At 71.0% G+C, this 56065-nt stretch carries 53 protein-coding genes and 2 riboswitches (2 of these 55 only partly in view); of the genes, 23 read left to right on the top strand and 30 right to left on the bottom strand.

Translation table 11 applies throughout. The annotated features are described in order from the left end of the window. Window positions 1-18, bottom strand: a riboswitch (SAM riboswitch); it reaches 93 nt to the left of the window's first position. 88 nt (window positions 19-106) lie between these two features. The 3 genes from ASG91_RS00475 to ASG91_RS00465 form a co-directional block, all read right to left on the bottom strand. Next, window positions 107-1294, bottom strand: coding sequence for a DUF4192 domain-containing protein (locus tag ASG91_RS00475; protein ID WP_056920665.1), 1188 nt, complete (start codon window positions 1292-1294; stop codon window positions 107-109). A 166-nt stretch (window positions 1295-1460) separates the two neighbouring features. Further along, a complete protein-coding gene (locus ASG91_RS00470) occupies window positions 1461-1844 on the bottom strand; it encodes a YkvA family protein (RefSeq protein ID WP_056920664.1) in 384 nt (127 codons plus the stop codon). Window positions 1845-1938: 94 nt separating this feature from the next. After that, the gene (locus ASG91_RS00465) at window positions 1939-2655 is read right to left on the bottom strand and encodes an EcsC family protein (protein WP_056920663.1); all 717 of its coding nucleotides are present in this window, start codon (window positions 2653-2655) and stop codon (window positions 1939-1941) included. A 123-nt stretch (window positions 2656-2778) separates the two neighbouring features. Here ASG91_RS00465 and ASG91_RS00460 point away from each other — a divergent pair, with 123 nt between their 5' ends. Continuing rightward, a complete protein-coding gene (locus tag ASG91_RS00460; RefSeq protein WP_056920662.1) occupies window positions 2779-3684 on the top strand; it encodes a sulfurtransferase in 906 nt (301 codons plus the stop codon). A gap of 46 nt (window positions 3685-3730) precedes the next feature. After that, window positions 3731-4165, top strand: coding sequence for a SufE family protein (locus tag ASG91_RS00455; protein WP_056921185.1), 435 nt, complete (start codon window positions 3731-3733; stop codon window positions 4163-4165). 135 nt (window positions 4166-4300) lie between these two features. Here ASG91_RS00455 and ASG91_RS00450 read toward each other — a convergent pair whose 3' ends face one another. Beyond that, window positions 4301-5872 (bottom strand): S8 family serine peptidase, encoded by a 1572-nt coding sequence (locus ASG91_RS00450; RefSeq protein WP_082593800.1) that lies wholly within the window; start codon window positions 5870-5872, stop codon window positions 4301-4303. A 159-nt stretch (window positions 5873-6031) separates the two neighbouring features. Here ASG91_RS00450 and ASG91_RS00445 point away from each other — a divergent pair, with 159 nt between their 5' ends. Further along, on the top strand, window positions 6032-7750 hold the full coding sequence (locus tag ASG91_RS00445; RefSeq protein ID WP_056921183.1) for a DNA polymerase: 1719 nt from the start codon (window positions 6032-6034) through the stop codon (window positions 7748-7750). Window positions 7751-7819: 69 nt separating this feature from the next. After that, window positions 7820-8620 (top strand): DUF1206 domain-containing protein, encoded by an 801-nt coding sequence (locus tag ASG91_RS00440; protein WP_056920661.1) that lies wholly within the window; start codon window positions 7820-7822, stop codon window positions 8618-8620. A gap of 101 nt (window positions 8621-8721) precedes the next feature. Here ASG91_RS00440 and ASG91_RS00435 read toward each other — a convergent pair whose 3' ends face one another. Continuing rightward, complete coding sequence (locus tag ASG91_RS00435; RefSeq protein WP_235545291.1) at window positions 8722-9687, bottom strand: PAC2 family protein; 966 nt, start codon at window positions 9685-9687, stop codon at window positions 8722-8724. Window positions 9688-9912: 225 nt separating this feature from the next. Here ASG91_RS00435 and ASG91_RS00430 point away from each other — a divergent pair, with 225 nt between their 5' ends. Next, entirely contained in the window at window positions 9913-10557 is a 645-nt protein-coding gene (locus ASG91_RS00430; RefSeq protein ID WP_056920660.1) for a TetR-like C-terminal domain-containing protein, read from the top strand. A gap of 50 nt (window positions 10558-10607) precedes the next feature. Then, window positions 10608-12161: an MFS transporter gene (locus tag ASG91_RS00425; protein ID WP_056920659.1), complete on the top strand. Its 1554-nt coding sequence runs from the start codon at window positions 10608-10610 to the stop codon at window positions 12159-12161. A 77-nt stretch (window positions 12162-12238) separates the two neighbouring features. On the opposite strand, the gene hrpA is transcribed toward ASG91_RS00425, so the two are convergent. Beyond that, complete coding sequence (hrpA, locus tag ASG91_RS00420) at window positions 12239-16195, bottom strand: ATP-dependent RNA helicase HrpA (RefSeq protein WP_082593798.1); 3957 nt, start codon at window positions 16193-16195, stop codon at window positions 12239-12241. A gap of 128 nt (window positions 16196-16323) precedes the next feature. On the opposite strand from hrpA, the gene ASG91_RS00415 reads away from it, so the two are divergent. Both ASG91_RS00415 and ASG91_RS00410 read left to right on the top strand, forming a co-directional pair. Further along, a complete protein-coding gene (locus tag ASG91_RS00415) occupies window positions 16324-16983 on the top strand; it encodes a bifunctional 2-polyprenyl-6-hydroxyphenol methylase/3-demethylubiquinol 3-O-methyltransferase UbiG (protein ID WP_056920658.1) in 660 nt (219 codons plus the stop codon). A gap of 4 nt (window positions 16984-16987) precedes the next feature. Then, window positions 16988-18295 (top strand): hypothetical protein, encoded by a 1308-nt coding sequence (locus tag ASG91_RS00410; protein ID WP_056920657.1) that lies wholly within the window; start codon window positions 16988-16990, stop codon window positions 18293-18295. An 89-nt stretch (window positions 18296-18384) separates the two neighbouring features. Here the strand turns inward: ASG91_RS00410 and ASG91_RS00405 are convergent, their stop codons facing one another. The 3 genes from ASG91_RS00405 to ASG91_RS00395 all read right to left on the bottom strand — a co-directional run bounded on the left by ASG91_RS00405 (window position 18385) and on the right by ASG91_RS00395 (window position 21563). Then, window positions 18385-19704 (bottom strand): bifunctional o-acetylhomoserine/o-acetylserine sulfhydrylase, encoded by a 1320-nt coding sequence (locus ASG91_RS00405; protein ID WP_056920656.1) that lies wholly within the window; start codon window positions 19702-19704, stop codon window positions 18385-18387. A gap of 154 nt (window positions 19705-19858) precedes the next feature. Then, window positions 19859-19974, bottom strand: a riboswitch (SAM riboswitch). Window positions 19975-20022: 48 nt separating this feature from the next. Beyond that, the gene (locus ASG91_RS00400; RefSeq protein WP_157605889.1) at window positions 20023-21234 is read right to left on the bottom strand and encodes a hypothetical protein; all 1212 of its coding nucleotides are present in this window, start codon (window positions 21232-21234) and stop codon (window positions 20023-20025) included. 35 nt (window positions 21235-21269) lie between these two features. Then, window positions 21270-21563: a hypothetical protein gene (locus ASG91_RS00395; protein WP_056920654.1), complete on the bottom strand. Its 294-nt coding sequence runs from the start codon at window positions 21561-21563 to the stop codon at window positions 21270-21272. A 112-nt stretch (window positions 21564-21675) separates the two neighbouring features. Here ASG91_RS00395 and ASG91_RS00390 point away from each other — a divergent pair, with 112 nt between their 5' ends. After that, a complete protein-coding gene (locus tag ASG91_RS00390; protein WP_056920653.1) occupies window positions 21676-22113 on the top strand; it encodes a nitroreductase family deazaflavin-dependent oxidoreductase in 438 nt (145 codons plus the stop codon). On the opposite strand, the gene ASG91_RS00385 is transcribed toward ASG91_RS00390, so the two are convergent. From ASG91_RS00385 to ASG91_RS00365, 5 genes are all read right to left on the bottom strand, one after another. After that, window positions 22114-22566 (bottom strand): hypothetical protein, encoded by a 453-nt coding sequence (locus ASG91_RS00385; RefSeq protein ID WP_082593797.1) that lies wholly within the window; start codon window positions 22564-22566, stop codon window positions 22114-22116. After that, window positions 22559-22924, bottom strand: a complete 366-nt coding sequence (locus ASG91_RS00380; RefSeq protein WP_056920652.1) for a hypothetical protein — start codon at window positions 22922-22924, stop codon at window positions 22559-22561. Before ASG91_RS00380 ends, ASG91_RS00385 begins: the two co-directional genes overlap by 8 nt. Before the next feature lie 64 nt (window positions 22925-22988). Further along, window positions 22989-23387: a hypothetical protein gene (locus tag ASG91_RS00375; protein WP_056920651.1), complete on the bottom strand. Its 399-nt coding sequence runs from the start codon at window positions 23385-23387 to the stop codon at window positions 22989-22991. A 196-nt stretch (window positions 23388-23583) separates the two neighbouring features. Then, a complete protein-coding gene (locus ASG91_RS00370) occupies window positions 23584-25158 on the bottom strand; it encodes an RNA polymerase sigma factor (RefSeq protein WP_056920650.1) in 1575 nt (524 codons plus the stop codon). Window positions 25159-25324: 166 nt separating this feature from the next. Beyond that, on the bottom strand, window positions 25325-27556 hold the full coding sequence (locus ASG91_RS00365; RefSeq protein ID WP_056921179.1) for an efflux RND transporter permease subunit: 2232 nt from the start codon (window positions 27554-27556) through the stop codon (window positions 25325-25327). A gap of 168 nt (window positions 27557-27724) precedes the next feature. On the opposite strand from ASG91_RS00365, the gene ASG91_RS00360 reads away from it, so the two are divergent. Further along, a complete protein-coding gene (locus ASG91_RS00360; RefSeq protein ID WP_056920649.1) occupies window positions 27725-28540 on the top strand; it encodes a TetR/AcrR family transcriptional regulator in 816 nt (271 codons plus the stop codon). Window positions 28541-28557: 17 nt separating this feature from the next. Here the strand turns inward: ASG91_RS00360 and ASG91_RS00355 are convergent, their stop codons facing one another. Then, window positions 28558-28761: a DUF4177 domain-containing protein gene (locus ASG91_RS00355; protein ID WP_056920648.1), complete on the bottom strand. Its 204-nt coding sequence runs from the start codon at window positions 28759-28761 to the stop codon at window positions 28558-28560. 67 nt (window positions 28762-28828) lie between these two features. Continuing rightward, on the bottom strand, window positions 28829-29257 hold the full coding sequence (locus ASG91_RS00350; RefSeq protein ID WP_056920647.1) for a hypothetical protein: 429 nt from the start codon (window positions 29255-29257) through the stop codon (window positions 28829-28831). A 147-nt stretch (window positions 29258-29404) separates the two neighbouring features. Between ASG91_RS00350 and ASG91_RS00345 the strand changes: the two genes are divergently transcribed. Both ASG91_RS00345 and ASG91_RS00340 read left to right on the top strand, forming a co-directional pair. After that, the gene (locus ASG91_RS00345; protein WP_056920646.1) at window positions 29405-29704 is read left to right on the top strand and encodes a hypothetical protein; all 300 of its coding nucleotides are present in this window, start codon (window positions 29405-29407) and stop codon (window positions 29702-29704) included. A gap of 151 nt (window positions 29705-29855) precedes the next feature. After that, on the top strand, window positions 29856-30080 hold the full coding sequence (locus ASG91_RS00340; protein ID WP_056920645.1) for a hypothetical protein: 225 nt from the start codon (window positions 29856-29858) through the stop codon (window positions 30078-30080). 38 nt (window positions 30081-30118) lie between these two features. On the opposite strand, the gene ASG91_RS00335 is transcribed toward ASG91_RS00340, so the two are convergent. Beyond that, on the bottom strand, window positions 30119-30691 hold the full coding sequence (locus ASG91_RS00335) for a hypothetical protein (RefSeq protein ID WP_157605886.1): 573 nt from the start codon (window positions 30689-30691) through the stop codon (window positions 30119-30121). Between the two features lie 308 nt (window positions 30692-30999). Next, complete coding sequence (locus tag ASG91_RS00330) at window positions 31000-31611, bottom strand: DUF6318 family protein (RefSeq protein ID WP_157605883.1); 612 nt, start codon at window positions 31609-31611, stop codon at window positions 31000-31002. A 120-nt stretch (window positions 31612-31731) separates the two neighbouring features. Between ASG91_RS00330 and ASG91_RS00325 the strand changes: the two genes are divergently transcribed. Together ASG91_RS00325 and ASG91_RS00320 are read left to right on the top strand one after the other, a co-directional pair. After that, complete coding sequence (locus tag ASG91_RS00325) at window positions 31732-32064, top strand: TfoX/Sxy family protein (protein ID WP_056920642.1); 333 nt, start codon at window positions 31732-31734, stop codon at window positions 32062-32064. Between the two features lie 169 nt (window positions 32065-32233). Then, complete coding sequence (locus ASG91_RS00320) at window positions 32234-33232, top strand: hypothetical protein (protein WP_056920641.1); 999 nt, start codon at window positions 32234-32236, stop codon at window positions 33230-33232. 70 nt (window positions 33233-33302) lie between these two features. On the opposite strand, the gene ASG91_RS00315 is transcribed toward ASG91_RS00320, so the two are convergent. From ASG91_RS00315 to ASG91_RS00300, 4 genes are all read right to left on the bottom strand, one after another. Continuing rightward, window positions 33303-33581 (bottom strand): hypothetical protein, encoded by a 279-nt coding sequence (locus ASG91_RS00315; protein ID WP_056920640.1) that lies wholly within the window; start codon window positions 33579-33581, stop codon window positions 33303-33305. A gap of 166 nt (window positions 33582-33747) precedes the next feature. Next, on the bottom strand, window positions 33748-34173 hold the full coding sequence (locus ASG91_RS00310; RefSeq protein ID WP_056920639.1) for an SRPBCC domain-containing protein: 426 nt from the start codon (window positions 34171-34173) through the stop codon (window positions 33748-33750). A 135-nt stretch (window positions 34174-34308) separates the two neighbouring features. Beyond that, complete coding sequence (locus ASG91_RS00305; protein WP_056920638.1) at window positions 34309-34827, bottom strand: hypothetical protein; 519 nt, start codon at window positions 34825-34827, stop codon at window positions 34309-34311. A gap of 176 nt (window positions 34828-35003) precedes the next feature. Then, window positions 35004-35879, bottom strand: coding sequence for a LysR substrate-binding domain-containing protein (locus tag ASG91_RS00300; protein WP_056920637.1), 876 nt, complete (start codon window positions 35877-35879; stop codon window positions 35004-35006). Window positions 35880-36077: 198 nt separating this feature from the next. On the opposite strand from ASG91_RS00300, the gene ASG91_RS00295 reads away from it, so the two are divergent. Continuing rightward, window positions 36078-37430: an MFS transporter gene (locus ASG91_RS00295; protein WP_056920636.1), complete on the top strand. Its 1353-nt coding sequence runs from the start codon at window positions 36078-36080 to the stop codon at window positions 37428-37430. Window positions 37431-37605: 175 nt separating this feature from the next. Here ASG91_RS00295 and ASG91_RS00290 read toward each other — a convergent pair whose 3' ends face one another. Further along, window positions 37606-38028 (bottom strand): Hsp20/alpha crystallin family protein, encoded by a 423-nt coding sequence (locus ASG91_RS00290; RefSeq protein ID WP_056920635.1) that lies wholly within the window; start codon window positions 38026-38028, stop codon window positions 37606-37608. 126 nt (window positions 38029-38154) lie between these two features. Between ASG91_RS00290 and ASG91_RS00285 the strand changes: the two genes are divergently transcribed. The 3 genes from ASG91_RS00285 (at window position 38155) to ASG91_RS00275 (ending at window position 40480) form a co-directional block, all read left to right on the top strand. Further along, window positions 38155-38502, top strand: coding sequence for a MerR family transcriptional regulator (locus tag ASG91_RS00285; RefSeq protein ID WP_056920634.1), 348 nt, complete (start codon window positions 38155-38157; stop codon window positions 38500-38502). An 86-nt stretch (window positions 38503-38588) separates the two neighbouring features. Continuing rightward, window positions 38589-39542, top strand: a complete 954-nt coding sequence (locus ASG91_RS00280; protein ID WP_056920633.1) for an NAD(P)-dependent oxidoreductase — start codon at window positions 38589-38591, stop codon at window positions 39540-39542. Then, window positions 39539-40480, top strand: a complete 942-nt coding sequence (locus tag ASG91_RS00275) for an RNA polymerase sigma-70 factor (protein WP_235545290.1) — start codon at window positions 39539-39541, stop codon at window positions 40478-40480. The genes ASG91_RS00280 and ASG91_RS00275 overlap by 4 nt, the downstream gene beginning before the upstream one ends. 220 nt (window positions 40481-40700) lie before the next feature. Here ASG91_RS00275 and ASG91_RS00270 read toward each other — a convergent pair whose 3' ends face one another. Continuing rightward, on the bottom strand, window positions 40701-42101 hold the full coding sequence (locus ASG91_RS00270) for an HNH endonuclease signature motif containing protein (RefSeq protein ID WP_056920632.1): 1401 nt from the start codon (window positions 42099-42101) through the stop codon (window positions 40701-40703). A gap of 323 nt (window positions 42102-42424) precedes the next feature. Here ASG91_RS00270 and ASG91_RS00265 point away from each other — a divergent pair, with 323 nt between their 5' ends. From ASG91_RS00265 to ASG91_RS00255, 3 genes are all read left to right on the top strand, one after another. Then, complete coding sequence (locus ASG91_RS00265) at window positions 42425-42730, top strand: helix-turn-helix transcriptional regulator (protein WP_056920631.1); 306 nt, start codon at window positions 42425-42427, stop codon at window positions 42728-42730. Further along, a complete protein-coding gene (locus tag ASG91_RS00260; protein WP_056920630.1) occupies window positions 42727-43701 on the top strand; it encodes a TIGR03086 family metal-binding protein in 975 nt (324 codons plus the stop codon). Before ASG91_RS00265 ends, ASG91_RS00260 begins: the two co-directional genes overlap by 4 nt. A gap of 135 nt (window positions 43702-43836) precedes the next feature. Then, window positions 43837-44172 carry a hypothetical protein gene (locus ASG91_RS00255; RefSeq protein WP_056920629.1) on the top strand — a complete coding sequence of 112 codons (336 nt, stop codon included), beginning with the start codon at window positions 43837-43839 and terminating at the stop codon, window positions 44170-44172. Between the two features lie 139 nt (window positions 44173-44311). On the opposite strand, the gene ASG91_RS00250 is transcribed toward ASG91_RS00255, so the two are convergent. From ASG91_RS00250 to ASG91_RS00230, 5 genes are all read right to left on the bottom strand, one after another. Further along, window positions 44312-46216, bottom strand: a complete 1905-nt coding sequence (locus ASG91_RS00250; protein WP_056920628.1) for a S8 family serine peptidase — start codon at window positions 46214-46216, stop codon at window positions 44312-44314. A gap of 174 nt (window positions 46217-46390) precedes the next feature. Beyond that, window positions 46391-47401 (bottom strand): aldo/keto reductase family protein, encoded by a 1011-nt coding sequence (locus tag ASG91_RS00245; protein ID WP_056920627.1) that lies wholly within the window; start codon window positions 47399-47401, stop codon window positions 46391-46393. A 72-nt stretch (window positions 47402-47473) separates the two neighbouring features. Then, window positions 47474-49618, bottom strand: coding sequence for an MMPL family transporter (locus tag ASG91_RS00240; protein ID WP_235545289.1), 2145 nt, complete (start codon window positions 49616-49618; stop codon window positions 47474-47476). Window positions 49619-49774: 156 nt separating this feature from the next. Beyond that, entirely contained in the window at window positions 49775-50611 is an 837-nt protein-coding gene (locus tag ASG91_RS00235) for a hypothetical protein (RefSeq protein WP_056920626.1), read from the bottom strand. Next, window positions 50608-51201 carry a hypothetical protein gene (locus tag ASG91_RS00230; protein WP_056921176.1) on the bottom strand — a complete coding sequence of 198 codons (594 nt, stop codon included), beginning with the start codon at window positions 51199-51201 and terminating at the stop codon, window positions 50608-50610. Before ASG91_RS00230 ends, ASG91_RS00235 begins: the two co-directional genes overlap by 4 nt. 100 nt (window positions 51202-51301) lie before the next feature. On the opposite strand from ASG91_RS00230, the gene ASG91_RS00225 reads away from it, so the two are divergent. Beyond that, window positions 51302-52048: a DUF5995 family protein gene (locus ASG91_RS00225; protein ID WP_056921175.1), complete on the top strand. Its 747-nt coding sequence runs from the start codon at window positions 51302-51304 to the stop codon at window positions 52046-52048. Window positions 52049-52722: 674 nt separating this feature from the next. Here ASG91_RS00225 and ASG91_RS00215 read toward each other — a convergent pair. Continuing rightward, window positions 52723-53769: a DUF2510 domain-containing protein gene (locus ASG91_RS00215; RefSeq protein WP_056920625.1), complete on the bottom strand. Its 1047-nt coding sequence runs from the start codon at window positions 53767-53769 to the stop codon at window positions 52723-52725. Window positions 53770-54112: 343 nt separating this feature from the next. Between ASG91_RS00215 and ASG91_RS00210 the strand changes: the two genes are divergently transcribed. Next, window positions 54113-56065: the 5' portion of an FG-GAP-like repeat-containing protein gene (locus ASG91_RS00210; protein ID WP_056920624.1), read on the top strand. 333 nt of this gene lie beyond the right edge of the window; only the first 1953 of its 2286 coding nucleotides appear in the window; the start codon lies at window positions 54113-54115; its stop codon lies off the right edge, out of view.

Raw genomic sequence — 56065 nt, 5'->3', positions numbered from 1 at the left:
GCGCTGGGACTCATAACCTGCCGCTCATCATACGAGGCGGGCCCCCCGCTGTCCGCCGCGTCCGCTGCGTGGACGTGCGCACCGTCGGCCACCACGGCTCGCTCGCTCACCCCGCCCGTGCGTCGTCTCGAGCGACCCCGCCGCCCGGGCGGACCCCGAGATCGAGCATCCGCTCGAGCAGCAGCGCCAACCGGTAGCCGGGCGAGGCCTCCAGCGCGCGCTCCAGGCAGGTCCTCGCCAGCGCGCCGTCGCCCAGCCACCACGCAAGGTTCGCCAGCACCGTGAGCGGGGCCGCGGCATGCTCGTCGGGGACGGCCCTGACCAGGTGCTGGAGCCGGACCAGGTGTCGCCTCCCCGCCAGCGCCGCACCCTGGTCGCGACGATCGGTGTCCGGCCGAGGTAGGCAGGTGCGCACTGCATCGACCACGTCGGGCGACAGGCAGTCCGCAGGCAGCGACCCCGGGCACAGCCACGCCACCAGGGCGTCGCGGAGCTCGAGGTCCCGGAGGCTGTCGACGAGCAGCGCGACCTGGTCGGGACGCAACGCCTCCACCGTCAGCTGGTCGTCCCCGGTGCCCCGGAGCCCCAGCGCCAGAGCCCAGGCGGACAACGCCTCGAACCGGTGCGCAGCCCGGCCCAGGCCCCGGCCGTTGCCGGTGCGCTCGGCCCGGGCGGTGCCCTGTGGCCGGGCGGAGCGCCCGGCCCGGGCGGTCCGCTCGGCGCGGGCGGTCCGCTCGGCGCGGGCGGTCCGCTCGGCGCGGGCGGTCCGCTCGGCCACGGCAGCCGCCACGGGCCCGGCGCGATCGGGGTCTGCGGCCACCAGGGCCGCGAGCGCTCCCCGACCGGGCAGCGGCGCGACACCGATGCCGACGAACTCGGCCACCGCGGGCGTGTCAGCCGGTGCAGGGACCGGCGAACCACCGGCAGGACAGCACCCCGAGACGCAGTCGACGGCGAACCACCGGCCGTCCCGCACCACCACCCGGTCGAGCACCTGCACCCCCGCCCGGAGCAGGTGACCGCGGACCGCGTCGAGCGCAGGCCGGCCCGCGCCCCTGCGCGTCTCGTAGGCGACGAGCAGGACCGCATCAGGCTCCTCGTGCAGCAGCGGCGGGACCAGCATCCGCGACGCCTCGTCAGCCGTTGCAGCCGTGGGCAGGTCGACCCGCTCGACCAGGACGACGGCCCGGTCGCGGAGCGCGACGACGACCAGCGAGTCGTGCGGGTGGTAGCCGAGCTGGTAGGGCAGGACGGCGACGACGTCGCCGGGGCTGCGCAACCTGATGGAGTTCATGCGGCCCACCGTGCCCGTCCGTGCGGTCACCCGACACCGTCGTGCCGCAGCCCTGTGGACAGGACGGCTCAGGGCGCACCCCTGTGCACCGCGAAGGGGCGGTACGGCGCCGGATCCGCGCCGTACCGCCCCTTCGAGCCGCTGGGACCAGAGGCCCCGCGTCGCACTACCGCAGGACGTCGCCCTGGACGGTCTCGCGCGCGGCCGCGCCCTTGGCAGTCGGGTCCAGCCGCTCCCACGCGAGGAACGACTCGGTCTCGTTGACCACGGTCGCCGCGATCCACGAGACGACGACCGCGTCGTCGGCCAGCCCGAACACCGACAGGGCCAGCTCGGGGACCAGGTCGATCGGGGACACGACGTAGGCGACCGCCCCGAGGACCATCAGCAGCCGCCCGCGGGTGGTCCCGGCATACTCACCGCGGAAGGTGGCCGCGAACAGCCTGGGCAGGCTCATCAGACGTTCGCCCATGCCGGGCGACCCGGGACGGGTGGCGGTACGCACCGCGGTGGCGATGGTGCGCAGGGCACCGAATCGGTTCATGGGCATGGACGTCCTCCTTGCTCCCGGACGCCAGCTGGCCCGGACACGGTGCCAACGACCCGAGGGCCGTGGTGATTCCCACGCAGCGCCGCGAGCACGCTCAGATCCCGGTGTTCCTGCGGGGGAACTCGTGCCGGGCGTGGTCGGCGATCTTCTTGAGGAGGAACCCGTCGAGACCGGCTCCCAGGACGCCGCCGATGACCGGGACTCCCTTGCCGAACCTGGTCAGCGTCTTCTTGCCGGCGGTCGACAGCAGCCGGAAGCCGACCGCCTTGTTGACCACCATCATCGCCGGACCCGGCAAGCGCTGGGCCGCGAGGTTGGCGAGGCGTCCGGTCGAGGCCACGCCGGCCTTCTTGAGCAGGTCGTCGGCATCGGCCCCGACCAGGGTCAGCAGCACGGCCGAGCGGATCTCCGGCTGCTTGATGTCGTAGCCGCGCAGCGACGCGATGGCGGCCACCATGCGGGTCGCCACGACGTAGAACTCGACGACGTTGGCCGGCAGCGCGACGGGCAGCGTGATGAAGCCACCGAGACCCGTCACGAAGCCACCGGCCGCAGCGAGCTTGAGGTGGCCCCGCACGACGGCGTCGACGGCCTCCTCGGCCTCGGGCTTCTCGGCGCGCTTGACGTCGGCGACCTTCTGGGCGGAGTCGAACGGGCCCTTGCCGTCGATCCCCACGTCGAGGAGGCTCTCGATCAGCCCGGTGACCGCGCCGGCGAACATCCCGGAGTCCTCCCGCCCGGCCTTGGCCTGCTCGAGCGCCGAGGCCGGTGCGACCTCCGACTCGTCCTTGCCCAATCCGAGGAACCCCACGCCACTCTCCCTGATGTCGTCCGGCGACCTGTCCTGCGTCGGACCGGCCCTGTGACCTGCCCTGACGGCTCTGCTCGCCATCCTGCCACGAGGCCCGATGACCAGCAGGTTTAGCCTTGGAACATGCCTGAGTCCGCTGCGTCCACCGACCCGTCCCCCTTCTCCGCCTACGCCCACCCCGACCGGCTGGTCAGCACCGAGTGGTTGGCCGAGCAGCTCGCTGCCGGGAAGGTCGGCGGCCCCGACGGCGTCGTCGTCCTCGAGTCCGACGAGGACGTGCTGCTCTACGAGACCGGCCACATCCCTGGGGCGCTCAAGCTCGACTGGCACCAGGACCTCAACGACCCCGTCGTGCGCGACTACGTCGACGCCGAGCAGTTCGCGTCCGTCATGTCGGCGCGCGGGGTCGGGCGCGACACGACCGTCGTCATCTACGGCGACAAGAACAACTGGTGGGCGGCCTACGCCCTGTGGGTGATGAGCCTCTTCGGCCACGAGGACGTCCGGCTGCTCGACGGCGGCCGCACCAAGTGGGTCGCCGAGGGCCGCGAGCTGACCAAGGACGTGCCGCAGGTGACGCCGCTGTCCGGCGACGCGGCATACCCGATCGTGGAGCGTGACGACGCACCGATCCGGGCGTTCAAGGACGACGTGCTGGCCCACCTCGGGGGGCCGTTGGTCGACGTCCGCTCCCCCGGCGAGTACTCCGGCGAGCTGCTGCACATGCCCGACTACCCGCAGGAGGGCGCCATGCGCGGCGGCCACATCCCCGGCGCCAAGTCGGTGCCGTGGGCCCGCGCGGCCAACGAGGACGGCACCTTCAAGTCCCGCGAGGACCTCGAGGCCATCTACCTCACCGAGCAGGGGCTCTCGCCGAGCGACCCCACGATCGCCTACTGCCGCATCGGTGAGCGCTCGTCGCACACGTGGTTCGTGCTGACCCACCTGCTCGGCTTCGACGCCGTGCGCAACTACGACGGGTCGTGGACCGAGTGGGGCAACGCGGTCCGCGTGCCCGTGGAGAAGTGAGGCCCCGGTGACCCAGGACACGGCCCGAGCGGAGCTGCCGACGGCGATGCAGGAGATCGCCGACGACTTCGCCGATCTCCTTGCGCCGCAACGGCTGGAGCTGCTGTTGGAGTTCAGCGAGGGGCTGCCCGAGCTCCCGGAGAGGTATGCCGGTCGGCTGGGTGAGATGGAACAGGTCCACGAGTGCCAGTCGCCGATCTTCCTCGCCGTGGAGGTCGGGGACGACCCGGCGGACTCACCGGGAGACCGCCCCGTGCACCTGTTCTTCTCGGCCCCCCAGGAGGCGCCGACCACGCGGGGTTTCGCCGGGATCCTGCACGAGGGCCTCGACGGGCTCACCGTCGACGAGGTGCTCGCGGTGCCCGAGGACGCGCCGTACCGGTTCTCGCTGGGCGAGGCGGTCTCACCGCTGCGGCTGCGCGGCATGGTCGGCATGCTGAGCCGGATCAAGCGCCAGGTCGCCCTGAAAACCCGCTCCTAGCAACGGTTTCCCGCGCCCCTCCCCCGAGTCCCAACTTTATCGGGTGACCCGATAAAGGGCGGCTCCACCCCGGAAACTTCCCGGGGTGGAGCCGCCCTTTGTCGGGTGAAGCCTGGCGCGAAGACGCGTGGGCGGTCAGCTCACCGCGTCGAGGGCGTCCACGATGCCGTCGCCGAAGTAGCTGTTGTCCGTCGCCGGACCGGTGCACGGGATGCTGGTGCCACCCTCAGGGGCGGAGCAGGCCCGGTTGTCGGCCTGGGCGCGCAGCTTGGCGACCATCTGGGCCGGGGTCCAGTCCGGGTGGACCGACTTCATCAGGGCGAGCACACCGGCGACGTGCGGCGACGCCATCGACGTGCCGCTCTTGGTGCCGTAGCCGTTGTTGGTGACGATCGTCGACAGGATCGTCCGACCCGGTGCCGCGACGTCGATGACGCCCAGGCCACGGTTGCTGAACGACGCAAGCTGCTCGGTGCGGTTCGTCGCGGAGACGGTGACCACTCCGGGGAGCTCGGTGGGGATGTCCAGGCAGTCGTTGTTGATCTGCCGGGTGATCGGCTTGGTGTCGTTCGGGCTCGCGCTGTCGGTCGTCTTGTTGGCGAGGTCCTTCGCGGAGTTGCCCGCCGCGGCGGCGTGCACCACACCCTGCTCGGTGGACCAGGCGACGGCCCGCTCGACGGCCGTGCGGACGGCAGCCTGGTCGGGCTGGTCGCCGCACCAGTACTCCATCGGGTCGATGTAGTAGCTGTTGTTGGTCACGTCCATCTTGTGCTCGCCGGCCCAGATGAAGCCGCAGATCGCGTACTCCGGGTAGATGAACCCGTCGTCGTTGACGACCTTGACCGACGCCATCCGCACGTTCGGGGCGACCCCGACGATGCCGGTGCCGTTGCGGGCCGCCCCGACCGTACCGGCTACGTGCGTGCCGTGGTCGGAGGTCGTCGGGTACCACGCGCCCGCGCTCTGGTCGGGACGGCCGGCCCCGACACAGCTCACCGAGTCGGCGACGTCGATGTTGGCGGCCAGGTCCGGGTGGTCGGGGTCGATGCCGCTGTCGAGCACGCCGACGACCACCGAGCGGTCACCGTCGGTGATCTTGTGGGCCTGGTCGGCCTTGATCTGGACCAGGTCCCACTGCTCGGTCTCCCGCGGGTCCGGGGCCGGGGCGGCCTCGCTGGTCAACGCGTCGGAGAGGTCGCCGTTGGCGGGCTTGGCGTGGCCCTTCTGGTAGCCCGAGGCTCCGTTCCCCCAGGACGGCGACAGGTCGGCCGGGGTGCCCTCGCTCACGGCCGCGGTGCGCGACGCACCCACGGAGCTCACGGCGTTGCCGCCGAGGCGGACCACGTCGGTGCGGAACGCTGCGCGGTCGGAGTGGGCGACGACGACGCCGATCTGCGGCCAGGACTGGACGACGACGCCGCCGGACGCGACCACGGCGCGCTCGACGAGCCGCGTCTGGCCGGGGTTGGCCACCTTGGCGTTGACGACGTAGCTCATGAGGTAGCCGTCGGGGGTCACCACGGGCACCGGCGTCGAGGCGTCCTGCGCCGTGCCGGTCGTCGTGGTGGTGGTCGTGGACGCGGCGCTGGAGCCGGTGTCGTCGGCCGGTGACGCGGTGGCACTTCCTGCCGCGAGCAGCGACGCGGCGAACAGGCCGCCAGCCGCCACGAGGGCGAGGCCACGTCCGTGCGGGGAACGGTGGTGCATGGGTTTTCCTCCTGGGTGGGGATGGAGTCACTGGGGTTCCGATCGGAAATGTCCAGTTCTCAGGACTCTGCCCGAATTTGGGTAAGGAGTGGGTATGGAAGGTGGCGGGTGGCACGGGTCGCCGGGACCGTCGGTGCGGGGTGCGAGGATGAGCCCGCCATGGCTGCCCTCGTCGCGTTCGTCACCGCACCGGACGGTCGGGGCGCCCTCGTCGCCGGGGCCGGCGAGACCTCGCTCGAGCTGGTCGGGGCGCTGGCCCCCCTCGTGGAACGCGCCCAGGAGCTGGAGGCCGCCGGCTCGACGCGCTGGGTGTGGTGGTCTGCCGCGGCCGACGCGGTGCCGCTCGTCTCGGCCGGCCTCCCGGTGGCGCGCTGCTGGGACGTGGCCGAGGCGCACCGCCTCCTCGTGGGCGGCTGGGAGGCGACTCCCCAGGTGGCCTGGGCCGCGGCCCACGGGCTGGCCCGCGCCGGCCTGCCCGAGGCCACCCGCGGCGACCTCTTCGACTTCAGCGCTGCCCACTCCACCGAGCAGGCGCCGGACGCCACGGGTTCGAGCCGGGTGGTGCGGGCCGACAGCTACCTCGACCCCGACGCGGGCACCGCGAGCTGGCGCCCCGACGATGCCACCCTCCTGGCCTGGGGCCGCGCCGCGCTCGACTGCGCCCGCGCGCAGGAAGCCGCCCTCGGCGAGGTCGCACCGCGCGCCGTGGCAGCGGCCCACTCGGAGTCCGCGGCGGCATACCTCTGCCTCGAGCTGGCCCGCGACGGCCTGCCGGTCGACCGCGCGACGGCCGAGCGGATGATCGCCGAGGCGGCGGGAGCGCGTCCCGAGGACGAGGCAGACGCGCGGCGAATCCGCGCCGAGCGCGATCGCGCCGTCCTCGAGCACACGCCCGGCCGTGAGACCACCGACCTGCGAAACCCGTTGCAGGTCAAGGAGCTCCTCGCCTCCGTGGGGGTCGTCGTCCCCAACACCCGCAAGTGGGTCCTCGAGCCGTTCCGCGAGACCCACCCCGTCGTCGAGGCCCTGTTGGAGTGGCGCAAGGCCGAGCGGATCGCCACCACCTACGGCTACCCGTGGCTCGATGCCCACGTCGGACCTGACGACCGCCTTCGCGGCGGCTGGACCGCCTGTGACGGCGCGGCGGGGCGGATGACCGCCCAGAACGGCCTGCACAACCTGCCCACGGCCCTGCGACCCGCGGTGGCAGCCCACGGGGGCCACGTCTTCGTGCGCGCCGACCTCGGCCAGATCGAGCCGCGGGTGCTGGCTGCGGTCTCGGGCGACGAGGCGTTCGCGGCCGCCACCCGCGCCGACGACCTCTACGCACCGGTCGCCTCCGCCCTCGGGGTGGAGCGCCCGGTGGCCAAGATCGCGGTGCTCGCGGCGATGTACGGCCAGCGCAGCGGAGCAGCCGGCGAGGCGCTCAAGGGCCTCGAACGCACCTACCCCGTCGCGATGGGCTACCTCGACGCCGCGTATGCCGCGGGGTTGCGGCGCGAGCCGCTGCGCACCTACGGGGGCCGCCTGATCCGGCTCGACAACGTCCTGGCCGACGGGCCGGCCGAGGCCGTCGCCGCCTACGACGCGGCGCGGGGACGGTTCGCGCGCAATGCCGTCATCCAGGGCTCGGCCGCCGAGCTCTTCAAGGCGTGGGCCGCGACGGTGCGGGCCACCACGCGAGACCTCGGCGCCCAGATCGTGCTCTGCCTCCACGACGAGCTGCTCGTGCACGTGCCGCAGGAGAACGCCGCGGAGACCCGGCGCCGGCTCGAGCAAGCCCTCACCGACAGCGCCCGCCGGTGGACCGGCTCGACCCGGGTGCGGTTCGTGGCCGACGCGTCGGTGATCCACCGCTGGTCCGAGGCCAAGGACTAGCGAGGACCCGGCCGAGGATTGTCGGCCAACAAGGCGCTGACCTGCGGCAACGCGTGGTTAGGTGGGGGCATGGATCATCAGGACGTGAAACAGGCCGCCTCCAAGGCGGCCGACCACCCGGCCCTCGAGGCCGTCGCCCGAGTGGGTTACGCCGTCAGCGGGCTGCTGCACCTGCTCATCGGGTGGATCACCCTGCAGGTCGCCTTCGGCGGCAGCGGCAAGAACGCCGACCAGAGCGGCGCGCTGGCGTCCCTCGCCGGCAACGGCGCGGGCAAGGCAGCCCTGTGGGTCGGTGTCATCGGCTTCCTCGGCCTGGCGATCTGGCAGGTCGCCGATGCCATCGTCGGGCACCCGGGTGGCGACAAGGACGCGTGGGGCGGTCGGGCCAAGGCCGTCGGCAAGGCCCTCGTCTACCTCGCCCTCGCCTGGTCGGCCTTCAACTTCGCCCGCGGCAAGTCCAGCGACAGCCGCAGCCAGAGCGTCGACTTCACCTCGAAGCTGCTCGACAAGCCCGGTGGGCGCGCCCTCGTGGTGGTCGTCGGCCTCGTCGTGATCGGGATCGGGATCTACCACGTCTACAAGGGCGCCAAGAAGAAGTTCCTCGAGGACCTCAAGGACCACCCGGGCACGTGGGCCACCCGCGCCGGCCGGGTCGGCTACATCGCCAAGGGTATCGCCCTGGTCATCGTCGGGTTCCTCTTCGTCGCCGCCGGTGTCCACAAGCAGGCCAAGGAGGCCAGTGGGCTGGACGGAGCACTGAAGTCGCTGCGCGACGAGCCGTTCGGCCCCGTGCTGCTGGTCGTGATGGCCGTGGGCTTCGCCGCCTTCGGCCTCTACAGCTTCGCCCGCGCCAAGCACGCCAAGGTCTGAGCCACCGAACGACCCGGCGGCCCCGCACGCCCGAGACCCTGACCCGCAGTGCTGCGGGTCAGGGTCTCGGGCGTTGGTGGTCGGCGCGGCGGGCGCGAGGGTCAGCTGGGGTGGCCCTCGCCGGCGTCCTCGTCGGGGAGGTCACGCAGGAACTGCTCGAACTCGGCCCCGATCTCGTCGGCTGACGGCAGCTCGCTCACGTCGGTGGCGAGCAGGCTCGGCTTCTGACGGCCCTCGCTGAAGGTGTCGTACTGGCGCTCGAGCGCCGCGATCACCTGGGACACCTCGTCGGACCCCTCGATCTCGCGGGCGATCTCGGCCCGGTTGAGGCCGGCCTGCGCGATGAGGTCGTCGATCGGCAGGTTGAGGCCGGTGGCGGCGGTGATGGCGTTGAGCGCGGTCACCGCGCCGTCGGCGAACTCGGCCTGAGCCAGGTAGTGGGGCACGTGGACGGCGAACCCGAGGGCGTCGTGACCCGACTCCCCCAGCCGCAGCTCGAGCAGGGACGAGAGGCTGGCAGGCACCTCGACGCGACCGAACGGGTTGTCCTGCAACGGAATCAGTCGCGGGTCGGTGGCGTGGGAAGTGAGCCCGATCGGCCGGGTGTGCGGGACGGCCATGGGGATGCCGTGCGCGCTGACGACGAGGTTGACCCCGAGCAGCACGACCAGCTGGCGGACCGCCTCGGTCATGCGCTCCCACTGGAAGTCCGGCTCGGGACCGGTCAGGAGCAGGTACGGGGTGCCGTCGCGGTCGACCAGGCGGTGCAGCGCGAGGCACGGGTCGTCGTAGCTGAGCCAGCGGTTGGAGTCGAAGACCATCCCCGGTCGGCGGCTGCGGTAGTCGACCATCTGGTCGATGTCGAAGGACGCGACGACGGTGGACTCTCCGGTGGCCAGCAGGTGGTCGGTCAGGAGTCGCTGGGTGTGGCCGGCGTCCATGAACCCGCCCAGCGCGACGAGCAGGACCGACGCCCGCAGCTCCTGCGGGTCGGTGTCGGTCTCGAAGTGGTAGAGCTCGGACGGGTTCAGCACGGCTACTCCAGCGGTCGGTTCGACGATCTGCATTTCGACGCGGGTCGCTGGGTGCGACCCGGTCCACAGTGCCAACGCTTCAGCATGACAGGGGATTCCGTCGTCCACCTCCACCACCGTCGGGAGGTCGCGGACCAACTTCAGTGTGACGCCGGTCACACCCAGCGACTTTGCGGAATGGCCCGGACCAGCGTACGGTTCGATGAAACGAAACAGTTTCGTACCGTCCAGCGCCAGCCCCCACCCGAGGAAGCACCCGTGACCCCCACCCGCACCACCGCCGCACCGGAGACCCAGGAGTCCGCCGAGCCGGCGCGCACCCGTCCCCGCGTCGAAGGTGACCGCGAGCGGGAGATCCTCGAGGCAGCTCTCGTCACGCTGGCGGACGTCGGCTACGACCGGCTCAACTTCGACGCGGTGGCCAGTGCCGCCAAGGCGTCGAAGGCCACCCTCTACCGCCGCTGGCCCGGCAAGGTCGACCTCGTCGTCGACGCGCTGCAGCTGATGGTCGGCGTCGAGGCGGACCGTTACCCGGACACCGGCTCGCTGCGCGGTGACCTGATCGCGCAGGCCTGCGCCAAGGGCGGCATCGGGGAAGACCTGCCGCTGCAGGTCTTCGCCGCGCTGCTCGGCTCGCTGCACCGCGACCCCGAGCTGCGCGACGCCATCATGACTCGCCTGATGGCCCCCAAGCTGGCGGTCACCCTCAAGACCTTCCGCGCCGCCCAGCGGCGCGGGGAGATCGGCAAGGACGCCGATCTGGAACTGCTGGCGCGACTGCTGCCGGCGATCACCATCCACGAGGCGATGCTGACGGGTGCGCACCCGTCGCAGGAACGCCTCATCACCTTGGTGGACAGCGTCGTCCTCCCCGCCTGCGCCGCGACGTTGCAGCGCGACTGACCACGCACCACCACCCAAGCCACGCACCACCCACACCCCAAGGAACACCCATGTCTTCGACTGTTGTCGTCGAGCCTGTCTCGACCCCGGGACCCGACGCCGCACCCAGCGGCAAGGGCCGGCACCTGGGCATCGCCCTCACCGTCATCACGGCCGCCCAGCTCATGGTCGTGCTCGACGGCACCATCGTGAACATCGCGATGCCGCACATCATGGCCGACCTCGGCTTCACCCAGGAGAACCTCTCGTGGGTCGTCACGGCCTACACCCTGGCCTTCGGTGGGCTGCTGCTCCTCGGCGGCCGTCTCGGTGACCTGTTCGGTCGCCGCAGGGTCTTCATGACCGGTGTGCTCGTCTTCGCCGGCGCCTCCCTCCTCGGTGGGCTCGCGCAGACCGAGGGCATGCTGCTCGGCGCCCGCGCGCTGCAGGGCATCGGCGCCGCGCTGGCCTCCCCCACCGCCCTCGCCCTCATCACCACGACGTTCCCTGCCGGACCGGCGCGCAACCGCGCCATGGGCGTGTATGCCGCGATGTCCGGTGCCGGTGCGGCCGTGGGCCTCATCCTCGGCGGCGCGCTGACCGAGATCGACTGGCGCTGGACGATGTTCATCAACGTGCCGATCGGTCTCCTCGTCGCCTTCCTGGCCCCGCGCTTCCTCTCCGAGTCGGAGCCCGGCAAGGGCCGGATCGACGTCCCCGGAGCGATCCTGGGCACCGGTGGCCTCGTGTCCCTCGTCTACGGCCTCACCAACGCCGCCAGTGACTCCTGGACCTCGGCGACCACCCTCACCACCCTGATCGCCGGTGTCGCGATGCTCGTCGCGTTCGTGGTCGTGGAGATGCGCTCCTCGCACGCCCTCATGCCGATCCGCATCCTGGCCGACCGCACCCGCGGCACGTCCTTCGCGGTGATGCTCATCGTCGGTGCCGCGATGTTCGCGATGTTCTACTTCCTCGGCCTCTACATCCAGCAGGTGCTGGGCTACTCACCGCTGAAGTCCGGCTTCGCCTTCCTGCCGTTCTCCTTCGGCATCGTCGTCGCCGCCCAGGTCGCCTCCACCCTGATGACCCGGGTCGACCCGCGCTGGATCTCCGGTGTCGGCACCCTGCTGGCCGCGACCGGCATGTTCGGATTCGCCCAGCTCGACGTCGACAGCGCCTATGCCACGGGCCTGCTCCCGTGGATCGTCGTCCTCGCGGTCGGCATGGGCCTGACCTTCGTGCCGATGACCCTCACGGCCACCGCCGGGGTCGCCTCGGAGGACTCCGGTGTCGCCTCCGCGGTGCTCAACACCATGCAGCAGGTCGGTGGCGCACTGGGTCTGGCCACGCTGAGCACGGTGTTCGCGAACGGCGCCAAGGACCGTGGCGCCGAGCTCGGCGCCGCGCTGCAGGCCAAGGCGGCGTCGGGCGCGCTCTCCCCCGAGCAGATCCAGGCCGCCCAGCACCAGATCGCCCTCCAGGCGCAGACCTTCGGCTCCAGCCACGCCTACCTGGTGGCCGGCGTGATGATCCTCGTTGGCTCGCTGGTCACCTTCGGGTTCCTCAACGTCAAGCACGAGTCGCTGTCGTCCGAGGGCCACGAGAACGTGCACCTCGCCTGACCGTCACCGCACCGAGGAGGGCCCCGACCACCGCCGTGGTCGGGGCCCGCGTCCGTCTGTGTGCAGCGGTGCGCGGGTCAGCCCAGGGCGCCGATGGCAGCGCGGATCCGCTTCTCCGACACCGGGTATGCCGTGCCGAGCGCGTTCGCGAACAGGCTCACCCTCAGCTCCTCGACCATCCACCCCACGTCGCGGACCGGTGCCGAGCGCCGCTCGACGACGGGCAGGGAGTCGAGCAGGTCGGCATACGCGGTCTCGACCCGGTCGACCACCTCCTGGTTGGCCGCGTCACGCGCCAGGGCAGCCGGCGAGGAGGGCGCCTTCTCGAGCCGTTGCAGCATGGCTCGCAGGTAGCGCCGCAGGTGCGGGAGGTGGGCCAGACCGGTGTCGGCCACGAAGCCGGCGTAGACGAGGCTGTCGAGCTGGGCGCGCACGTCCGCGACGAGGGCGGAGGTGGCCGGCGCCGTCAGGCTGTCGAGCCGCAGGCGGACCTCGTTGGCTGCCGACAGCACCGGCTCGACCTCGGCGACGACGGTGAGGACCCGGGTCGCGACGTGCGTCCGGACGGCGCTGAGCACCTCCCCGAAGGCAGCGGCGTCGCGGACACCCCCACCGCCGGCAGGTCCGTCGGCCGCACGCTCGAGGACGATCGCGTCGACCGCGCAGGCCAGGGCGTCCTCCAGCAGGGCGGGCACCGAGCCATGGGGGTTGTTGCCGAGGGCCAGCTTCTGCGCGTTGCCCAGCGAGGCCAGCACCCGCTTCCACGGCGCGGTGGTGTTGAGCAACAGCAGCCTGCGCACGCCCAGGACGGTCGCGGCCTCAGCCTCCCGCTCACCGGTCAGCACCACGAGGTCGACGGCGTCGCCACGGTCCACGAGCGCTGGATAGCCTTGGACCGTGCGACCCCCGGAGGTCGACTCGAAGGTGCGCGGTAGGTCGCCGAAGTCCCACTGCCGCAGGCCCTTTCGTTCGACCGCAGCCCCTGCGCGGGACACCCGGCGCTGCACCTGACCGGCCAGCTCTTCCTGCAAGACGGCGAGCTCCTTGGCGCTGCCGAGCACCCGGCAGGTGCCGTCCTCGACCGAGAAGGTGATGCGCAGGTGGTCGGGCACCCGGTCGGGAGCAAACTGCTCGGGCGGCACCGCGATCCCGGTACGGGCGTGCAGCACCCGAGCGAGCTCGTCCGCCAGCCTGCGTCCACCACCGGGCTGCGCCTGGGCCAGCGCGGCGGCGGCATGGTCGGGGGCCGGCACGAAGTGCACCCGGGTCGCCTTCGGCAGCGACCGCAGCAGGGCCGTCGCCAGCTCCTCCCGCAGTCCCGGCACCTGCCAGTCGAACCCGTCGTCGGTGACCTGGTTGAGCACCTGCACGGGGATGTGGACCGTCACGCCGTCGGCCGCCGCCCCCGGCTCGAACTGGTAGGTCACCGGCAGCTCGATGCCGCTCTGCGTCCAGCTCTTCGGGTAGTCACGGGCCGAGACGCCCTCGGCGGTGTCACGGGTCAGGAGCTCCTCGGTGAAGGTGAGCAGCTGTGGCGTCTGCCTGCGCGCGTCCTTCCACCACCGGTCGAAGTGGCGCTGGGAGACCACCTCCGCCGGGACCCGCGCGTCGTAGAACGCGACGAGGTCTTCCTCGTCGACGACGATGTCGCGCCGGCGGGCTCGCTCCTCGAGCTCCGAGAGTCGTTGCAGGAGAGCCTGGTTCGCCTTGAAGAACTCGTGGTGGGTGTCCCAGTCACCCTCGACGAGCGCGTGCCGGATGAACAGGTCGCGCGACTCCTCGGGGTTGATCCGGGCGTACTGCACGGTGCGCGCGGCCACCAGCGGCACGCCGTAGAGGGTGACTCGCTCGGTGGCGACGACGGCTCCCTGCTTCCGGGACCAGCGCGGCTCGGAGTAGGTGCGCTTCACGAGGTGGGTGGCCAGCCGCTCGGCCCAGACCGGGTCGATCCGCGCGTTGCTGCGGGCCCACAGCCGGGTCGTCTCGACGAGCTCGGCCGACATCACCCAGGTCGGCTGGCGGCGGAACAGGGTCGACCCCGGCGAGATGCCGAACCGCGCGCCCCGCGCGCCGAGGTAGTCGCGTTTCGCCTCGTCGCGGAGCCCGATGTGGGACAGCAGCCCCGCGAGCAGGGCCTGGTGGACGAGGTCGGCGTTCGGCGGCTCCCCCGGGGCGGACGTCGCCGACCTGGGGTCGATGTCGAGGTCCTGACAGGCCTTGCGCAGCTGGCTGTGCAGGTCCTGCCACTCACGGACCCGCAGGTAGTGGAGGAACTCGGTGCGGCACATCCTGCGGAAGGCGCTGTGCGACAACGCCTTCTGCTGTTCCTTGAGGTAGGCCCAGAGGTTCAGCAGCGACACGAAGTCGGAGTGCTCGTCACGGAACCGCGCGTGCGACTGGTCGGCCTGCGTCTGCTTGTCCGCGGGCCGCTCCCGGGGATCCTGCATCGACAGGGCGGCGACGATGATGAGCACCTCGCGGGCGCAGCCGAGCTTCCCCGCCTCGATCAGCATGCGTCCCAGCCGCGGGTCCACCGGCAGCCGGGCCAGTGCCCGTCCGTATGCCGTCAGCTGACGTCCCTCACGGCGCCCACCGCGCGAGCGTGTCCGGGTCTCCTCGGACGCCGCTTCCGGCGACTCCGAGCCGGATGCGTCCGACATGGCGAAGGCGCCCAGCTCCTCGAGCAGGCGCACCCCATCGGCCACCTGACGGGCGTCGGGCGCGTCGACGAACGGGAACCGGCCGACGTCGCCCAGGCCCAGGGAGGTCATCTGGAGGATCACCGATGCCAGGCTGGTGCGCTGGATCTCGGGCTCGGTGAACTCCGGCCGCGCAAGGTAGTCGTCCTCGGAGTAGAGCCGGATGCAGATGCCGTCGGCGAGCCGGCCACAGCGCCCGGCGCGCTGGTTGGCGCTGGCCTGCGAGACCGCCTCGATCGGCAGGCGCTGCACCTTGGTGCGTTGGGAGTAGCGGGAGATGCGCGCGGTGCCGGCGTCCACGACATACCGGATGCCCGGGACGGTCAACGACGTCTCGGCGACGTTGGTGGCCAACACGATCCGGCGTCCGGTCGCCCGTCCGAAGACCCTGTGCTGCTCCGCGGCGGAGAGTCGCGCGTAGAGCGGGAGCACCTCGGTCTGGGGCAGCTTCATCGACTCCAGCGCGTCGGCGGTGTCGCGGATCTCGCGCTCCCCCGACAGGAACACGAGGATGTCGTGGCCGGTGCCGTCGGCGGCGCGTTCGGTCCAGAGCTCCTCGACCGCCTCGCAGACAGCCGTGACCTGGTCCCGCTCGTCCGCGTCTGGTTTCTCCGGGTCGACGAGCGGGCGGTAGCGGACCTCGACGGGGTAAGTGCGCCCCGACACCTCGATGATCGGCGCAGGCTCCCCCGTCACGACATCCCCGAAGTGCTCCGCGAAGCGCTGCGGGTCGATCGTGGCCGAGGTGATGACGACCTTGAGGTCGGGGCGCTGCGGGAGGAGCTGCTTGAGGTAGCCGAGGATGAAGTCGATGTTGAGCGACCGCTCGTGCGCCTCGTCGATGATGATCGTGTCGTACTTGCGCAGCAGCCGGTCGCGCTGGAGCTCGTTGAGCAGGATGCCGTCGGTCATCACCTTGACGAGGGTGTTGTCGCTGCTCTGGTCGGTGAAGCGCACCTGGTAGCCGATCGCGCCCCCGAGCTCGACCTCGAGCTCCTCGGCGATCCGCTCGGCCACCGAGCGGGCCGCGATGCGCCGCGGCTGGGTGTGCCCGACCAGCCCGGCCCGCCCACGCCCCACCTCGAGGCAGATCTTGGGCAGCTGGGTCGTCTTCCCCGAACCCGTCTCCCCCGCGACGATGACGACCTGGTGGTCCCGGATCGCGGCCGCGATGTCGTCCTTGCGTGCGACGACCGGCAGGTCCGGCGGGTACTTCAGCTCGGGGACCGGGAGGTCCTGCCGGCGAGACGAAAGCCCTTGTCCTCGTCCTCCCGGCCGCTTGCGGCGACCCCGGTTCCGGGCAGCACGGGGCTGCGGAGAGTCGGCGGAGGACATGGGCGCAGCATACGTTCGGCGGGTCCGCCCTCGCGGACGAGGCGGGAACGACCCCTCCTCCTCTAAGGTGACCTGACGATGAACACCCGGTGAACATCTCTCCGCACCCCAAGACGAGGTTTCCTGCTGTGACTTCCCCTGACCTGACGCCCGAGGCCGCCACCGGCGACCGCAGCGGGTACTGGAACGACTACTACGCTTCCAGCGCCGCGACGCAGCGTCCGCTCCCCTCCCAGTTCGCGGCCTTCGTCGCCGGCGAGCTCAAGGGCCCCACCCGCGTCATCGAGCTCGGCTGCGGCAACGGCCGGGACTCCATCTTCTTCGCGTCCTACGGTCACGACGTGACCGGTGTCGACGGGTCGGAGTCGGCGGTCGCCGCCGCCAGCGCGACGGCCAAGGCGCACGGCGTGCAGGCCAGCTTCCTGGTCTCGTCGATCGACGACCCCGCGCTGCCCGAGCGGCTCGGCGCCGCCTCCGGGCCCCTGACGATCTACGCCCGGTTCTTCGTGCACGCCATCACCGACCGCGAGGAGCAGGACTTCCTCACCCTGGCCGCCGGGCTCACCTCGCCCGGCGACCTGCTGGCCGTCGAGTACCGCACGGTGCGCGACCAGACCGGAGCCAAGGTGACCGGGGCGCACTACCGCCGGTTCGTCGCCCCGGCGACCTTCCAGGCCCGCGCGCTGAGCAACGGCTTCGAGGTCACCTACGCCACCGAGGGGTTCGGCTTCGCCAAGTACCGCCAGGACGACGCGTACTGCGCCCGCGAGCTCTTCACCCGGGTCTGAGCCGATGACCGCCGGCGCCCAGCCCCTGGCCGACCTGGAGGACATCATCCGGGCGGGCCGCGCCCTGTTCCCGGACCTCGACGTCATCGGCCCGGACGGGCTGCTCGACCTGCAGCTCGCCCATGACGGCATCCGTCGGCTGCGGGTCGAGGGTGCCCACGAGCAGTTCCTGCACCTGCAGTCGCTGGGCGTCGACACCACCAAGGGCTCGGTCGGGCGACGGGACGCCAAGGTGACCACGAGCAGCTGGCACAAGAACTTCGGCGACGCCTTCAACTCGGTGCGACTGCTCGACGTCGAGCACCCGTCCGGCACCGCCCTGCACACCGGCGCCGACAGCCCGGGGTGGGTGGAGCTGTCCTTCAAGAAGCCGGTCGACCTGCGGCGGGTGCGCCTGCGCAACGTCTCCGGGTCCACCGCACGGCGGCTCCGGGGGGTCCGGGTGCTCGTCGAGGGACCGGACGGGTGGGTCGTCGTCTACGACCACCTCGCCCGGGTGGACCAGCTGCGCCAGACCCTCGCCGCACCCGCCAGCAACGGCGCGTCGCCCGAGCTCAGCGCCCTGCTGCCGATCCTCGGCGACACGTTCGGCGGCTTCTACGAGGAGGCCCGCAAGGCCCTCGACGCCCTCACCGACGTGCCCGACCAGCAGCGCTCGGCCTTCCGCACCGTGGTCACGCACGCCCTCCTCGCCGACCGGGCGATGGAGTGGACCGTGCACGGCCCGCAGCGGTGCTTCCGGTTCTGGACCGAGCAGGAGAAGGTCCGCTACATCGGGTCGGCCGTCGAGATCACCGATGCGCTGGCCAGCCTCACCCCGCACGTCTGCTTCGGGTTCGGGGCGGCGCTCTCCGTCGTCCGCGACGGCGCGCTGATCCCCCACGACGACGACCTCGACATCATCATCGCCTTCGACCCCCACGAGGCCAGCACCCTGGCCGAGGGCCTCGCCCTGGTCGAGCAGCACCTTCGGCCGCTCGGGTTCACCGTGACCGGCAACTTCTCGGCGCACCGCCACGTGCGCAAGCCGGGCGCGAAGCACGTCGACGTCTTCGTCGGGCTCTTCGAGGGCGACGTCGTGTCCTGGTACCCGGGCGCCCGCGGGGCGCTCACCAGGGACATGATGTTCCCGGCCTCGAGCGCTCCCCTGATGGGCGTCACCTGCCCGTTGCCCCGCAACCCGCTCGTCTACCTCGAGCGGCTCTATGGCGCCGGGTGGCGGCACCCCGACCCCAACTTCCGGCACACCTGGGACCGGTCGGCCTACGCCGACCTGGCCGGTGGCCGCAAACCCGCCACCACCGGCAGCTGACGACCGAGCCATGACCGGGCCCGCCACCCCTCGGGGTGGCGGGCACCGTCATGGCAGCGGCTGAGTCGCCGACCTCAGGCGCGCCTACCTCAGGCGCCCTTGGCGGCGATGAAGCCCTGCTCGAGGTCGGCGATGATGTCGTCGATGTGCTCGATCCCGACGGCCAGACGCACCAGCCCGGGCGTGACGCCGGCCTTGAGCCGGTCGCCGTCCGGACCCTGCGAGTGGGTGGTCGACGCCGGGTGGATCGCGAGCGACCGCACGTCACCGATGTTGGCGACGTGGCTGTGCAGGACGAGCGACTCGACGAACCGGCGACCCGCCTCGACCCCGCCGGCGATCTCGAACGCGAGCACGGCACCGGCGCCTCGCGGCGTGTACTTCTTCGCCTTGGCGTAGGACTCGTGGTCGGGCAGCGAGGCCCAGACGACCTGCTCCACCTGCTCGTGTCCCTGGAGGAAGGCCGCCACCTTGTGGGTGTTCTCGAGGTGCCGCTCGAGGCGCAGGCTCAACGTCTCGATGCCCTGGGCGATGAGGAAGGCGTTGAACGGCGAGATCGCCGGACCGAGGTCGCGCAGCAGCTGCACCCGGGCCTTGAGGATGAAGGCCAGGTTGGCGCCCAACGGGCTGCCGACGCCGAGGTCCCGCGCGAAGACCAGCCCGTGGTAGCTCTCCTCCGGCGTGTTGTAGTTGGGGAACTTCTCCGGGTCGGCGCCGAAGTCGAAGGTGCCGCCGTCGACGATCACCCCGGCGATCGAGGTGCCGTGCCCGCCGAGGTACTTGGTGGCGGAGTGCAGGACGATGTCGGCACCCCACTCCAGCGGCCGGATGAGGAACGGCGTGGCGATCGTGTTGTCCACGACGAGGGGGACGCCGGCCTCGTGGGCCGCGGCCGCCACGGCCTCGATGTCCAGGACCTCCGACTTGGGGTTGGAGATGGTCTCGCCGAAGAACAGCTTGGTGTTGGGCTGGACCGCCGCCTTCCACGAGGCGATGTCGTTGGGGTCCTCGACGAAGGTCACCGCGATCCCGAACTTCGGCAGTGTGTGCTTCAGCAGGTTGAAGGTGCCGCCGTAGAGGCTGGGGCTCGCGACGACGTGGTCGCCGGCCTCCGCGATGTTGAGGATCGCGAGAGTCTCGGCGGCCTGGCCCGAGGCGACCAGGAGCGCGCCGACACCACCCTCGAGCGAGGCGACGCGCTGTTCGACCGCGTCCTGCGTGGGGTTCATGATGCGGGTGTAGATGTTGCCGAACTCCTTGAGCGCGAACAGGTTCGCCGCGTGCTCGGTGTCCTTGAAGACGTACGACGTGGTCTGGTAGATAGGCAGGGCGCGGGCGCCCGTGGCGGCGTCCGGCTCCTGTCCGACGTGGACCTGGCGGGTCTCGAACGACCAGTTGGTGGAGCTCATCTGAAGTTCCTTCACTCTCGTGTGCCGCGCTGCGGCGTCGGGGCCCGTATGCCGGTGGGTCCCGATCGAGACTGGCTGACCGAGCTGCTGGTGCCACCTCCGCAGAGGGTGCACCGGCGACACCGCCGGAGACGGTGCGGGACACGTGGTGGGTCTCCCGCGCTTGCGGCCGGCAACCGGTGCCGTCCGCCAGGTCTTCACCCGGGGCACCCCACCGCGGAGGAGGGTTGCCGGCCAGCGAGCCGGGGCTTGTCGCTGACACTCATGACCTAATCGGGAGCGTACGCCGCGGCGGTGAGCGCCCGGCATACCCATCTCTCATCGCGGACGACGTGGATCCGACGCACCCGGAAGGCCGGAGCGCTCCTCACGGAGCCGCTTCGCCTCGTCCTCCTCCTCGCCCTGGAGATGGTCGCGCAGCGCTTCCGCCCCGCCCATGCCTCCCGACGCCGCCTCAGCGCTCCACCCACCCAGCAGCATGGTGCGCGAGCGCGCGGGGTCGCGGGTCGCGAGCGCGAGGTCGTCGAGCCACCGGACCCGCACCGCGTGCTGGGCGCGTCCTGCCACCTGCTCGGCGAGCCAGTGGGCGGCCGCGGTGGGCGAGCTCGCCGTGGAGAGGGTGCGGGTCGGCCGGAACGGGCGCAGCGGGCGCTTGGCTCCGGTGCGGCCCACCTGGCGGAGCTCTGCGACCGCCGCGAGCCTCAGCCGCTCACTGGTGGTGTGGCGCAGCAGGCGGCGCTCGGTGCGGGAGGCCGCCGCCCGGGCCGCGGGGTTGGTCGCGAGCGCACCCCGCTTGAGCACCGCCGACGCCCGACCGGTGGCCATCGCCGTCGCCGACAGGCCGATCGACGTCCAGTCGCCGTCGCCGTAGGCCACCTTCACCGCCGTGTCGGTGAGCGCCCTCGTCGCCCCGGCGGTCCCGGCAACCACCCCGACGGCTTTGGTGGCCGGCGTGGGCACCAGCGCGATCGACCCCGCCATGCCCTCGACCCCGCCGGCGGCTCGGCTCAGCCCGGTCAGGGCGTCGTAGACGCGTGAGTCGGCGAGCCCGTCCTCGACGAGCTGGCGGAGCACCGCGGCGCAGCGGCGGTCGGCCTCGTCGAACTGGCGCCAGGCCTCGGCATGCCGGCGCTCGGCGTCCTGCGCCCGCTCGAGCTCGGCGACCTCCCGGCAGTGCAGCGCCCCGGCGGTCGCGCGCTGCGCGGGGTCGGCGGACCGCTCGGCCTCGACGCGGGCGGTGCCGAGGGCCACCGCCCACGGATGGGCGATGGTGTGCTCGGCCACGGCCGCACCGACCACCTGCTGGGCGTGCTCGAGGGCGGCGGCCAGCGGACGCAGGGCCGCTGCGGAGACGCCGTGCCGGCGACCCGCTGAGACCAGCAGGGAGGCGGCGGCGTGCGAGCGCCTGGCGAAGGACTCCCCCGCCGGGCTGTCCCAGCTCACCTCGGGACCGGCCAGCCCGCGCAGGATCTCGGCGCGGGAGAGGAGCAGCTCACTCTGCCCCTGGAGTCGGTCGGCCAGTGCCCGCACGGTCGCAGGGTCGCCGTTCAGCGGCCGCAGTACCCTCACTGCTCAGCTGCCGGGTCGAGCCACCCGCCGACCTCGAGCTCCACCTCGGCGTAGAGCCGTCCGGCGTCGGTGACGCAACCCGCCAGGTCGTCGAGCTCGCGGCCGAGCACCTGCCGCTGGTGCTCGAAGTCCCCGAGCACCGCCGCCAGGGCCACGGCGCTGTCCCCCGGACCGAGCCCCCACGCCTGCTCGGCGGCGCTGGTCGCCTGCCACTGCAGGTCTGCGGCGACCTCGGTGAGCGAGCGGCCGAGGACGGCGAGGATCTCCGGATCCACCTCGATGCTGGTCATCCACCGAGGGTAGGCAGGTGCCGAGAGCGGCCCGTCGAGTTGTCCACAGGCCACCGAGCCTGTGGCGAGGGGTGCTCGCGCGGGCGTCAGGGACGCATGTTGTGATGGGCCCATGACCATCTCCGGCGACTACGCAGCCAGCCCCACGAAGTGGGTCCGCACCCAGGTCGAGAAGATCGAGGAGGCGGGCACCACCCGCGCCGTCGACATCCAGGGGCGCCCGGTGGTGCTGCTCACGATGCTCGGTGTCTCGGGGAAGGTCCGCAAGGTGCCGCTCATGCGGGTCGAGCACGACGGGGTGTATGCCGCGGTGGCCAGCAAGGGCGGCGCGCCCGAGCACCCGAAGTGGTACCGCAACATCCGCAAGAACCCGGTGCTCGACCTCCAGGACGACGAGCGCACCTGGACCGTCCGCGCCCGGGAGCTCGAGGGTGCCGAGCGTGACGAGTGGTGGCCGCGCTGTGTCGAGGCGTTCCCGCCCTACGCCGACTACCAGGTCAAGACCGACCGGCTCATCCCGGTGTTCGTGCTCGAGCCCGTCGAGGGGTAGTCAGGCGGTTGGAGCCGCAGTGCGGCGCAGCCAGAGCAGTCCGAGCACCGGCAGCACGAGCGGCACGAAGCCGTAGCCCGAGCCGAAGTGCGACCACACGGTCTTGTCGGGGAAGGCGTCCTTCGCGAGGTACGACGCGAGCCCCACCACCAGGACGCCGACCAGCTCGATGCTGATCGCGACCAGGGCGACCGTGCGTGACGTGCGGTCCCCGCGGGCGAGTGCCACGGTCGCCACGACGTAGATGACCGCGGCGAGTGCTGACAGGAGGTAGGCCAGCGGCGCCCGGGAGAAGTACTCGCTGATCTGGAGCACCGACCGGCCGGTGGCGGCCAGCGCCAGGAGGCCGTAGACGGCGACCAGCACCACCCCGGGTCCGGAGCGCGTGGAGCGTGGCGTCCGCAGCAGCTCGCCCTGGCGGTCGGGCTGGCGCTCGGGCTGGGGCTCAGCCACCGAGGTTCCAGATCTGCTGGAGCCGCGCGGTCATCACGGCGACCGCGAACGCCCCGACGGCGACGACCCCCATGGCCCAGCGGGTCTTCTCCTTGAGGGCGAGGAAGACCGCCGCCGGAGGGACGAACGGCAAGGTGATCGCGTAGGCCGCGAACGTCGCCTGCTCCGCGCTGTCGCCGGGGACGCTCCCCAGGTGCGCGAGGGCGACCACGAGCTGGACCACGAGCCCGAGCTCGACCACCGCGGCCACGAGCAGGAGGCGGTCGTCGACGAGACGCCGACGCACGGCATACCCCGCGGCGACGGCCAGGAGCACGACGGACGCCACGAGCAGCGCGACGGTCAGCGGGTAGAGCACGGCGGGAAGCCTACGCGAGGGTGGTGGGGCGGCCACGCCGGCACCCGTCGCCGGAGTCCGCCGGTCAGGCCGAGCTGGTCGAGCTGGCCGCCGGGGCCAGCAGCAGGTAGGCCTGCGCGCTCAGGAGCACCACGATCGCCACCCACTTGCCCGGTGGCAGCTCGACGCCGTAGCGGACCCGGTCGATGACGACGAGCCCGACCTGAAGCAGGACGATCCACCCCATGGTGACCAGGGCCAGCTCGGCGTACTGCAGCGACGAGGCGTACACCCAGAACAGCACCCCGAACGCGACCAGCCCCAGGAGCATCGGCACCGGCGACCGGTGTTCGGCCCACTCCTTGGCGGCGAACGCGCCGACCAGGTCCAGGGCGGCCAGGGCCACCATCGCGACGGTGGCCACCACCGCCCCCGGCCAGCCCTCGGGCGCTCTCAGCATCGGCACCAGGTCGAAACCGCTCATGGCGCTACCCCACGTATCCCCCCGCACCCCCGGGCGACCCGTGCAGCCGTCCTGGTCCCAGTGTGGGACGCGCGAGCGGGCCGGCGCATCAGTGGTTCTGACTACGTGATCTCCACCGCGGGCACGAGCGCACCCGGGTCGTCCCTCGCGTGGGTGGGCTCTGACGGGTGGGCTCTGACGGTGAGGGGCGCGAGCGCTATCCGCCGCCCGGGGCGCCCTTGCCGCTGCCGTTGCCGGCACCGCTGCCCGGGGCCGGGCTGGTGCCCGACCCCTTGCCCTTGGTGGTCGGGGTCTCCTGGGTGGACGTCGCCTGGGACGTGGGCTTCCCCTTCGTCGACGTCGCGGGCTTCGCGGGCGTCCCCTGGGGCGTGCGGGTGCTGTCGGACGCGCTCTTCGTGGTGGTCCTGCCGGTGGGCTTCCCGGTGCCCCTGTCGGTGGGCTTGCTGGTGCCCTTGTCGGTGGGCTTGCCCGAGCCACCGACGGAGGCCGTCGGGGCACCGTGCGGGGGCTTCGCGGCGAGCGCAGTCGCGCAGTAGGCCTCGACGTTCGCCGAGCCGCCCGCTGCCGAAGCGAGGTTCCGGAACGCGACCGAGCGTTCGCGAGCGGTGCCCTTGGCCTTGTCCGCGGACCAGGCGCGACAGAGCCCTGCGGCCGCGGCGCTCGTCGCGGAGGGGCCGACCCCGGCGGTGGGCGAGGTCACTGGCTGGCGACGAGTGGAGGACGAGCCCCCGTCGCGCACCCCGGGAGCGGGCGCGCCGACGGCGTCGTGCATGGCTTGCTGCACCGGGGTCGGGAGCACGCCGACGTAGGCCGCGGCGCTGAACCCACCGATGGATGCGAGGGACAACGACAACGCGGCCACGGTCAGGGCGGCCGTGCGCGACCGGCCCGCGACAGCGGCGCCGCGTGCACCGGATCGGCTTCGGAGGTCGACGACGCGGGTTCGGGTGTCGGCGGTGCTGGGCGCCCATCGACCCACGGCGACGCTGGCGTTGGTGCTGCGGGATGCGCTGGACGACGCCGTGCGCAGCGGGTCGATGAGCACGAGGCCTGCCGACGTCTGGCGGGTGGCGGCGCGGCGCTTGGCCGTGCCGATGGCGACGACCTTGACCTGGTCCGCCCGAGCCCGGGAGAGCACCTTGTGGAACGCGCCGACGGCGACGCTCTCGTCGGCCAGCTCGGCGCGCGACGGCGGAGCAGCCAGCGACCAGGAGACCAGCTCGGCCTCGGCGCCCAGCCGCTCGAGCGCCCTCGCCTCGGCCCGCTCGACGTTGTCCTCGTCGACGCCGACGACGCTCGCCACGGCGCTCGGCGGGAGCTTGGCACCGAGCCGCAGCACCACGACCTCGCCCTGTCCCAGCGGCAGCTCGCGCAGGGCAGTGAGGGTGTCGGAGATCCCCCGATGGGTGGGGTCCACAACGTCCTCGGGTTCGAGGACCTCTTCGAGGTCGATGTCGCCGTCCCCCTCCACCTGGAAGCCTTCGTAGCCGGTCGCCGAGCCCCACGTGCGACGCAGGGTGCCCTCCTCGGCACGCTGGCGCGCACAGGCCAGCACCCAGATGCGCCAGTCGGTCTCGTCACCGGTGAAACCCGGGAGCCCTCGGACGACGGTGACCCAGCCCTCGCAGGCCTCGTCGTACGGGTCGTCGTGCCCGACCACCCTCAGGTAGCGGACCATCGCCGGGTTGGCATCACGCCACAGCCGGACGAAGGCAGCTTCCTCGCCGGCTTGAGCGGCGCGCATGGTGCGCGCGAAGTCGGTACCCAGCACCCTTCAAGTATCGAGGCGAAGGGCTCTCCATCCCCTCATACTTTCGGCCCGAGTCGAAACTCCATCATTGGGTGGAATTCGTGCTCAACGACCAGCCGCGCGGCCGACCCGGTGGGTCGGTCGCGCGGCTGGGTCTGCCCCGGTCGCCGGGCTGTGAACTGGCTCGTCAGGGGGCCGGTACGAGCTCCGGGGTCGGGAGTGCGGGCACCGGTGCCGCGACCAGCTCCTCCCGGTGCCCGTGGCGGTCCCACCAGCGGGCCAGCGGCCCGGGGGCGTACCAGTTGGCCCGACCGAGCAGCCGCATCGTCGCGGGCACCAGGAGCGCCCGCACCACGGTGGCGTCGAGCAGGACGGCGACGAGCATGCCGACCCCGATCATCTTGATGAAGATGATCCCGCTGGTCGCGAACCCGCCGATGACGACGGCGAGCAGCAGGGCGGCGCTGGTGATGATCCGACCCGACCGCTGCACCCCTGCCGCGACGGCCCGGGTGTTGTCGCCGGTGCGGTCCCACTCCTCCCGGACCCGGCTGAGCAGGAACACCTCGTAGTCCATCGACAGCCCGAACAGGATCGCCAGCATCAGGATCGGCTGCGTCACGTCGAGGTAGCCGGGCGAGGTGAACCCGAGCAGGCCGGACAGGTGACCCTCCTGGAAGATCCAGGTGACGACCCCGAACGACGCCGCGATCGACACCGCGTTCATCACGATCGCCTTGAGGGGCAGCACGATCGAGCCGAAGGCGACGAAGAGCAGGACGAGCATGACCACCGCCACGGTCAGGGCCATCCACGGGAGGCGGTCGCCGATCGAGTCGATCAGGTCCACGGCGTCGGCCGTGGGCCCGCCCACCAGCGCGGTGCTGCCCGGCGGGGTCTCGACGGCCCGGATGCCCTTGACGACGTCCTGGCTGGCCGAGGTCTGCGAGTTCCCCTTCCAGGTCGCCTGCAGGAGGGTGAGCTGGGAGCCGTCGACGGCCTTGCTGGCCACCGCCTGCGCCTGGGTGACGCCGCCGACGCCCCGCAGCCGGGTGACGTAGGCCGCCGTGGCCGCCTCGTCCGCCCCGCGCAGCATGATCGACGCCGTGGAGGTCTCCCCACCGAACAGCTCCGCCTGGAGGTCCGCGGCCTGGCGGCTCGGGGAGCTCACCGGCAGGACCCGCTCGTCCACGCTCCCCCACGTCGCCCCGAGGAACGGGCTGCCGAGGGCGAGGAGGCCGATCACGATGACGACCAGGTAGGCGACCGGGCGGCGCATCACGCTGTGCGCGACCCGGGCCCACGCGCCGTGGACGACCTCGTGGTCGGTCCCGTGCAGCTCGTCCGGCGTGCGGGCGTCGCTGAGCCGGGCGCGGGAGCCGCGGCGCCACGGCATACGACCGAACTCGATGCGCGGACCGAGCACGCCCAGCAGCGCCGGGAGCACGGTCAGGGCCGCGACCATCGCGACGAGGACCGCAGCCATGCCGCCGTAGCCCATCGAGCGCAGGAAGTTCTGGGGGAAGAGCAGCAGGGAGGCCAGCGAGGCGGCCACGATCAGCCCCGAGAACAGGACCGTGCGCCCGGCCGTGGTCATGGTGCGGACCACCGCGGCGCGCACGCTGTCCCGAGAGGTGTCCGGCGCGACCGCTAGCTCCTCCCGGAACCTGCTGACCACGAAGAGCGCGTAGTCGATCGCCAGGCCCATGCCGAGCAGGGTGATGACGTTGATCGAGAAGATCGACACGTCGGTGACGCCGGTGATCAGGCGGACCACCGCAAACGCGCCCATCACGGCGATGCCGCCGACGAGGGTGGGCATCAGGGCTGAGACCAGGCTGCCGAAGATGAGCAGGCTGAGCAGGAAGACGATCGGTAGCGAGATCGACTCGGCGCGGGCGATGTCCTTGGAGACCTGCTCGTTGACGTCGCCGAAGACCGCCCAGCGACCGCCGACGCTGGTGCTGAGGCCGGGCGCGAACAGGTCGTCCTTGACGGCGTCCCAGTCGGCGCTCTTCTCGTCCTGGGTGGCGCCGGCCAGCGTGATGATGACGCGGGTGGCGTGCCCGTCCGTGCTGACCAGGCCCGGGGACTGGGTGGCGTACCAGGTGACCGTCCCCGCGACGTCGCTCGCGGGCAATGCGGCGAGCGTGTCGGTCACGGCCTTCTGGAACGCGGCGTCCGACACCTTCAGCGTCGGGCTGGAGTAGACGACCACGAGGTCGGTCTCGCGGCCCGGGAAGGTCGCCTGCTCGAGTGCGAGCTCCTTGGCCGAGTCGGTGGCCGGGTCGTCGAACCCGCCGTTGGAGAGGCTGCCGAACACCCCGATCCCGTATGCCGCGGCCACCAGGACCACGGCCAGCCCACCGAGGAGGACGGCCCAGGACCGCCGAGCGACGAACTGACCCCACGTCTTCATGCTGACCACGCCTTCATCTGGATCCCGTCCTTGCTACCCCACGTCACGGATGTTTACGCCAGTAACAGTGATGGGTGTAAACTCGAATGTCAAGGGTTAATCCGATCGTCCATGGTTAACTCTTCGTGACCCGCGATGGTGGGTCCCTACGAACGGGAGAGACGGCGGATGACGGCGGTTCCGACGCGGCGCGAGCGCCAGCGGCAGGCGACGTTCGACGAGATCGTCGACGTGTCGCGGCGACTGCTGCGCACCGGCGAGGACGTCTCGATCCGGGCCGTGGCCCAGGAGATGGGGCTCACTCCCCCGGCGCTGTACCGCTACGTCGACAGCCATGCCGAGCTGCTCACCCTCGTCGCGCGGTCGATCTTCGAGGACGTGGTCGACGCGATGACGGTGGCTCGTGACGACCAGGCGGCGGACGACCCGTCGGCGCAGGTGGTCGCGGCGTCCGCGGCGTTCCGGGCGTGGGCGCTGCGCCACCGCCCGGAGTTCCAGATGGTCTTCGCGTCGGGCGACGCGATGCGCTCGGACGAGGCGCTCAGCGCCAAGAAGACCGCGCTGATGACCTCGCTCGCCGACTGCCTCCCCGAGGACTCGGGGGTGCACCTGTTCGCGGCGTTCTTCAGCGAGATCTTCGGACGGCTCTGGGTGAAGTACCAGTTCGCCGTCCCGTCCGACGACGAGCTCGACCCCGAGCTCCTCGAGATCCTGCGCAGCGAGCTCAAGCCGGACGAGGTGACCCACGGACTCGGGTCACCCACACCGGGGATGGTCTGGATGTTCGAACGCGCCTGGGCCCGGCTCTACGGCACGGTGACGCTCGAGGTGTTCGGGCACGTGCACCCCGGGATGATCAGCACCGGGGCGTTGTTCACCGCGACCCTGCTCGACATCGGCGCCGACCTCAACATCAGCGACGAGTGGCCCCGGCTGCAGGCCGTGGCACGGGCCGAGGCGGAGCGCGTCCCCACCTCTGCCTGACCGCCGGAAACACTCGGTCAGGCGGGTCGCTGGCGCTCGAAGGTCACGAGCACGCCCTCGGTGCCACCCGGACCGATCCGGCCCTTCACCTCGACGGCCGTCACGGACTTCACCTGCCAGCCCTTGTCGGCCCACTCGTTGAGGACCTTCTCCAGCTTGTCCGCCGACATCTTGCCGCCGATCAGGCCTTCGCGGACCTGGACCACCTTGTACTCGTACATGGCCGCAGCCTAGGGCCCGCCGTCACCAGCCCGCCGGGTCTCCGGCGCCGAGGTCGGCGCGCTTTGCTCAGCTGGCCCTGGTGAGCGGCTCGGGGAGGGCTTCGACGCCATCGGGTGAGGCGAGGTAGAAGCCGAGCAGCCGCACCGCGTGGCGCCGGCACGCCTCGACGGTCTCCTGGTGCCAGGCGCGATCGTTGTCGGTGGGCAGCAACCCACGCCGCCGGCCGCGCCCGACCAGCACCGCACCGTGGGCCTCGCCGATCATCGGCAGCAGCAGGTCGAGCAGCGTGCGCAGCTCGGCGGCCGGCGCGTCGGGTGGTAGGTCGGACAGCACGATCGGCTGCACCCCGCGGTCTGCCTCGTCGCACAGCATCAGCGCCAGGGCACCGCCGCGACGTTGCTCGAGATCGAGGATCAGGTCGATGACGTCGGACTGGATGACGTTGTCAGTCAACGGAATCGAGCGGGCGTCGGGCGGAAGGTCGTGGTAGCTCATGGCCTGATGCTGCCGCACCCGAGGCCCTCGCCCGGAAGTTATCCCCAGCCGGCCAGCGGATGCGGCGCAGGCGTCAGCACCGAGCGCTCGGTCGCGCCTCTCGTGCGACACGTGCCGACGTCGGTCGCCCGCGCTAGCGTGCCAACCGTGACCCTGGACGAGATCGACGAGTACGCCACGTCGCTGGCTGGGTGCAAGCGCAAGGGCCACCCCGGGCGGGTCGCGTGGTACGTCGACGACCGCCTCGTCGTCCGGCAGGACGAGCCGGGGACGGTGCTGGTGAGGGTGGGGTTCGAGGACCGCGAACGGCTGCTGGACGACCACCCCGACACGTTCGGGTTGCCGCCCCGCTGGGAGAAGCACATGAAGGTGCAGGCCGACCTCGACGGCGATGCCGACGCGATCCGCACGGCGATCCGGTTGGCCTGGGCGATGCAAAAGCGCTGATCACCCCGTGTGTGCCGGGTGCAGGTGGTCTGTTCAGCCGACCAGAATCTCCCCGAACTCACCCTGTTCGGTCAGCTTCGCCTCAGACGAACGGAGGGGGTGCTCGCCAATGCGAGGCTGGTCGCCAGGAGCCGCTCATAGCGTCCTCCTCGTGGACAGCAACCTCGTCGCCCCAGACCGCACGGCCGGTGCGCATCTCGTCAGGTGCGTGTGCGGCACCTCCCTCGACGAGGGCGTGCACCGCACCTGCACCGGCGACGCAGCCGTCCAGCACAGCGCCCGGGTCGAGGACAACGCGAACCAGCTCCTCAACCGGCTGCGCGCGATCGTGCTCATGGGGACCCTCGACGGCGAGCTCCGGCCGCTGTCCGTGTGACCCGGCCGGGCCACCCGGCCAGTTCGCGCCCTGCTGGTTCAGTGCGACACCAGGCGGGCGTGGGCCGTCTTGACGGTGAGGTTCTCGGCGGGCCCGCGGATGGTCACGTCTCCCGGGATGTCGATCCACTGGCCGCCGTTCACGCGGAACTGGCCGGAGTAGGTGACATCCGCCCGGACGGTGAAGTCGCCGGCGCGGGTGTAGGTCCTGGTGATGTCGCCCTCCGGATAGGGGCCACCGAGTGAGGTGGTCGCACCGCTCGTGGAACCGTCGCCGTAGTCGTAGGTGATGCTCTTGACCCTCGGCCGGATCTCGACCCGGAACCCCGCCATGCGCGCCGGGTCGACCTCGTCGATCTCCCCCGGCTGGTACCCGCTCTGGGGCCAGCTGGTCTGGAAGTAGGTGGGCAGCGTGACCAGGGTGACGTTGCCGCGGGGCTGCACGTCGAGGGTGGGTTTGGCGAAGTCCGTATCGTGGAAGGCGGCAAGCACCATGGCCATCGTCACCCGCGGTCGGACCGGGCCGGGGGCATCCTCGGGGAAGCACGTGATGCCGTACTGGACCCACGGCCCGGTGGGCGCCCCGGCGGCGTTCACGGTTCGCCGGAACAACCGCACACTCGGCCCGAGCCCTTCCTGGTCACCCCGCCCCTGACACGCCAGGGTGGCACCCGCGCAAAAGTCATTCGGCGACGTGGAATTTGGAGTGTTCGAACCACAGTTCGCGACTGAGGTGTACTCGTAACGAACGGCTACCTCACTGCCACGATCTGCAGCTGAGCTGGTCTTGATGGCCCGTAGATCCTGGCGATTCATCCAGGTCATTCTCGCGCCGTCGCTGGTTGTGGAGCCCCCGATCCCACCAGCCGCCTGCGCCGGATCTGCCAGCGCGAACGAGAGGGTCGCAAGGAGGATCGCGGCTAGTCGGCGATTCCGTACATTCGCCATGACGTCTCCTTCCAGATAACTCCGGCCGTGCGGGCCAAAGACTGTTTCGGGTCCGTCAGCACCACCTTGCCTGCCGTGTCAACGACGTTGACCCTGTGCTGCGTCATGAACAGTCGCACGTACTGCTGACCTTTCGGCGCCCCATCGAATGCGGCCACTCTGGTCACCGTCACCGGGCTGCTCTCGTAGTGCTGACCATCGCGGACCAGCGCCACGGCCGTCTTCTGAATCTCCTGGCAGGAGAGGCACCCAGAGTCGCTCAACGGCGGAAGCAGGGTTGCATTCGGCTCTACCCATGCCCGGTTGGCTGTCTCCATGTAGAACTTCACGAAGGCTTCGGCTCCGGCTTCGGTGTGAGCCCTGGCCGCTTCGGGGATCTGCACCGCTCCGGGAGTCGTGGTGGTGGATGTCGTCGTGGTCGGTGGGGAGGAGCTGGCTGGCGGAGGGGTCGTCGCGCCGGTGGCCGCCGTGCCGTTGCCGGTCGCGGGTGGGTCGGCTGCCCCGCCGGTGCAACCCGCCAGTGCACCCAACCCGCACGCGACAAGCAGGCTGAGCGCCGCGGCATACCCGTGCTTGGAACTCACTCGTGGACTCCCCCTCCGACCACTCAGTCAACTCGAACGCACGCCAGTGTAGGCAAACTCGCGCACCCGAACTCTCGTTGTCCACACCCTTGGACGCGCAGCGGCCGCCACAATGACGACATGGCGTATGACGAGCGGGTGGCACAGCGGATCCGGGACCTGGTGGTCGGCGACCTCGACGTGACCGAGAAGAAGATGTTTGGCGGGCTGGCCTTCCTGGTCAACGGGAACATGTCGGTGGCCGCGAGCAGCAAGGGCGGGCTGATGGTGCGGCTCGACGAGGACGTGGCGGACCAGCTGCTCGAGCGGGACGCGGTGCGGCCGTTCGAGATGCGCGGCAAGGCGATGAAGGGGTGGCTGCGCGTCGACGACGCAGGGTTCGAGGGCGACGACGACCTGCGCGAGTGGGTCGAGCGGAGCGTGGAGTACGCCCGGACCCTGCCGCACAAGTAGGCAGGGCCAGGAGGACGCACCGAGTGGGCGCGAGGCTTGCGGACCAGCTGTCGGCCGTTCGGACGTAAGTGCACGGAAGCGGCATACCGACCACGAGGGATGGTCCAGAATCCTCGGGTCCTCGACACTGAGGTCGAGCGGCCAGGGGCGTGAGCAAGGAGTGGGCGGGGTGCGCGAAAGCGACGGGATCATGGTGGTCTCGGTGCCGGACGGCTCGGTGTGCCGGTGCGGCGAGCAGATGGGTGCCGGCGAGCGCGCCGGGTTCGACCCCGCGCGGGACGAGGTCATCTGCCTGCACTGCCTCGCTGACCGGCGCGCTGGTCGTCCCCAGGTGCTCCAGCGGCGCCAGCCGGCGCCAGCACCGGTCCCGGCGCACCACCCCGGCGCCTGGGCTCCGGCGCAGCCCACCCCCCGACGGTCCGGCACCCCGGGCACCCTCACGACCGTGCTGATCGCCGCCATCGTGGTCGCACTGGTGGGCGGCGCGGTCGTGTTCCGGGCTGTGGGGTTGGCTCCTCGCACTGCGACCAGGGCGTACGACGACCCGACCGCCTACGTCTTCATGAACACGACCTCACGCGGGGCGCCGGTGACGTGGGACCCGTGCCTGCCCATCGAGCTCGTCGTGAACAGCGCAGCCGCGCCCAAGGGGTCCGACACCCTGCTGGCCGAGGCCGTCGAACGCGTCAACGCGGCGAGCGGCCTGCGGCTGCACGTCGCCGGCCCCACGACCCAGGTCCCGAGGCCGGCGAAGAGCGCCCGCGACCTGACCAACGGGCTGCCGGGCAGTGCTCGCGCACCAGTGCTCATCGCCTGGACCACGCCGGAGGTGGTGCCGGGCCTCAAGGGATCCATCGTCGGACTGGGCGGACCGGTGCACCGCTTCGGGAACAGCCTCGACCGGGAGAAGTACGTCGGCGGCTCGGTCGACCTCGACGGGCCGCAGCTCGCCGAGATCCTGCAGCGTCCCAACGGGCACGCCCGGGCGCGCGCCGTCGTCATGCACGAGCTGGCGCACCTGGTCGGCCTGACCCACGTGGACAATCCCACGCAGGTGATGGTCGCCAGCAACGGCACGGCCACGGAGTTCGGGAGGGGCGACCTCGCGGGCCTGGCCGCGCTGGGGTCAGGCGGGTGCCCTTACGACCTCACGCCCGACTCGCCCTGAGCGGCGCCGCTCCGCCACGCCGCGCCGCCGCGCCGATCCTCTCGCCGCTCCGGCGCGCCGAGCTCGTCGGTCAGTGCGGCTGGTGTCGACGCTGGTGCGTCCCGCCCTGGTTGGCGAGGAGACGACGGCCGAACCGCACGACGGTCCAGCACCACCAGCGGTCGATGTCCCTGGCCGCCAGGTCGGCGCGCCACTCCCAGTAGCCGCACAGCTGCACGAGCTCGGCGTCGTTGAGCGACAAGCAGATGTCGACGAAGGAGCCGTGCCGCCCGATCGTCGGGTCGACGAACGGCGGGCCCTCGTAGATCACCCAGGTGTCACCCGAATCGATCCTGTCCACCTCAGCCATGACCTGATGGTGCTCCTGACGGACGAGACGCGCCTCCGTCGATCGATGGAGAACGCTCTCGCGCGGATGCTCGGGCTCGGGCTCGGGCTCGGGCTCGGGCTCGGGCTCAGTCTCGGGCTCGGGCTCAGTCTCGGGCTCGGGCTCAGTCTCGGGGTCAGGCTCGGGCTCAGGCGCCCGGCATCCCTCCGACGAACCGGCCGAGCGCCTCGTCCCAGTGCGCCTTGTCGCCGCGCGGGTCACCGGCGATGCCACGGCCCTCGTGGTAGACCTCGACCCGCGTCGAGTCGCCGTCGGGATGGAGCTGGACGTCGAGCATGCTCAGCGGCCCGTCGTCGTGCGGGTGCCAGGTGACCCGCACCTGCTCGACGGGGTGGATGCTGCGCACCACGCCATACGAACCGTCGGACGCGCGCCACGGCTCGCCCTTGTTGCCGATCCGCGCGCCGTCGCCGAGGAGCGCCTCGGTGCCGGCGGGACTGACCAGGTGCTGCCAGACCTGGGTGGGCGGCGCCGAGACCGCGTGGCTGGCGTGCACGCCAGCCTCCAGGTCGTCGACGTCGTCGTCCGTCAGCGTGTCGACCTCACTGCTCATGTGCAGACCTCCGTCCGAGCTGGCCGCGCCCCGGGTGGGCGTGACCCACACCCGACAGTCGACCGCGTGTGGGCGCTGTCGGCAACCCCTCGACGCATCATTTCTCGGGGTTGCCGTGCAAAGTTCCGGGCGCGGTCAGTGTTGGGCGATGACGGTCTTCCAGCCGTAGTCGTAGGCGAAGCCGGTCGGGAAGTTGTCGTCGGTGGCACTGGAGTCGAACACGCAGAACTGCACCCAGGCGGCGCCGTTGGCGAGCGTGCCCGAGACGTAGGGCGCCCCGAACGGGTGGTCCACGAGCTTCACCGTGAAGCGGTTGACGTGCCACCGGCCGTCGCACTGGATCGTCTGCCCAGCAGGGTCGTTCGCGTACTGGTAGTTGGTGTCGTACCAGGCGTCCGACAGCATGCCGGAGCCCTCCGCGGTGGGGTCGGCGCCGCCTTGCTTGATCGAGGCCCAGAGGTGGGTGCCGGTCTCGCCACCCCAGCAGCGGAACTTCGCCTGGATGTACGCGTCGCTGCCGTTGGCGACGACCTGCTGGCCGACCCAGGCGATCTCGGGTGCGGGCAGCTCCGCCGCGGAGGCGGAGCTGGCGGGGATGGTGATGGCAGCGGCCAGTGCCAGTACGGCGGCGGCTGCGACGCGGGCAGGTCTCATGGGTGTCTCCTCGGGCCTCGTGTCGTCCAGCGGGCTGGGTGTCAGCCCTCGGCCGACGCTAGGCGCGGTCGTCGGCGCCCGGCTCCCACGCATGGGTGACCGTGCCTGCGACGGATGCCTGAGGCGCCCGGGGTATGCCGCGTGGGCACCACGCGGCATACCTCGCCTCGAGCGGCTCAGCCGGCCGTCACGGTGGTGAGGGGCGCGCCGCTCGCGAGGATGGCGGACGTGAGGGCCTTGGCCGGTTCGGCGGGGGCGCTGCGGTTCGTGAGCAGGACCAGGTCGAGGTGCGGCAGCTTGGGCAGTCCGATTGTCGACGGCACCTCCACGAGGTCGGCCGGCATGAGGGTCCGGGCCATCACGGCGACCCCGAGCCCCGCGCGGACTGCGGCGAGCACGCCGTTGACCCCGCGGACCGTGCAGGTGATCCGGCTGCGTCGATCGACCTTCTCGAGGGCCTGCACGCTGACCGCACGGCTCAGGCTCGGCGCCTGGTAGACGACCAGCGGGACCGGCTGCTCGGGCTCGATCCGGGTCGAGCTGATGCCGCACCAGACCAGCTGGTCCCGCCGGACGAGCTGCCCGCGGGTGGTCCGCGGGGCGTCGGCGCCGCGCTTGACGAACGCGACGTCGAGGTGGCCCGACTCGATCCGCCGCACCAGGGACTCGTTCTGGAGAACCGCGAGCTCGAGGTCGATCCGCGGGTAGAGCTGGCGGAAGTCGCGCAGGATGCGGGGCAGCGGCGTGAGCGCGAGGTCGTCGGTGACCCCGAACCGCAGCCGCCCCTGCAGGTGGGAGCCGGTGAAGTAGCCGACCGCTCGTTCCTGCGCCGCGAGGATGTCGCGGGCGAACGCCGCCATCGCCTCGCCGTCGGACGTCAGGGCGACGCTCCGGGTGTCGCGGACGAACAGCGGCCGCCCCACCGCGTCCTCGAGGCGACGCACGTGCTGGCTGACCGTCGGCTGACGCAGCCCCAGGGTCTCGCCGGCTCGGGTGAAGCTCAGCGACTGGGCGACGGCGACGAACGTGCGCAGCAGCTCCGGGTCGTACACGGCACTGGTCCTCTCGACGACGTGTCATTGCGAGTTGTCATTGCGATGCTGCATGACACTTATAGGACTGATTCTGGATGAGAATACTGCGCCGCGCCGTTGACCGGGCGAGACTGGACCTCGTGCGGCCAGCCTGACTGCACCGATCCCCGCCACCCGACTCCACCCGACCACGACGCTACCTTCCCGGGACGACCCTTGAGCTCCACCGACGCTGCCTCTGTCCGCATCTCCACACCACTACTCCCCCAACACTTCTCGCGCACCTTCCCCTCCCTCGCCAACCGCAACTTCCGGTTGCTGCTGTCCGGTCTGCTGCTCTCGGGCACCGGTGGGTGGGTCCAGCGCATCGCCCAGGACTGGCTCGTCCTGACCATGACCGACAGCCCGACCGCGGTCGGGGTGGTCACGGCGTTCCAGTTCGCGCCCACCCTGCTGTTCGGGCTGCACGCCGGCCTGCTGGCCGACCGCCTCCCGAAGCGCCAGCTGCTCCTCGGCACGCAGGTCTCGATGATGCTGACAGCGACCGCCCTGGCCGTGCTGACCCTCAGCGGTCGGGTCGAGGTCTGGCACGTCTTCCTGCTGGCCGCCGTCCTCGGGACGGTCGCGGCGCTCGACAACCCGGTGCGCCAGTCGTTCGTGTCCGAGGTGGTCGACGGCCCCCAGCTCGCGAACGCCATCAGCCTCGTCTCCTGCACCTTCCAGATCGGGGCGATGGCCGGGCCGGTCCTCGGCGGCCTCCTGATGAGCACGGTCGGTGCCGGTTGGGCGTTCGTCGTCAACGCGGTGTCCTTCGTGGGACCCGTCGTCGCGATGTTGTGCATGCGCGGCACGCCCACCCGAGTGGAGGTCCGCGCTGCCCGCCGTGCGGCTGCCGCGCGCGTCGGCGCGAGTGGTCGCGCGCCCGGGGTCCGGGCCGGGCTGTCGTATGCCGTGCACACCCCGAGCGTCCTGTGGCCCGTCGTCATGGTCGGCGCCTTCGGCTTCTTCACGATCAGCCTGCCGGTGACGCTCGCCGCCTACGCCAAGGACGTGTTCCACTCCGGAGCCTCGGGGCTGGGTCTGCTCAACGGTGTCGTCGCGCTGGGCGCCCTCGCGGGCGCGCTGACCACGGCGCGTCGTCGGCAGCAGCCGCGTCTGCGCACGGTCGGGGTCGCCGGCTCCACGCTGGCCGCAGCCCTGCTCGTGACGGCGGCCGCACCGGGACAGGAGGTCTTCACGATCCTTCTGGTCACGGTCGGCGCGGCCAACCTCGGCTTCCTCACGTCGGCGCAGTCCCTGGTCCAGCTCGCAGCCGTCGACCACCTGCGTGGCCGCGTCGTCGGGCTCTACCTGCTGGTCTTCATCGGCAGCGGCGCGGTGGGCGGACCGGTGGTGGGGTGGTTGGCCGAGACCTACGGGGCCCGCACGGCCCTTCTCGCGTCGGGGGCGGTCCCGGCAGTCGTCACGCTCCTGGTGTGCCGGCACCTCGCTCGGGCTGCATCGCTGCGGCTCGGTCTCACCTCGGTGGCGATCCACCTGCCTCGCCCGTCCCTGCTCCCGCGCCCCTAGTACGGCCTCCTCCCCCGGCCCTAGTTTTCGACGTCACCGTCGCGAGGCCGGCTGGAAGCAGCCAGTCCCCGCCGACCCGGGGCTCACGAAGGAGCCCAACTGAGCCGACAGCGCCCCCGGGGGTGCGGCACCCGGAGCGGCTGGGTCGACGGGGACAGCTGGTGTGGCCGCAGCGTCAGGCCGAGATCGCGTGCTGCTGGCGGTCGCCTGAGCTGATCTCGATCTTGCGTGGCTTGGCCTGCTCGGCCACCGGGATGGTCAGCCGGAGCACGCCGTTGACGTAGGTCGCCTCCACCCGGTCGACGTCGAGGGTGTCGCCGAGGAACAGCTGCCGGCTGAACACCCCGCGCTGCCGTTCGGTGGCGATGGTGTCGACGTCGTCGTCGAGCCGCTGGCGCTCGGCCTTGACGGTGAGCACGTTGCGCTCCACGTCGAGGTCGATGGAACCGGGGTCGACGCCCGGGAGGTCGAACTCGACGACGAAGGTGTCGCCCTCGCGCCACGCGTCCATGGGCATCACCGTGGGACGAGCCATCGTCCCGAAGACCTGCTGGGCCAGCTGGTCCAGCTCGCGGAACTGGTCAGTCCGCATCAGCATCACAACCACCTCCAAGGATGAGGGCCTATTTCCTTCCCTGACTGTGTCTCCTAGAATCTCAGTCATGGGCTATAGATTTTGTAGATCGACAAGTGCCGTTTTGTCAAGCGCTCGGGTGAGGCAGTCGTGACCGAGCAACCGCAGCCGTCGAGCCGTCCGCTGTACGCGATCTCGGTCGCGGCCGAGCTCGTCGGCCTGCCCGTCCCCACCCTGCGTCTCTACGAGGAGAAGGGCCTGGTGACTCCCGAGCGGACCGAGGGCGGGACCCGCCGCTACAGCGACGCGGACCTGGCCCGCATCGCCCGGGTCAGTGAGCTGGTCGAGTCCGGGGTGACCCTCGCCGCGGTCGCCATGGTGCTCGACCTGCAGGACGACAACGCGGACCTGAGCCACCGCAACCGTGGTCTCAGGCGCCGCAACACCGAGCTGCAGGAGGACAACGCACGCCTGCGTCGGCAGCGCGACCAACCCTGACTGTCACAGCCGGGCGAGCTGTCTTGTCTGAGTTGGTGCAGGACATCACCGAGGATCGAGTCGAGATCGAAAGACGAGGGAGAACCATGAAGGTGTTCGTCGCAGGAGCCACCGGAGCCATCGGCCAGCAGCTCGTGCCGTTGCTGGTGCGGGCAGGCCACGAGGTCACGGGGATGACGCGGAGTGCGTCGAAGCAGCAGCTGCTCCGCGATCTGGGTGCCGAGCCGGTCGTGGCCGACGCCCTCGACGCCGACCAGGTCGCCGAGGCGGTCGGGCGGGCGCAGCCCGACGTGATCGTCCACCAGCTGACCTCGATCGGCCCGATGGACCTGCGCCACTTCGACCAGGCGTTCGCGATGACCAACCGGCTCCGCCGCGAGGGCACCGACCACCTGCTCTCGGCCGGTCAGGCCGTCGGGGTGAAGCGGTTCGTCGCGCAGAGCTTCTTCGCGGCATACGAACGCGTCGGCGGACTGGTGAAGACCGAGGAGGACACGTTCGGCGTCGGGGCGGCCAAGGAGATGCGCCAGACGGTCGCGGCCATCAAGCACGTCGAGGACGCAGTCCTCGCGGCCACCTGGACCGAGGGGATCGTGCTGCGCTACGGCGGTTTCTACGGGCCCGGCACGTCGCTCGGACCCGACGGGGAGCAGACCGACGCCGTGCGGCAGCGCAAGTTCCCGGTCGTGGGCAACGGCGGTGCGGTGTGGTCGTTCATCCACATCGCCGACGCTGCCGAGGCGACCGTCGCGGCGATCGACCACGGTCACCGCGGGGTCTACAACGTCGTCGACGACGAACCCGCGAAGGTCGCCGAGTGGCTGCCCGTCCTGGCGCGTACGTTGGGGGCGAAGGAGCCGATGCACGTGCCGCGGTTCGTGGGACGGTTGCTGACCGGGGAGATCGGAGTGGCGATGATGACCGAGTTGCGGGGCGCCTCGAACGCCAAGGCCAAGCGCGAGCTCGGCTGGGAGCCCTCGCACCCGAGCTGGCGGCAGGGGTTCGCCGAGCTGACCTCCACCGAACGGGTGCGGACGTGACCGACGGCCCCCTGAAGGATCGCGAGGAGCTGCTCGACGCGCTGCGCCCGACGTCGTTCGCGATCGCCTACCGGATGCTCGGCAGCGTCTCGGAGGCCGAGGACGTCGTGCAGGAGGCACTGCTGCGGGTGCACCAGTCGCTCGACGCCGGCGAGGAGATCGCCTCGCCGCGCGCCTTCGTCGCCACCATCACCACCCGGCTGGCGATCAACGAGCTGAAGTCGGCCCGTGCTCGCCGCGAGCGCTACGTCGGCGAGTGGCTGCCCGAACCCATCATCACCGACGGTTCGGGTGCGCCCGACGACCCGGCGCGGCAGGCCGAGACCGCCGACTCGCTGTCGCTGGCGATGCTGGTGCTGCTCGAGAGCCTCTCCCCCGAACAACGCGCGGTGCTGTTGCTGCACGACGTGTTCGGCTACGGGTACACCGAGATCACCGACATCGTCGGCAAGACCGAGGACAACGTCCGCCAGCTCGCCAGCCGGGCGCGTCAGCACGTCAAGACGCGCCGGCCGCGGTTCACCACCACGCGCGAGCAGCAGCGTGAGCTGGCGTCGCGCTTCTTCGCCGCCGCCCACGACGGCGACCTCGCCGCGCTCGAGTCGCTGCTCGCCCACGACGTGGAACTGACCGGCGACGGAGGCGGCAAGGTGCCGGCCCTGGCCCGGTCGCTGCGCGGCCGCAGTCGCGTCGCGCGCACCCTGGGCAACTGGCTGCGGGCGCTGGCGCGGTTCCCGCAGGTGTCGATGCGCCCGGTCGAGATCAACGGCGGGCCTGGCGCGATCTACGTCGACGACCAGGACCGCGTGCTCGGGGTGTGGTCGCTCGACATCACCGAGGGCGAGATCACCGGGATCCGCTCGATCGTCAACCCCGACAAGCTCGCCCACCTCGGCGAGGTCGGCGACGTGGTGGCGATCATCCAGTCCGCTCGCTGAGCCCGCGGCGCGGGGTATGCCGCGTGGTCACCACGCGGCATACCCCGCCACCGCTGGCTGTGGGCCTCGGCACCAGCAGCCACGCATCCCGGCAGCCCAGAGACCCGGCGCCCCCGCCCCCGGCGACCCCGCCCCCGCGTCCCCGCGTCCCCGCGTCCCCGCGTCCCGCGCCCCGGACATGCTTCGCGCCCCGCCGGTCCGGGCGGGGTGTGGAGCGGGGTCATCGTTGCGGCGGCGGCGCGCCATCGCGCTCCTCGGCGTCGACGCCATCCGCGCCGTGATCCCCAGGGGGCTGGGCGCTGCGCCACTGCGCGAGCTGGACGTCGTAGGACTCCGGTGTCAGGTCCCACTTCACGAACGGGCCGCTCGACCCCTCGACGACTTCGCCGGCGTAGCGGTTGGTGTGCACGACGGTGTGGTGCCGCTGGCACAGGAGCGCGCCATGGCTGGTGTCGGTGGGACCGCCGTCGGCCCAGTGCAGGAGGTGGTGGGCGTCGCACCAGCTCGCGGGTCTGGTGCACCCCGGGAAGGTGCAGTGTCGATCCCGCAGCCAGAGATGGCGGATCTGCGCACGGTTGAACAGCCGCTCGGCCCGACCTTGTTCGAGGATCTCGCCGTGGGTGCCGAGCACGGCCGGGATGACCTGGGCGTCACACGCCAGGCGCCGCACCGTCTCGATGGGCAGCGGCTCGCCGCCGACCGTGAGTCCGGCACCACGAGACAGCTGCTGGAGCTCGTCGAGCTTGATCGTGACCACAAGGCTCGTCTTGGCCTGACGGGGCACGCCGTCCGGGGCGCTCACCGCTCGCCGCACCAGGTCGAGCATGGCGTCCGCCCGTCGCGCACCCGGAGTGCGTGGGTCGTTGTCGCCCGTGTCCGGGTCCTTCTGGGGCTTGGCCAGCGCATCGACGGCGGCGTCGACGATCGCGGCGCCCTCGTCGTCGAGCAGCAGGGTGTAGCGCCACATGCCGAGCGCGCCCTTCGACTTGTCCAACGAGCGGTGGGCGCGTCGAACCTCGGCCTCGTGCTCCACCAGCTGGTCAGGTCGCAACAGGTCGGCCGTGCGGCGGATCGCGATCGCGAGCGTCTTCTCAGGCATCCCGTCATGGCCTCGCGCTCCCCAGAGCAGCTCGGCGGTGGCGTCCTCCAGGTGCTGCGGATCGGCCAGCCCACGCGCCCCGCGGTGGAACCGCACGAGCATCGCCGCCTTGGCCACGGGAAGAGCATCGGTGGCGCCCGGATCGGTCCCCGCCGCCACGGCTTCCCGGACCTGCGCCAGGCGAGGCTCGTCGGCCGCCGTGGCGACCGTGTCGAGGTCGGCCAACAATCGCGTGCCCAGACCCGGCGCCTTCATCCGAGCCCAGTCCTGAGGACCCCAACCTTCGCCGACCCCCAGCCCCCGAGACCTGGCCTCAGTCACCATCGCCGCCAGCTGGGCCTCGACGCTCCCGTGCAGCTGACCCATGGTGGTCAGCGCCTCCTCGAGCTCGGCGTCGGACAGCGCCCACAGCCGCTCCGGCTGAGCACCCGCCAAGGCCTCGCTCGCGTCGTGGGCGGCAGTCAGCACCGGCCGGTCGGGACCGAGTCCGCCGGCTGACGCGCTGTCGGGTGCGAGTGCCATGGAATAACCGTAGACCGGACCACTGACAGCCGAACGCGAGGCAGGGGAAGCGAATTCCGTTGCACCACAGTCAGATTCACGACGGATGCGACCGCGTGTGACGTCTGTGAACCAGTGATGCGATATCGCGCCGATACGGCGCCGTATCGGCATCAGTTGTCCACAGGACACCAGTCAGGCGACCTCCAGGGCGACCTCAGGGCGACCTCCAGGGCGACCTCCAGGGCGACCTCCAGGGCGACCTCCAACGCCACCTCAACCGACCGCCTGCAGACCTCACGGTCTGGACAGATGCGTTAGTGACGACTAACGTATTGGGTGTTGTGACTGACCCACTCTCCGCCGCCGCCGAGCCGAGCCGCCGCAGGATCCTGCAACTCCTGGCCCGAGGGCCACGGGGCGTCACGGACCTGGCCGGCGAGTTCACGGTGACCAGGTCCGCGATCAGCCAGCACCTCCTGGTGCTTGCCGATGCCGGCCTCGTGGAGGCGGAGAAGGTCGGGCGCACGCGGATCTACCGGGTCGTGCCGACCGGGCTGCAGCAGCTGCAGGCCGAGATCGACCGGTTCTGGACCTCCGAACTCGACCAGCTCGTCGCCGACGCGCACCGCCTGAAGGGAACACCATGAGCTTCACCAAGTCCGTTGTCCTGCCCGTCTCCCCCGACGAGGCGTTCGCCCTCGTCACCGAGCCGGAGCGGCTGCGTCGCTGGCAGACCGTGACGGCGACCGTCGACCTCCGGGCCGGCGGGTCCTACCGCTGGACCGTCACTCCGGGCCACATCGCGGAAGGCACCTACCACGAGGTCGAGCCCGGCCGTCGCGTGGTGTTCGGCTGGGGCTGGGACGAGAACCCGGAGCTCCCCAAGGACGCCTCCACCGTGACTATCACCATCGAGCCGGTCGCCGAGGGCTCCCAGGTCACGCTCGTGCACGAGGGTCTCACCGAGGAGCAGGCCGCGATGCACGCCGAAGGCTGGGACCACTTCTTCGAGCGGCTCGAGCGCCTTGCCACCACCGGCGACGCCGGTCAGGACGAGTGGGCGTGGGCACCCGAAGGCCTCACCCCGCTGGTGGCCGCCGAGGCAGCCCTGGCCGCCATCCAGCCGGTGCTGCGGGCCCTCACCCCCGAGGACCAGCCCAAGCCCACCCCCTGCGCCGACTTCACCGCCCACCAGCTCGCCGTGCACCTGCTGGATTCGCTGGTCCGGCTCGGCGGGATGGCCGGCGCCTCGCTGACCGTCCCCGAGCAGGGTTCGCTGGAGGACAAGGTCTCCACCCTCACCGGCCAGGCGATCACCGCGTGGCGGGCAGTCGACCTCGACGGCACCGTCGCCACCCCCCGTGGCGACGCCCCGGCCGCGTTCCTCGCCAGCATCCTGCCGCTGGAGCTGCTGCTGCACGGCTGGGACCTCGCCCAGGCCTCGGGCCAGAAGCTCAACGTCTCCGACGAGGTCGTCACCTACATCCACCACCTGACCCGCGACGTCATCGCCCAGGGCCGGGGCCGCTCCTTCGCCGACGAGGTCACTGCCGGCGCGGACAGCGACGCGGTCGAGCGCTTCGCCGCCTACGCGGGCCGCGCCCCCATCCGCGCCTGAGCGGGCCGGGCCTCGTCCGCCTGAGCGCACCACGCGTCACGGTCTGACCTCATCGCAAGTCCCAAACACGACAGAGCCCCACACACGACAGAGCCCCACCCACGACAGCGCCCCACCCACCAAGGAGATCCAGTCATGAGCAAGTTCCTCTTCATCTACCACGCCCCCACCACCCCCGCCGAGAACACCCCCACCGACCCCGCCGAGATGGAAGCCGTCATGGGTCAGTGGATGGACTGGGCCGGGCGCGTCGGTGAGGGCCTGGTCGACCTCGGGACCCCACTGGCCGACGGCGTGCGCGTCACCCCCGAGGGCAGCTCGCCGGCGACCAGTGACGTCGTGGGCTACAGCATCATCGAGGCCGCGGACCAGCAGGCGGCGCTCGCGCTGGCCGAGGGCCACCCGCACCTGAACATGCCCGGCGGCTGCACCATCGAGATCCACGCCGCCCAGCCCGTCCCCGGTATGTGACCGAGCGGGCGCGACGCCGGTCCGCGCCCGCCACACACCGCGCCCGCCACACCGCGCCCGCCACACCGCGCCCGCGCAGGACGGAGCGGTATGCCGCGTGGTCACCACGCGGCATACCGCTCCGTCAGTCCCGGGTGGCTCAGCCCTTCTGCAGCTGGGCCACGTGCAGGGTCACCATCCGCCCACCGACACTGTCGGAGTCGAGCGTGTCGGGGTCGGAGACGGCGTAGTTGCCCACGACATCGAAGGTGTAGGTGCCCGGCGAGGTCACCGGCACCTGGACGGTCGCCGTGCCGGCACCTGCGGTGAAGGACTCGGTCGAGGTGCCGATGACGGCACCCGACGGGTCCTTGACCGTGACCGTGTAGCTGGTGCCGTTGATGCCGACGGCAGCCAGCGACGGGTGGGACAGCGAGACCTTCAGCGACGTGACGCCCGCGCCCACCGGTGCGGTGTAGGTGTGGCTGTCCGTGCCGCCGACCGTGGCGCGCGGGCTGTCGTAGGTCCAGAAGTCACCGCGGGCGACCTTCCAGCCGTCAGCCGCCAGGACCCGCGCGTCGGCCTGGGTGCTGGCCCTGGCGAGGTCCTTGGCCCAGCTGCGACTGCTGACCAGGGCAACGGCCTTGTCGAGGTTCGCGTAGCCGTAGCCGATCTGCCAGAACGGCAACGTGCCGGTGTCGTCGTCGTTCGTGACGGGGCTGGCGGTCGCCTGGAGCGCGAGCCGGACCTGGTCGGGCGTGAGCGCCGGGTTGGCCTGCTTGAGCACGGCCGCTGCCCCGGCGATGTGCGGGGAGGCCATCGACGTGCCGGAGGCGGTGGTGTTCTCACCGGGCGGGCACGGACCGACCACGGTGCCGGTGGTGTCGCACGTCGAGGAGATGTCGACGCCCGGGGCTGTCACGTCCGGGTGCACGAGCCCGATCCGGTCGCCCGTGTAGACCGTGTGGCCACCGGCCGTGATGCCGGTCGGCTGGGAGTTGTCGTGGGTCAGCCCGTTCGAGGAGAAGTCGCCGCGGTGCCGGTCCACCGAACCGGCCGCCACCGAGATGACCCACGGGGACTGGCTGAACGGGTTGAGGCTGAGCTCGGCGTTCTCGGAGCCGGAGTTGCCGGCCGCGAAGACGACGGTGACGCCCTGGTCCACCACGGCCTTGGTCGCCACGGCCACCGGGTCGCGCGGGTCGAACTGGCGGTAGGAGTTGCCCCAGCTGTTGTTGACGACGTCGATGCCGAGCAGGTCGGGCTGGTCGAGCATGTAGTCGTAGGCGGTGACGACAGCGGTCGTGAACAGGACCGCACCGATCGCGAAGCAGGCCAGGTCCGCATCCGGGGCGACGCCGTAGCGCGAGCCGTCGGTGACCGAGCTGGAGTCGGCGGCGATGATCCCGGCGACGTGGGTGCCGTGTCCCGAGCCGAGGTCGGTGTTCGAGTACGGCCCCTGGTCCGCCGGCACGACGAGCGTCGTCGACGAGTCGGCCGGGAGGTTGGCGTACTCACCACTGACGAGGGAGACGTTGTGCTTCACCCGCTGGGCGAGGTCGGGATGCGTTGCGTCGCAACCGGAGTCGACGACACCGACCGTGACGCCCTTGCCGGTGAGCCCCTTGGCCCGCAGCGCGGCGCCGCCCATCGCGTCGGAGGAGGTCGTGTCGAGCAGGTCGATGCTCTCGTCCGGGTACACGTCGTTCGCCACGCCCGTCGTGACCGCCGAGCGGAACTGCGCCACGGTGCCACTGACCAGCGCGAGCGGGAGCCGCTTCATGGGCTGGACCGTGAGGCCGAGGGCCTTGAGGGCGGTCACCTGCGTCGCCGTGGGGGTGCCGTCGAAGGTCGCGATCGCGCGTCCACTCGGCGTGCCGTTGTCGAGCAGCCGGGCCAGGCCCGGCGTGTCCCCGGCGAGCGCCGCCGCGACAGCGTCACCCGGACTGAGGGTGACGGTCGTCGCGGAGGCCGCGCCGGCGGCATACCCGCCGGTGATGATGAGGGCGAGGGCGGTCGCGCCGGTGAGCGCGGCTGTCGTCGCGCGGTGGGACGTGCGAAGCATGGTTCCTCCACGGAGCAGTAGGTGCCCTGCGTCAACGCGACGCAGGTGCTCCGGGTTACGCGGCTGCCGCGAAACGCCCGGGGACTCAGGGGGCACGACCGGCGGCCAGCCACGCAAACAGAGGGGTATGCCGCCTGGTGACCACGCGGCATACCCCTCGGCTGTGGTGCTGGGTCAGGCGACGCGCTCCTGCGGCGACGTCTCCTTGGTCTTGCCGGGGTCGCGCTCGACGATGTCGCCGAGGACGTCGTCGATCCTGGCCATCAGCGCGGGCTCGAGCTTCACGCCAGCGGCCTTGACGTTCTCGTGCACCTGCTCGGGACGCGATGCGCCGACGAGCGCGGCGGCGACGTTGTCGTTCTGGAGCACCCAGGCGACGGCCAGCTGCGCCATGGTCAGGCCGACCTCGTCGGCGACCGGCTTGAGGCCCTGCACGCGGGTGAGCACGTCGTCGTTCATGAAGCGGCTGATCATGTCGGCGCCGCCCTTCTCGTCAGCGGCGCGCGAACCCTCCGGCGGCTTCTGGCCGGGCTGGTACTTGCCGGTCAGCACACCCTGCGCGATCGGGCTCCACACGATCTGGCTGACGCCGAGCTCGCGCGACGTCGGCACGACCTCGTCCTCGATGACGCGCCACAGCATGGAGTACTGCGGCTGGCTCGAGATGAGCTGGATGTTGAGCTCCTTGGCCAGCGCGACGCCGTCACGGATCTGCTCGGCGGTCCACTCGCTGACGCCGATGTAGAGCGCCTTGCCCTGGCGGACGACGTCGGCGAACGCCGTCATCGTCTCCTCGAGCGGCGTCTCGGTGTCGTAGCGGTGCGCCTGGTAGAGGTCGACGTAGTCGGTCTGGAGGCGCTGGAGCGAGCCGTTGATCGACTCCATGATGTGCTTGCGCGACAACCCGGTGTCGTTCTTCCCACCCGGCCCGGTCGGCCAGTAGACCTTGGTGAAGATCTCCAGGCTCTCGCGCCGCTCGCCCTTGAGGGCCTCGCCGAGCACGGTCTCCGCCTTGGTGTTGGCGTAGACGTCGGCGGTGTCGAAGGTGCTGATGCCCGCGTCGAGCGCAGCGGCCACACACTGCGCGGCGACGTCGTTCTCCACCTGCGAGCCGTGCGTGAGCCAGTTGCCGTAGGTGATCTCCGAGATCTTGAGTCCGCTGTTGCCCAGGTATCGATAGTCCATGCTTCAACCGTATGCCGCGCCGCTGACATGTGCCGCGCGGGGTGGAGCTGGGTCGCCGGACTGCCTGAAGGGCTAGTGGGCCGGCTGGAGCTCCGCGCCCTCCGTCTCCTCGGCGGCCGGCGTCGCGCGGTCGAGCTCGGGGTCGCGCTTGGCGAGCGCGCTCGGCCACCACATCCGGCCGCGGACGTCGAGGTTGAGCGCGGTCACGAGCACCGAGCGGACGACCAACGTGTCGAGCAGGACACCGAGCGCCACGGCGATCCCGATCTCGGCGAAGGTCACCACCGGCAGCGTCCCGAGCACCGCGAACGTGCCCGCGAGGACCAGACCGGCCGAGGTGATCACGCCGCCGGTGGCCGCGAGGCCCACGAGCGCGCCGCGTCGGGTGCCGATCTCCTTGGCCTCCTCGTGCACTCGCGTCATGAGGAAGATGTTGTAGTCGATCCCCAACGCCACCAGGAACACGAAGACGAAGAGTGGCAACGACGAGTCCGCACCCGCGAAGCCCAGCACGTGCCGGAAGATCAGCGCCGACAGACCCATCGCTGCGCCGTAGGACAGCACGACCGTCGCGACGAGGATCAGCGGAGCGGTGAGGGCGCGCAGCAGCAGGATCAGGATGAGCAGCACCACGCCGAGGATGAGCGGGATGATCCGCACGTTGTCATCGGCAGAGGCGCGCAGCGTGTCGGCTCGCGTGGCGGTGTCACCACCGGCGATGGCATTAGCTCCCGGGATCGCGGCGATGTCGTCACGGATCCGGTCGACGGTCGCGGTCGCCGCGTCGGAGTCGGGGGCGTCGGTGAGGGTGGCCATGATCAGCGACCGCCCACCCTTGGTCACCGGGTCGGCGACGGTGGAGACACCCTTGACCGTCTCGAGCTTGGTCTTCACCGAGGCTGCCTTGTCGGCGTTGGCGAGCACCATGACCGGTGAGCCGGTGCCGGCCGGGAAGTGCCGGGCCACGACCTGCTCCCCCACGATCGAGTCGGGGGTGCCGTAGTAGACGTCCTTGTTCTCGAGGCCGGTGGCGTTGAGCTGCAGGATGCCCAGCGACGCGATGGCCAGCAACAGCGACGTGACGACCCAGGTGCGGCGGGGAGCCTTGGCGATCCGGCGTCCGATCCCGGCCCAGAACCCGTCACGGGTGTGGTCGACCGAGCCGTAGGTCGGGCGCACCGGCCAGAAGATCCACCGGCCGCAGACGACCAGGAGCGCGGGCAGCAGGGTCAGCATCACGAGCAGCCCCACGGCGACACCGATGGCGGCGACCGGGCCGAGGCCCTTGGTCGAGTTCATCGTCGCGAAGAGCAGGCACAGCATGCCGGCGATGACGGTGGCCCCTGAAGCGAGGATGGCCGGCCCGGCGCGGTGCAGCGCGAACGCCATCGCCTCGTGCCGGTCCTCGTGTCGCCTGAGCTCTTCTCGATACCTGGCGACGAGCAGCAGGGCATAGTCGGTCCCCGCGCCGAAGACGATGACGGTGAGGATGCCGGAGCTCTGGGCGTTGACCGTGAGCGTGTCGTCCTTGGCGAGGAAGTAGATGACCGCCTGGGCGACGAAGAGCGCGGTGCCGGCCGAGATCACCGGGATGAGCCACAGGACCGGGCTGCGGTAGGTCAGCAGCAGGATGACGATGACGACGGCCATCGCGGAGTAGAGCAGCTTGCCGTCGATGCCGGAGAACGCCTCGGACGAGTCGGCGGCGTAGCCCACCGGCCCGGTGACGTGCATCGACAGGCCGTCGGGGCGCTGGTCGGCCACGGCTCGCAGGTCCTTGACCGTGGCGCCGAGGGTGTCCCAGCCGCCCTCCCCCGCGTCGACGGGGACGATGACCTGCAGGGCCTTGCCGTCCTGCGAGGGGATCGGGCCGACCGTCTCGCTCTTGACCGGGTCGAGGGCGTTGAACTTCGCGACCTGCGCGGCGACGGCCTGCTGGTCCTCCTGGGTGACGCCGGCCGGGCGCTCGTAGACGATGACCGCCGGGAACTCGTTCTTGCTCTGGAACGCCTCGATCTGCTTGACCACCTGGGTCGACTGGGCGTCAGCGGGCAGCCAGGCGACGGCCTCGTTGTTGAGGACGCCCTGCAGCTTGCCGGCCGGGCTGAACGCCGCAGCGAGGATCGCCAGCCAGAAGACGACGACGAACCACTTGGTGACCTTGCTCGACGGGAACCAGGCGAAGCGCCCCACGTCTGCCATCCGCGTCTGTGCCATCGTCTGTCCCTCACCTCGAGTTTGGTCGCACCCCCTGCCCGGCGACGTTGTCATCCACCGTAGGCCGCGGTTGCTTTGACGGACAACGATTTTCGCGCGAGTTGGGCGCGGGTTCAGGGGGCGTTCAGGGGTGACCCTGAGGAGGTCTCGGGCAAATCAGGGCGTATGCCGCGGAGTCGCCGCAGTGGGTATGCCGCGTGGCCGGGACAGCGCCGACGCGGCCGAGCCGACGAACATCACGACGAAGCCCATGCCCATCACCCAGGTCAGAGGACGGTCGGTGAAGAACTCGTGTCGGGCCCGCACGACCGCCACGAGGATGAGGGTGAACATCACGAGCTGCACCCGGCGCATCACCCGGACCGTCTCCCACCGCGGGTCACGCAGCACCGCGAGGCCGGCGCAGCCGAGGCAGAACGTCGCACCTACGACTCGGCTGGTCAGCGGGGTGAGCGGCCACGGCCAGACCGGGATCGCCAGCTCGGGTGCGAGGAAGAGGAACAGCCCGGTGACGAGGGCAAGGGCGCCCGTGCCGCCCACGACTCGCCGGGCCACCCGGCCGAGGCGAGGGGCGTCCGGGGCCGGCGGCGCGGCATACCGCTGGTTGGCGAGCCAAGCAGCGACGACGAGGAAGGGTGCCGTGAAGTAGAGGCCGGCCCACAACCAGAAGGCGACCTTGCCGTGCGAGAACTTGTCCCAGTGGATGACCGTCGAGATGCCCAGCAGGCTGGCGAACACCGCCACCGACACGAAACCGGCGCGCACCTCCGCCCACCGCCGCTCCACCAGGAGGACGCGGAGGAAGAAGTAGCAGCCCCCGAGGTAGGCGGAGGCCAGCAGCATCGAGGTCATGTGCGACTGGATCTGCCACGACCACAGGCGCGCGGTATCGCCCGTGAAGCCGTAGAGGATCACGAAGGCCACGAGCAGGAAGGGCGCGATGAACGCGGAGAGTGCCTTGGTGGCAGTGAGCACTCGGTCGTCGCGCTTCATGACGGCACCCGGGAGACCGAGTCGAGCAACGCGGCGTACGAGGCGACCAACGCGCGGCGCTCGGCAGCCAGGCGTGGGTCGTCGAGGTCGCAGCCGGCGTCGACCCAGGCGTCCGAGAGGTCCATCGCCTCGGCGCGCCAGCGGGCGGCTTCGTGCATCGACTCGGGCGGCGCGGAGTAGACGTAGGAGTAGAGGTCGACGAGGGCGCGCTCGAGCTCGCCCCTGGTGGCCGCGTCGTCGCGCTGGTGCGCCCGGTGGACCCGCCACCACTCGACCTCCAGCTCCGAGGCGCGGAGCGGGTCGAAGTCGAGGTCGGAGTGCGCCAGGACGAGCTCGTAGAACCGGCGCATCGAGGCACGCGCGGCGTCAGGATCGTTGGTGGGCACCGGCGCCCACGCCTTGTTGGCCTTCAGCACGTGCCACGCGCCGATGAACGTGCGGCGTGGCCCGAGCCCGAAGCCCTGGTCGATCATCCCGACGAACGACCGCAGCGCCGGCCACCACTCGCGCCGGTAGTAGCTGGCCCACGCGAGGGTCTCGTGGTGCCCGAGCACGACGGGATCGAAGTCTCGGGGGCTGTGGCTACGCATCTTGGTCACGGCGCACCTGACTCTCCGCCTGCGGGCCGCTGACAACGCGGGTCCTCGGTCGGATACTAGTCGCGCAAGCCCAGCCGGTCAGGGGGTGCAGATGCCCACGCGCGACATCGCCGCAGTCGTTGCTGCCATGGATGCCCGGCTTGACCGGATGCCTCCCGAACGCACAGCGCAACGCGTCTTCCTCGACACCTACCGACGCACGACTCTGGCTGTGGGGAAGGCGATCGCGGACGCGCAGTTCGAGGATCCCGAGTGGGTCGAGCAGTGGGACGTGGCGTTCGCCGACCTCTACCTCGCCGCGCTCGAGCTCGACCTCGTCGGCAGCCACGAGGTGCCGCGGCCGTGGCGGCTCGCCTTCGACGCGCCGGAGTCCCTGCCGGCGTTGCGCCATGTGTTGCTGGGCATCAACGCGCACATCAACTACGACCTGCCCCAGGCGCTGCTGGCGGTGATCAGCGACGCGGAGTTCGGTGACCCGGTGGTCATGGCCCGCAGGCAGCGCGACCACGAACGCATCGACGGCGTGCTCTCGGCCCGCGTCGCCGACGAGGACGACGAGCTCGGCGCCCTGTCAGCGCGCTCGCTCGTCGACCGGGTGCTCCAGCCGCTGAACCGCCTGAGCAGCAAGCGGTTCCTGCGCGAGGCCCGACAGAAGGTGTGGCACAACACCATCGAGCTCCAGCAGGCGCGGGTCGCCGGCCCCGAGGCGTATGCCGCGCGGCTGGCTGAGCTCGAAGTGCTCAGCGCCGCCCGCATCGCCGACCTGCTGGCGCCGGGCCAGGTGCTGCTGCGACTGGCCGTGGCCGGGTTCGGCGTCACCCTCCCCCCGCCGGCTTGAGGGTCGCCCCCCTCCCTGACTTGTGGCCACCTGTCCCTCACCGATCGGCCGATTCGGCCCTCTCATGAGGCATCAGTGGCAACAAGTCGGCCACCCCCACGACTAGTTGCCACCTGTCCCTCACCGATCGGCCGATCCGGGCCTCTCGTGAGGCATCAGTGGCAGCAAGTGGGCCACCTCCAGACTCGAGACAGCTACGGGCAGTCCTCGGACAGCTTGACGGAGCTGAGCAAGACAACAGTCTCTATCGGGATACTCGCCCCTGCCTTCGGTTTCTGCGAGCAGACCTTCCAGTTCGAGTCATTGACCTGGAGTCGGCCCAAGCCAGACGCGTCCTCCTGATCGAGCACGTAGGACCCAACGCTCTGGAGCGTGTCCTGGGCGAGTTGCAGATTCTTCCCAACGAGCTTCGGCATCACGAATGTCTCAGGAGTCGGCGCAACGTCTGCCGGAGTGGCCGCCGCTGGATCAGGTGTTACCTCGGCCGGTGGTGCCGGTGCCACAGTTGAGGTGGGGCTGACTGTGACCGTCTCGCGGATGACGGTTTGCGTGACGGTAGCGGGAGTTGCGACCCCACCCCCGCCACAGGCTCCGAGCAGTGCAGTGCCGACGACAGCGCAGGCTGACCATGCAGCAAGTTGATTCACGCGAGTTGCTGTACGCATGAGGTACCCCTACTTCCTGACCAGGGACCAACGGCCGTCGGCGGTGATCGTCACGACGGACGGACCCTCGATCAGCGGGACAACGCCCTTGTAGTTGCCGATTTCGTTGACAGCCAGGTTGGGCATGAGCCCGCCGCTCTGGATCACGGCGAAGTTGGAGGAACCCTTGTGGGAGATGGCCCAGTCGGAAGCGCTGCCGTCGTAGCGGAACACCTTGTCCCCCACGCCTGTCACTGACTTGGGGAGGACTGGTGCAGACGAGACCGGGGCGATACGAATCGTCCAGGATCCATCAGCGGTGATCTTGATCTTGGTCGGGTCGCCGCCAAAGTCGTTGAGCCCATACACAGTGACACCCGAGTAGTTCCCGATCTCATTCACCAGGAGGTCACCCGTTGGCTGGTTGGATGAGTCAAGCACCGAAGCGGCGATGTTCGAGCTCCCCCTGTGGGTCATCGTCACGATGCCTGCTGCGGCCCCCTTCGGGAGCTTGATGATCGCGTCACCACGGCCCTTCTTGGTGATGCGGGCGAACGTTCCGTAGGTCTCGTTGTAGGGAGCTAGCAGCGCCGCCGCCTTCGCTCTCGCGTCAGCAAGCGCCTTGGCCTTCGCATCAGCGGCGGCCTTGATCTTTGCCGCGGCATCCGCTTTGGCCTTGGCAGCTGCATCGGCCTTCGCCTTGGCCGCTGCATCTGCCTTGGCTTTGGCGTCGGCTGCTGCTGCAGCGGGATCCGCTGACGTGGACGTCGACGGCGATGGGGCGGACTTCGATGATGACGATGGGGCTCCGGGCGTCGTCGAGGCCGACACTGGCGTCGTGGCATCGTCCGGCGCGAGGGCTCCCGCAACGAGCGTCAGTGCAATGACGGCACCAGGAATGACAAAGCGCTTCTTCTTGTAGAACGGTTTCGTCGAGGACTGCGACGCGAGCTGAGGCGTGGCCGAGTCGGTGGGCACGGCTACGGTGCCCGGCGCGAAGTGCTCGGTCCACTGTTGCCCATCCCAGTACCGCTGCTGACCATCACTCTGCGGGTACCAGCCCGCCGGCGTGCTCATGTCGTCTTTCCTCCAGGACTTGTCGGCCGACAGTTGCGGATGCGGCCTCGCGAGATGCCCGATTTGCGGGCCTTGCACAGAATCACGCACCTCAGCCAGATACGTGCCGTTAGTGGCTGAGCGAGCGCTTTCAGCCCATTGGTGGGTCGGCCGAACGGAGGATTACTCATCCATTTGCGGCCCACTGCGCTGACTTGCGGCGACACGCCAGCGACACGCGGAAGCCGGATCGTCCGAACGGCCATCTTTCCGGGATCAATGGGGCACGAGATGGTTGCGGATGCCACTCTTCACTGTCGTCACACCAGCCCCCCGCCTCCCACGATCCCCCCGGACGTAACTCGTGCGCCTTCTCCCCGCTTCCCTCGCAGTCCTGGCCATCACCCCCGTCTTCGTGGCCCTCCCTACGGTGTCGTTCGCCTCCACGGACACGGCCCATCCCGTCGCCCCGCGCGTCCAGTCGACCGCGATCCACGGCGTGGACGCCGTCGCTAAGGGCCAGCTCTGGACCCACCGCGTCGTGCCCGGCCGCGCCATCAGCACCCTCACCCCTGTGCAGGAGCGGTCGCGGTTCACCGTGGCGGGCGTCTCGTGGTCGCGCAGCACTGGCCTCACCAATGACGACGTCATCGTGCAGCTGCGTGTGCGCGAGGACTCCGGCTGGAGCGCCTGGGAGACGCCTGGCGTGACCGACGAGGGTCCCCAGAGCGGCACCGGCGAGTCCGTCACGGCCCGGCTCGGCACGAACCCCCTCGTCACCGACGGCGCTACGGCGATCCAGGTGCGGGTCGACACCCCGAACGGCCAGCCCCTGCCCGACGTCCGCGTCACCACGATCAACCCGGGCACCTCGTCCGCCGACGACGACCTCACCCCCAAGACACCCGCAGCCTCTGCCTCAGCCGCCGCGGCGATGCCCACGATCATCACCCGCAAGCAGTGGGGCGCCGACGAGTCGCTGCGTGGGTCGACGACGTACAACACGACCGTCAAGGCGATCACGATCCACCACACCGCCAGCTCCAACGACTACACCGAAGCCACCGCCGCCGCCCAGATCCGCGGCATCTACGCCTACGACACCAAGGGCCTCGGCTGGTCTGACATCGCCTACAACTTCCTCGTCGACAAGTTCGGCCGCATCTACGAAGGCCGCGCCGGCTCCATCACCTCAGCGGTGCGCGGCGCCCACGCGATGGGCTTCAACACCAACACGATGGGCGTCGCTGCGCTCGGCAACTACCAGACCGCCAAGCCCCCTGCCGTCATGGTCGACTCACTCGCCAAGGTCGCTGGCTGGAAGCTCTCGCAGTACGGCGTCGACCCGTCCGCCACGACCAAGCTCACCTCCGCGGGCGGCACCGGCACCAAGTACGCCGCCGGCGTCGTCGCCACCCTCCAGACCCTCAACGCCCACCAGAACACGTCCTACACGCTGTGCCCCGGCCAGTACCTCTACCCGCTGATGGCGACCATCCGCAGCAAGGCCACTGCCTACGCGAAGACCTCGGTGCCGCCACCCCCCACCCCGGTCCCGACGGCGAAGCTGTTCGCCACCTACGGCACGCTCACCCTCGCCACCGGCTCCAAGGGCTGGGCGGTGCGGGACCTCCAGCTCGAGCTCAACAGGCGTGGGTATGCCGCGGGCACTGCAGACGGCGCGTTCGGCACCGGCACGGCTGGCGCCGTGCAGCGCTTCCAGAAGGCCGCAGTGCTCACGGTCACCGGGAAGGTCGCGGCCAACGACTGGCGCGCGCTCTCCGGACTCACCTACACGAAGACCGGCGCTCCCCCGCCTCCCCCGCCTGTGCCCACGGTCCCTGCGCCCACGCCGGTCGTGCCGGCGCTGCCCATCGTCGGGTTCAACGCCGACGGACGCGGTGACGTCATCGGTCGCACGGCGGCCGGCGACCTCTACTTCTACCCCGCCAAGGTCGGCGGCATCGGCACTCCCACGCGGATCGGCACCGGTTGGAACATCTACAGCCAGGTCGTCTCCCCCGGTGACCTGTCCGGCGACCGACTCGCCGACATCGTTGCTGTCACACCGGACGGCTGGGCCTACCTCTACAAGGGCAACGGCAAGGGCGGCGTGATGGGCACCCGCACCCTGCTGTCCCAGACGTGGCAGGGCTACACCGACCTGCTCACACCCGGAGACTGGACCGGCGACCACAAGCCAGACCTGTTGGCGCGCAAGGCCAACGGCGAGCTGTGGATGATCGTCGGCGACGGCAAGAGCGGCTTCACCGGCACCTGGACCCGCATCGGCACAAACTGGCAGACGCTCGCTCAG

It is taken from the genome of Phycicoccus sp. Soil802 (assembly GCF_001429605.1).
Lineage (GTDB): Bacteria > Actinomycetota > Actinomycetes > Actinomycetales > Dermatophilaceae > Pedococcus.
The sequence above is the reverse complement of the archived record's forward strand: the minus strand, read 5'-3'. Positions and strand labels throughout refer to the sequence as shown.

What these genes read in the sequence shown, in the direction of transcription:
- ASG91_RS00475 (WP_056920665.1), bottom strand. Translation starts at nt 1,294, where the DNA reads ATGAACTCCATCAGGTTGCGCAGCCCCGGCGACGTCGTCGCCGTCCTG.
- ASG91_RS00470 (WP_056920664.1), bottom strand. Translation starts at nt 1,844, where the DNA reads ATGCCCATGAACCGATTCGGTGCCCTGCGCACCATCGCCACCGCGGTG.
- ASG91_RS00460 (WP_056920662.1), top strand. Translation starts at nt 2,779, where the DNA reads ATGCCTGAGTCCGCTGCGTCCACCGACCCGTCCCCCTTCTCCGCCTAC.
- ASG91_RS00455 (WP_056921185.1), top strand. Translation starts at nt 3,731, where the DNA reads ATGCAGGAGATCGCCGACGACTTCGCCGATCTCCTTGCGCCGCAACGG.
- ASG91_RS00450 (WP_082593800.1), bottom strand. Translation starts at nt 5,872, where the DNA reads ATGCACCACCGTTCCCCGCACGGACGTGGCCTCGCCCTCGTGGCGGCT.
- ASG91_RS00445 (WP_056921183.1), top strand. Translation starts at nt 6,032, where the DNA reads ATGGCTGCCCTCGTCGCGTTCGTCACCGCACCGGACGGTCGGGGCGCC.
- ASG91_RS00440 (WP_056920661.1), top strand. Translation starts at nt 7,820, where the DNA reads ATGGATCATCAGGACGTGAAACAGGCCGCCTCCAAGGCGGCCGACCAC.
- ASG91_RS00435 (WP_235545291.1), bottom strand. Translation starts at nt 9,687, where the DNA reads ATGCAGATCGTCGAACCGACCGCTGGAGTAGCCGTGCTGAACCCGTCC.
- ASG91_RS00425 (WP_056920659.1), top strand. Translation starts at nt 10,608, where the DNA reads ATGTCTTCGACTGTTGTCGTCGAGCCTGTCTCGACCCCGGGACCCGAC.
- hrpA (WP_082593798.1), bottom strand. Translation starts at nt 16,195, where the DNA reads ATGTCCTCCGCCGACTCTCCGCAGCCCCGTGCTGCCCGGAACCGGGGT.
- ASG91_RS00410 (WP_056920657.1), top strand. Translation starts at nt 16,988, where the DNA reads ATGACCGCCGGCGCCCAGCCCCTGGCCGACCTGGAGGACATCATCCGG.
- ASG91_RS00405 (WP_056920656.1), bottom strand. Translation starts at nt 19,704, where the DNA reads ATGAGCTCCACCAACTGGTCGTTCGAGACCCGCCAGGTCCACGTCGGA.
- ASG91_RS00395 (WP_056920654.1), bottom strand. Translation starts at nt 21,563, where the DNA reads ATGACCAGCATCGAGGTGGATCCGGAGATCCTCGCCGTCCTCGGCCGC.
- ASG91_RS00390 (WP_056920653.1), top strand. Translation starts at nt 21,676, where the DNA reads ATGACCATCTCCGGCGACTACGCAGCCAGCCCCACGAAGTGGGTCCGC.
- ASG91_RS00375 (WP_056920651.1), bottom strand. Translation starts at nt 23,387, where the DNA reads ATGAGCGGTTTCGACCTGGTGCCGATGCTGAGAGCGCCCGAGGGCTGG.
- ASG91_RS00365 (WP_056921179.1), bottom strand. Translation starts at nt 27,556, where the DNA reads ATGAAGACGTGGGGTCAGTTCGTCGCTCGGCGGTCCTGGGCCGTCCTC.
- ASG91_RS00360 (WP_056920649.1), top strand. Translation starts at nt 27,725, where the DNA reads ATGACGGCGGTTCCGACGCGGCGCGAGCGCCAGCGGCAGGCGACGTTC.
- ASG91_RS00355 (WP_056920648.1), bottom strand. Translation starts at nt 28,761, where the DNA reads ATGTACGAGTACAAGGTGGTCCAGGTCCGCGAAGGCCTGATCGGCGGC.
- ASG91_RS00350 (WP_056920647.1), bottom strand. Translation starts at nt 29,257, where the DNA reads ATGAGCTACCACGACCTTCCGCCCGACGCCCGCTCGATTCCGTTGACT.
- ASG91_RS00325 (WP_056920642.1), top strand. Translation starts at nt 31,732, where the DNA reads ATGGCGTATGACGAGCGGGTGGCACAGCGGATCCGGGACCTGGTGGTC.
- ASG91_RS00315 (WP_056920640.1), bottom strand. Translation starts at nt 33,581, where the DNA reads ATGGCTGAGGTGGACAGGATCGATTCGGGTGACACCTGGGTGATCTAC.
- ASG91_RS00310 (WP_056920639.1), bottom strand. Translation starts at nt 34,173, where the DNA reads ATGAGCAGTGAGGTCGACACGCTGACGGACGACGACGTCGACGACCTG.
- ASG91_RS00305 (WP_056920638.1), bottom strand. Translation starts at nt 34,827, where the DNA reads ATGAGACCTGCCCGCGTCGCAGCCGCCGCCGTACTGGCACTGGCCGCT.
- ASG91_RS00290 (WP_056920635.1), bottom strand. Translation starts at nt 38,028, where the DNA reads ATGCTGATGCGGACTGACCAGTTCCGCGAGCTGGACCAGCTGGCCCAG.
- ASG91_RS00280 (WP_056920633.1), top strand. Translation starts at nt 38,589, where the DNA reads ATGAAGGTGTTCGTCGCAGGAGCCACCGGAGCCATCGGCCAGCAGCTC.
- ASG91_RS00270 (WP_056920632.1), bottom strand. Translation starts at nt 42,101, where the DNA reads ATGGCACTCGCACCCGACAGCGCGTCAGCCGGCGGACTCGGTCCCGAC.
- ASG91_RS00260 (WP_056920630.1), top strand. Translation starts at nt 42,727, where the DNA reads ATGAGCTTCACCAAGTCCGTTGTCCTGCCCGTCTCCCCCGACGAGGCG.
- ASG91_RS00255 (WP_056920629.1), top strand. Translation starts at nt 43,837, where the DNA reads ATGAGCAAGTTCCTCTTCATCTACCACGCCCCCACCACCCCCGCCGAG.
- ASG91_RS00250 (WP_056920628.1), bottom strand. Translation starts at nt 46,216, where the DNA reads ATGCTTCGCACGTCCCACCGCGCGACGACAGCCGCGCTCACCGGCGCG.
- ASG91_RS00245 (WP_056920627.1), bottom strand. Translation starts at nt 47,401, where the DNA reads ATGGACTATCGATACCTGGGCAACAGCGGACTCAAGATCTCGGAGATC.
- ASG91_RS00240 (WP_235545289.1), bottom strand. Translation starts at nt 49,618, where the DNA reads ATGGCACAGACGCGGATGGCAGACGTGGGGCGCTTCGCCTGGTTCCCG.
- ASG91_RS00235 (WP_056920626.1), bottom strand. Translation starts at nt 50,611, where the DNA reads ATGAAGCGCGACGACCGAGTGCTCACTGCCACCAAGGCACTCTCCGCG.
- ASG91_RS00230 (WP_056921176.1), bottom strand. Translation starts at nt 51,201, where the DNA reads ATGCGTAGCCACAGCCCCCGAGACTTCGATCCCGTCGTGCTCGGGCAC.
- ASG91_RS00225 (WP_056921175.1), top strand. Translation starts at nt 51,302, where the DNA reads ATGCCCACGCGCGACATCGCCGCAGTCGTTGCTGCCATGGATGCCCGG.
- ASG91_RS00215 (WP_056920625.1), bottom strand. Translation starts at nt 53,769, where the DNA reads ATGAGCACGCCGGCGGGCTGGTACCCGCAGAGTGATGGTCAGCAGCGG.